Consider the following 56,181-nt stretch of genomic DNA (forward strand, 5'->3'; position numbering starts at 1 on the left):
CGTCCGGGGCCGCAGCCCCGGCCAGGGCCATCGCGGGAACCCACCCCGCCTGGGCCACCGCGTCCGCGGACGCCGGCCGGATCCCCGCCACCACCAAGATCACCGGCACCGTGTACCTGGCCGGACAGGACCCCGCGGGGCTGACCGCCTACGCCACGGCCGTCTCCGACCCGAACAGCCCGGACTACGGCAAGTTCCTCACCCCGGCCGCCTACCAGGCCCGGTTCGGCGCCACCCCGGCGCAGATCGCGGCCGTCCAGAAGTGGGCGAAGGACGCCGGCCTGACGGTGGTGAAGGCCACCGAGCACGCCGTCACCGTCCAGGGCACCGACACCGCGATCACCAAGGCGTTCGGCACCGGCATCGAGCAGTACCGCGTCTCCGGCCAGTTGCGGCACGCCCCGGCCCGCGACGTGGCCGTCCCGGCGTCCGTGTCGTCAGCCGTCATCGGCGTGGCCGGTCTCGCCTCGCCGGGTACGAACACGGCGCGGCCGGACTACGTCAGGACCGACACCAAGGCCGACAACGTTGCCACCGCTCAGGCGGCCCCGGCGGCCCGGCCCGCCGACGGCCTGCCCACCACGGCGACCTGCTCGGACTACTGGGGCCAGAAGCCGGCCACGGGCGCGCCGGCCGGATACACCGCCGGTCCCGTCGCGTTCGACCAGTGCTCGTACCACCCTTCGCAGCTGCGCAAGGCGTACGGCATCACCGCCTCCGGCCTGACCGGCAAGGGCGCGACCGTCGCCATCGTGGACGCCTACGGCAGCTCCACCATGGAGGCGGACGCGAACCAGTACGCGACCGGCCACGGTGACAAGGCCTTCCGCCCCGGCCAGTACAGCGAGCACGTGGACCCGGCGCAGTGGAACAGCCAGTCGCTGTGCGGCGGTCCGGCCGGCTGGGCCCCGGAAGAGGCCCTCGACGTCGAGATGGCGCACGGCCTGGCGCCCGACGCCAACGTCGTGTACGTGGGCGCCAACTCGTGCCTGGACGACGACCTGCTGGCCGCGATCAGCACGATCGTGGACAACCACCTGGCCGACGTCGTCTCCAACTCGTGGGGTGAGCTGATGCACACCACCGACGGGGCCGACGTGACCGCCACCGAGATCGCCGCCTACGAGCAGGTCTTCAAGCAGGCCGCGGTCGAGGGCATCGGCATCGGCTTCTCCGCGGGCGACTGCGGCGACAGCAGCCCGGCCGCCGCGGCCACCGGCGCCAACTGCCAGGCGGACTCCTCGCGTGCGCAGGCCAACTGGCCCGACTCCGACCCGTGGGTGACCTCGGTCGGCGGTACCGCGCTGGCCCGCTCCGACGCCAGCGGCACGTACGGCTTCGAGAGCGACATGGGTACGCTGCGCTCCTCGCTGTCCGCGGACGGCAAGAGCTGGACGCCGTTCCCGCCCCCGTTCTACTTCGGCGGTGGCGGCGGCACCAGCGAGGACTTCGCCCAGCCCTGGTACCAGACCGGCACCGTGCCCGGCTCCCTCGCCCGCACCCTGATGACCGGCGCGAGGACCAAGCAGGCGATGCGGGTCACCCCGGACGTGTCCATGAACGGCGACCTGTACACCTCCGTTGCCGTCGGCCTGTCCGACGGCGCCCCCTACAGCGAGGGCGGCTACGGGGGCACCAGCGTCTCCTCCCCGGAGTTCGCGGCCGTGCAGGCCGACGCCATCCAGGCCCGCGGCCACGCGATCGGCTTCGCCAACCCCTCGGTCTACGACCGCGCCCACCTCTTCCGCGACGTCGTCGACCAGGCCGCCCAGCGCCACCGGGCCCCCCTGGTCAACATCCACGACGCCGGCGTCGTCAACGGCGCCCTGGTCGCCCGCCTGATCGTCTTCGGCCAGGACACCTCGCTCAACGCCGTCCCCGGCTACGACGAGGCCACCGGCGTCGGCTCGCCGACCCAGTCCTACCTGAAGTCCTTCCGCTGAGCCGGCCCTTCGGGTGACACCGCGCCGGGTGCGGCCTGCCTGCGTCGGCAGGCGGCACCCGGCGCGGGGGCGTCCGGGGGACGCGCCGACGGCGGTCAGGACGTGCGTATCGCCGGGCGGCCGGCCCTTCGACAGGTGGGACAGGCTTGCGTGGAGCCGCGCCCGTAGCGGTGGATGGGAGCTGCGCAGCCCGCACAGGGACCGATGTTCCACACCGCGCAGCCGAACCGGGCCGCCGCCTCGCTCTTTTCCTGAGGCGTCGCCCGAAGCGGCGGGCCGTAGGTCGTCCATCCGTCGTGGAAATCGCACAGGGCGTCCGTGGTGTCGCGCAGCCGCTCCACCGTCCACCCGCTCGGGAGCCAGCCGGTCCAGCCCGCGAACCATCCGTCCCACAGGCCGCCGGGCACTGTGAAACGCGCGGCGTAATCCGTTCCCAGCCCGGCATCCAGCCGCAGCAGCGCCCCGAGCGCCCCGGACTGTTCCCAGCGCAGGTCCGTGCGCGGGAGGTAGCGCTCCAGATACGCGCTCAGGATCTGCGCGTCCTCGAGCGTGCCGAACCGGGCCAGGGCGAGGCAGTAGGCATTGCAGTAGCCGTTCGCCCCGGCGAACAGCAACTCCGCTATGCGCCCCCGCAGGCGCGTGCGCAACCCGACGGCGCACAGCCAGGTGCCGGTCAGGCTGAACCGCCACTGCCCGCGCAGCAGCGCATCCAGCTCGGCGTCCGACGCGACCGCCGCGTCCACGACGAGGGTCCTGACGAAGGCGGACTGCTCCGGCTCCTCCATCCGGTAGAACGCCAGGCTCATGAGCTGCAGATACCGCAGCGGTTCGTGCGCGGGAGCGACATACCGCGGGACCACGTGCCCCATCCCAATGGTCCTGGGGTCCACGCTCTTCATACGGGCATCCTCCCCCCTCCCACCGACAAAACCGTGACTGGCACCCAGGGCGTCAGTCAGGGCCCACGCCGCCACTCGGGTCGCGGCCTTGGCCTCGCCGCACGAGCCACTGCGAATACGGTGTCGCCGTGAGTGTTGTCGATACCGTCGCCCGTGCCCACATCGGCAGCGAATGCGAGCAGTTGATATGTCATCCACGCCTTCCCCTGGTGGCCGGCCTGGACGCGGAACGTCCGGCCGTGCACATCTGGGACTGCGGCGCAGGACAGCTGCGGCAACTCGGTTCTGTCGGCGCCGAGTCGAGCGTCTACGGCGATGCCATCGGCTGGGACCGAATGGAGCGGACCCCCGCGGTGGCATGGCATCCGCACCAGCCGCTGCTCGTAGTGGCGGGCGAGGACGGGGTGGTGCAGTGGACGCCCGCCGGGCTGCGCGAGCCGGACGGCATTCCGCCCACTGCCGACTACCGCAGCCTGGTGTTCAGCCCGGACGGCCGGGCGCTGTGGGCGTCGCCGTCATCAGGCGATGAAGGCGACGCCTGGGACAGCTCGGACATCATCGACCTGGCCTCGGGCACGGTCGGTTCCGGCCCGCGGTGGGACACCGGAGTCGCCGAACACCCCGCCGGCGGGATGGTGGCCACGCTCGCCGGCGATCAAGCCGAGACCCTCGGCCTGTTCGCCCGGGTCGACCACACGGCGGCCGGGCCTGCCGCGATGCGCGTGCTGCGCCGGGCGCTGATCCTGGACGCCGACGGCTACCGGACACCGATCTTCAGCCCCGACGGACGCCACCTCGCGATCCGGGGCAACGCCTACGAGAACTCGCTGGACGTATTCGAGTTCCCCTCGCTTCACCTCATCCTGGCGACCACCCTCGGCGACCCCAATCCGGGCCACCCCGCCCCGCAGGAGTGGCTCGACCGGATGCAGGCATGGTCGCGGCACAACATCGCCTTCGCAGCCCGGCCCGGCGTGCTCTGGGTCGGCACCCCCGCCGGGACCCTGGTCGAAATCGACCTCGACACCCACGACGCGGCCGAGCACGACGTACTGCCCGGGCTCCCGGTGACCGCGCTGGCCGCCACGGCAACGGGCGAACTCCTCGTCGCCGGCGGCGGAGGCGATCTCCTGCTCCTGTCCGTACGCGACGACTCCGCGCGAACCCGCACTACGGACGGCGATACGCCGCAGGCCGCGCTCGCGGCGTTCCTGGACGCCACCTCCGAGGTCCCTGACGACGGCGACCTCGAAACCCACCTCGTCCTCACCGACGGATCCCGTACATGGGAAGCGGACGACCTGGGAAAAGTGACCACCGCGACCGCAACGGATCCCACCTGGCTGCGACTTCGGGCTGCCGTCAACGAGGTGTTCGACCGCAGCACGTGACGTACCCGGCCGGCGTACGGCAGCATCGGGGCGGTGTCACCGGCGGTCGGTAGCGTGAGGCCGTGATGGTGGGCACCGCGACGACCCGGCTGGTCGTCCTGCGCGGCAACAGCGCATCGGGCAAGTCGTCCGTCGCGGCCGGCCTCCGCGAGGAGTTCGGCCGCGGCCTGGCCCTGGTCGGCCAGGACAACCTGCGCCGCATCGTGCTGCGCGAACGCGACCTGCCCGGCGCACCCAACATCGGCCTGATCGACACCGTCGCCCGCTACGCCCTGGACGCCGGGTATCACGTCGTCGTCGAAGGCATCCTGCACGCCGAACGCTACGGCGACATGCTCGCCCGCCTGCGCGCCGACCACCGCGGCCCGACCCACGGCTACTATCTGGACGTGCCGTTCGAGGAGACGCTCGCCCGCCACGCCACCAAGCCGCAGGCGAGCGAGTACGGCGAAGCGCAGATGCGCGACTGGTACCGGCCCCTCGACCTGCTGCCCGGCGCGGTCGAGACCGTCATCGGCGCCGACAGCACCCTCGCCGTGACCGTCGCCCGCATCATGCTCGACACCGGACTGGCCGCCCTGCGGCCCGTTTGAGCAGGCAGGGCGGCCGCCCGCGCGCCGGCCGCAGCCCCGAAGGCGCCCTGGATGCGAACGCCCCGGCAGCGCCGACCGGTTCGCATGACCGCGGGCCCGCGGTGGGTAGGGGTGGGGCACGGGGGATGGGGGAGGACCGTGTTTCAGAAGGTGTTCCGGAGCGCGGATCTGCCGGCGGGGGAGCGGCTGGCCGCCGCGCACGAGCTCTTCGGCCACAGCGTGCTGCCGATGCGGCTGGTCAACCAGGCGGACTCGCCGTTCGAGGCCATGGTGCGGCACGTGGACCTCGCGCCGCTGAGGGTGATGGAACTCGCGGCGACGCCTGCCTCGGTGCTGCGCACTGAGCGGTTGATCCGGCGGGGCGACCCGGAGATGCTCTCGGTCATTCTCCCGGTGAACGGTGGCCTGGCGGTGAGCCAGTCCGGGCGGGAGACCGTCGTCGGCCGGGACCAGCTCGCCCTCTACGACAGCTCGCGGCCCTTCGAGATACGGGTGGCGGCGGCCGGCGGCATGACCACGGTGGTCTCCGCGCACGCCCCGCGCGCCCTGCTGGAACTGCCGCAGGCACGGTTCGGCCGGCTGCTGGCCCGGCCGCTGCCGGCCGGAAGGGGCTCGGGCTTCGGCGGCCTGCTCACGCAGCTGCTGACCGACGTGACCGGCGACGCCGACACCTTCGCCCCCACCGACCTGGCCCGCCTGGGCGGTATCACCCACGACCTGCTGACCGCGCTGGTCGCCCACCACCTCGACGCCGAGGCCGCCGTACCCGACCCCGCACACCAGCACACGCTGCTGCTGCGCATCGACTCCTTCGTCCAGCAGCACCTCCACGACGCCGCACTGTCCCCCGCCGCCATCGCCGCCGCCCACCACATCTCGGTCAGCCACCTGCACCGCCTGTTCGCGCCCCGCGGCACCACCGTCGCGGCCTCCATCCGCCGCCAGCGCCTGGAACGGGCCCGCCGCGACCTCGCCGACCCCGCGCTGCTCGACATGCCGGTGCACCGCATCGCGACCCGCTGGGGCTTCACCGGCCACTCGACCTTCACCCGCGCCTTCCGCGCCGCCTACGGCGCCCCGCCCCGCGACTACCGCCACCAGACCGCGGCGGCGCCCAGGGCCGCGTAGGACGGGCTGGGGCCCTGCCCGGGGCCCCAGCCCGTCGCGCCGCTGCTGCCGGCGCATCCCCGGCGCGTCGAGCACTGCCCAGTTGGGAAAGAAGAGTTGCGCAAATATTATTGTGCAACTTTCCTTTTCTATCTATGGTCGGGACATGGCAGACCACGATCCGGCTGACTCCCGGGAGACCTCCTCGGGCGCCGAACAGCGCATCACCGACCTCGACGCGCTGAAGGTGTTCACCCACCCGCTGCGTATCCGCCTGTACCGCGCGCTGTTCACCGCCCGCGCGGCCACGGCCTCGCACCTGGCCGACCAGGTGGACGAAGCGGTGTCCCTGGTCAGCTACCACCTGCGGAAGATGGCCGCGCACGGCTTCATCGTGGAGGCCGCGGACATCAGCGCCGACGGCCGTGAGCGCTGGTGGAAGGTGTCCTCCGAGCGCGGCTTCTCCTTCCGCACCGCGGACTTCGCCGACCGGCCCGAGGGCGTTGCCGTCCTCAGCCAGGTCACCCGGCAGCTGCTCGCCGCCCGCGCCGAGCGCTACGAGCAGTACCTGGACCAGCAGGCGGCATGGCCGCCCGAGTGGATCAACGCCTCGTTCAGCTCCGAGTACATGCCGTTGCTGACCGCTGCCGAACTGCAGGAGATGGCCGAGGAACTGGGCGAGCTGATGCAGCGCTGGTCGGACCGTGGCCGTACCGCCGAGCGGGCCGGCGACACGGCGGGCCGCGAGCACGTCTCCGTGCAGATGTACGGCTTCCCGTTCCGGCCCTGAAGCCGGCGCGGCGCAGCCCCGATCAGCCCTTACCGAGTCCGACCGTGCCCGGACAGCAGTACGCACCTGCAAGGGGGGCCGCCTCATGACCGCGACCACGGCGACCGCGATACCCGCACACGGCCGGCCCGCTCACCGGGACGGCAATGTCCTGCGCTGGCTTGCCGCGTACACGGCGTCCTCGCTCGGCGACGCCGTCTACTTCCTCGCCCTCGGTTTCGCCGCCACCAAGGTGGCTTCGCCTGCGCAGGCGGGCATGGTGATGGCGGCCGGCTCGGTGCCGCGGGCCGCGCTGATGCTCGGCGGGGGAGTGGTGGCCGACCGGTGGGGGCCGCGGCGGGTGGTGATCGGCAGCGACATGCTGCGCTGCCTGCTCATCCTGTGCGCCGCCGCGGCGCTCGTTTTCGGCTCTCCCTGCCTGTGGCTGCTGGTGGCGGTGGCGCTGGTCTTCGGTGTGGTGGACGCGCTGTTCATGCCCGCGGTGGGGGCTCTGCCGCCGCGGATCGCCGACGCGGACCAGCTCGTCCGATTGCAGGGGCTCCGGGCGCTGGCGACCCGGGTCAGCAATATCGCCGGACCGCCGCTCGGCGGACTCGCGATGGGACTCGGGGGTGCGACGGCCGCCTTCACGCTGGCGGGCTCGTTCTTCGCCGTGTCCGTACCGCTGCTGATCGCCACCCGGATGGGCCCGCTGCCGCAGGGCACAGTGCTGCCGCAGGACGCACCGTCCGCGCGGGGCACCGGTGCCTGGCACGAACTCCTGGACGGCCTGCGTTATCTGCGCCGCCACCGGCTGGTCGGGCCGTTGGTCGTCTCCGGCGCCATCTGCGAACTCGGCCTGGTCGGCCCGCTCAACATCGGCATGATCCTGCTGTCGCGGGACCGCGGCTGGGGATCTTCCGGCTACGGCTGGATCATCTCGGCCTTCGGCGCCGGTGCGACAGCGGGGGCGCTACTGCTGACCGCCCGGGGCTGGTTGCCGCGAGCCGGCGCCCTGCAGATCGCCACGCTCTTTGCCAGCTCCGCCGCACTGGGACTGATCGGCCTCGCACCCTCCCTGGTCGCCGCGCTCGCGCTGGCACTGCTGACCGGGCTGATCGGCGGCGTCTGCGGCGGGCTCGCCTACGCCCTCGTCCAGACCGCCACCGCCCCCGCCTACCTCGGCCGGGTCACTTCCGTCATGAGCCTGACCGGCTTCGGACTCGCCCCCCTGACCTACCCCCTCTTCGGCGCCGCCGTCTCCGCATGGGGACCCGGACCGGTCTTCCTGGCCGGAGCGGCCTTCGCAGCGTCCGGCGGCATCGTCGGCCTGACCGCACCCGCCGTCCGGGGCGCCCAACTGCCCCGCACCGCCGGCGAATAACCACGGAGCAGCCGCCCACCGACCGCCGCCTGAACCACGTCCCGTTCGGTCCGCCGACCAGGATGCGCGGTGCAAAGGCGGCGTGCCAGGACGCCGGAGCATGCGCCCGAGCTTCCACGGCATTTGCGCCTGCCCGGGAAATCAGCGGCCTTCGATCCATCGGGAACGGGGCCGTACGGGGCCGTCGCGGTACGTGGCCGCGATCCGCGATCCGCGATCCGCGGAGCCGACAGCCCGCCGGCGGTCCCCCGTCCGTCGACGCCCTCGCCAAATAAAACGGGGCCTGCAGCGGCAGGAACACTGGCGCACGGCCGCCGTATCGAGATCCGTTTGGGATTTGTCGCCTATCGCATGCGCTAGGCCGCGGATGACACGATCGGGTTATGGTCCGAGAACGGGGATGGCCGGATGAACCCCACGGTTTTCACGTGCCGCAGGACTCGAAACCTGCGGTGGACAGCTGCCTGAACTGCTGTGTGGTGGTACTGGTCGCCGGGGTGATCGGGTTCTTGATCCTGGCGTTTTGGATTCTGCCGCACGCAGTGATCCCCTGGTAGCAGCCGCTTGTGGCCCCAGGCGATGAAGGCGGTCGAGGTCGCCGTTCGTGATGCCTCCGGTCTCGGGGATCACCTGACCGGTGTGCAGCAGGCGTTCAAGCCGGACGGGGGTCCTCTGACCGACACCACGGCGCTATGCGTTGAACGGGTCGCCACGAAGAACCTGTTGGCTGGCGCTTTTGGGGCTTTCCGCAACCCCGCAGGTCACGCCGAGCGTAGTGCCAAGAAGGCTGCTCAGCGGTCCCCGAGAGAAGGGTTTGGTGTGGGCGTTTGCGGCGTATGGGTGGGGTGTGTTGCGGGTTGAGTGGGTGTGGGCGGAGACGTTCACCGGGTTACGGGTGGAGCAGTTCGGCCGGCTGATGAGGGCCGTGCGGGAGCGGGCGGGCAGGGTCCGCCGCTGGGGCGTCCGTGGACCTGCCGCCGGCCGAGCGGGTCCTGCTGGTCGCCGTGTACTACCGGACGAACCTCACGATGCGGCAGTCGGCCCCGCTGTTCGGGGTCTCGCCGGCCACCGTGTGCCGGGTGATCAGCGCCTGGGCCCGTTCCTCGCACTGGAGCCGGTCAGCCGGCCCGCGGACGCCGCCGAGCGGCCGTGGATTGTGGACGGCACGCTGATCCCGGTCCGCGACCGGAAGGTGGGTGCCCCCTTCCGTAACTACCGGTTCTCGGCGAACGTGCAGGTCGTCGTCGATGCCGACCCCCGCCTGGTGGTGGCAGCGGCCCCGCCCGGCGCCGGGCAACCGTACAGACGCACAGGTCTGGCGGTTCTCCGGTCTGGCCGCGCGCTGCCAGGGCATGACCGTGCTCGGGGACGGCGCCTGCATCAACACCGACCTGGTCGTCCCGCACTGCAAAGGCCCCGGACGTCCCCTGCTGCAAGGCGAGGAAGAAGACAGCGCCGCACGCCGCAAGGTCCGCGCCCGCGTGCGAGCACACCTTCGCCCGCATGGAGACCCGCAAGATCCTCCGCGGCTGCCGGCGACACGGCGGCGGTCCACCACGCCGTGCAAGCCGTCGCCCACCTGCACAACCTCACCCCGGACGCACGACCGCACCCGCCGTACGCCGCGCCGCCCCATTTACGTGTACGGTGTTCTCCTAAGAACAGAACGGCGTTCTGTTATGCCGGGGTCCCATCCCGGCCGGCGCCCCCGCCCCCCGGAGAAGCCCATGACCACACCCTTCGCCGACGTCGTGGACGTATCGGCCCTGCCCGTCGACAGCCTCGACCAGGTCGATGCCGTCTTCGCCGCGCAGCGCGCGGCCTACTCGCCCGCCCGCCCGCCGACCGCCGCGGAGCGTGTCGACCGGATCGAGCGGCTCGAACGACTGCTGCAGGCGCACTACCGGGAGCTCACCGCCACCCTCGAGGCGGACTTCGGGTACCGCAGCCCGGACCAGATCCTGGCCGCGGACATGTACCCGGGCATGGCGCACGCCTCCCACGTGCGCCGGCATCTGCGGCAGTGGATGCGGCCGCGGCGCAAGTCCAGCGGAGCGCTGGGCCTGCTCGGCGTGCGCAGCCGCGAGTACGTCGAACCGCTCGGCGTCGTCGGCATCATGTCGCCGTTCAACGCGCCGGTCAGCCTCGCCGTCGACCCGGCGATCGACGCTCTGGCGGCCGGCAACCGGGTGATCATGAAACCGAGCGAGCTGACCCCTCGCACGGCGGCCCTGTTCCGGCATCTGGTGGCCCAGGCGTTCGACGAGACCGAGGTCGCGGTCGTCACCGGCGGCGTGGAGGTCTCCGCCCACTTCGCGGCCCTGCCCTGGGACAAGTTCCTGTTCACCGGCGGAACGGACACCGGCAGGCGGATCCTGGAAGCCGCCGCCCCCCACCTCACGCCGGTCATCCTGGAACTGGGCGGGAAGTGTCCGGCGATCGTGCTGCCCGACGCGGACATCCGCGCGACGGCCGCGCAGATCGCCCAGGGCCGCCTCGGCAACGCCGGCCAGATCTGCCTGTCGGTGGACTACGCCCTCGTGCCCGAGGACCGGCTGGAGGAGTTCCTTGCCGCCGCCCTGGAGGCGGCCGTCGACGTGTACCCGACGGTCCAGGGAAACCGCGACTACTCGGCGATGATCGACGAGCGCGCCTACGACCGGATCCTCTCCCTCATCGACGACGCCCGTGCCAGCGGCGCCCGCGTCCTGCAGCCGGCCGCGCACGCGGGCGAGGAACTGGACCGGGCGCGCCGGCAGGTCCCCCTGACCGTCGTGGTGAACCCGCGGCAGGATTCCCGGGTCGACCAGGAGGAGATCTTCGGCCCGATCCTGTCCGTGTACACCTACAGCGCCCTCGACCAGGCGATCGCCGTCGTCAACAGCAAGCCGAAGGCGCTCGCCCTGTACGTGCTGGGCCGGGACCGCCGGGCGACCGAGACCATCGTCACCTCCACGTCCACCGGCGGCGTCACCGTGAACGCGGCGGCCCTGCACGCGATGTCCGGCAGCATGGGGTTCGGCGGCGTCGGCCCGAGCGGGATGGGACGCTACAAGGGCGGCCGCGTGGGCTTCGACGCGTTCTCCAACAGCAAGTCCGTCGTGCACGCCAGCCGGCTGCTGCTGCGCCTGGCGGGCGAGAACGCCGCGCCGCCGTTCCGTACGGAGCGGGCGCGCAACAACCTTCTGCGGTTGGCCCGCCTGCCCCGGCACCACTGATCCGCGGAAGTCCTAGGCTTCCTCCCGTGACGAGCACGGCCTCCGGCTTCCAGCGAGCGCGCCGCCCCGAACAGGTCGCGGCGCGGCGCCGGGCCATTCTCGGGGCCGCCCGCGACCTGCTCGCCAGCCGCGGGCCGGCCGGGGTCAGCCTCGCCGACATCGGCGCCCGGACCGGCATGGCCAAGTCCGCGCTCCTGCGGTACTTCGAGACCAGGGAGGCACTCTTCCTGGAGATCCTCGACGCCGAATGGGGCGAGTGGCTCGACGCCCTGGGCGGGGCGCTTCCGAACACGGGCAGCGGCCCCTGGGCGGCCGAGCGCGCCGTCGCCACGGCCGTCGCGGACTCCCTCGCACAGCGCCCGCTGCTGTGCGACCTCATCTCCGTCATGGCCGGCGTGCTCGAGCGCAACATCGGGATCGCCTTCGCCCGCGACTTCAAGCAGCGCGCCGCCGAGAACACCGACCGCCTGGCCCAACTGGTCGCCACCGCGCTGCCGTGGCTGTCCCCCGACGCCGCGCACCAGTTCGCGGGCGCCGCCTTCGTCGTCACCGCGGGGCTGTGGCCCTATGCCCGGCCCACCCAGGTTGTCGCGACCGTGTCGGCGGAGATGGGCGTCGCGGACCCGGCGGCCGCCTTCCGCCGCAACCTCCGCGCCGGCCTGGTGACCCAGCTCATCGGCCTGTCCGCACAAGCCGACCGTACGACGGCAGGCGCCGGCGACGACCACTGAGCCGGGACGACTCGGACCGGCCCTCGGACAGGGCACCTCGGGGGAGCGGCAGGTGCGACATCGCTCGGGCGTCCTCGAACCCGGGCCGGCCGTCCGCGAATGCCTGCTCCGGCGCGTGCGGGCGCTGCCGTGGGACATCCGGATGTGCGTCCCGCCCGCGCCGGCCTTCAACAGTCGGGGTCAGCGTTCGAGGAGGGCGATGCGGATGGCTCGTTCGACGTGGGCGGCGGTGTTGGCGTGTCCTGCGGCGTTGGGGTGGACCAGGGTGGCGCGCTTGCGGAGGGCAGTGCAGTCCAGCAGCGTGCCGGGGATCTTGGCGGGCCAGTAGGTCTCGGCGTCGCCGCAGATTCCTTCGACCCACTTGGTGCCGGCGGGCTGGCAGGCGTCGTGGCCCACGCTGGAGGAGTAGACGTCGACGTAGCGGTCGCCGAAGAACGACGTGACCCGTTGGATCGCGGCGTTCAGCGGCTTGAGGACGTCCTCACGGAGCCAGTCGACGTCGGCGTGGGTGATCGGGCCGAGTTCGGTGAGGTCGGCGCGGTTGCAGGCACTGCCTTCCGCCGGCAGGACGGCCGGGTAGCCGACCGTGATCACCTTGGCGTTGGGCGCGGCCTGGTGCACCTGTGCCAGCATCTCGACGTACTCGTCCTGGACCCGGGCGAGCTTGTCCTTGATGCTCTCCTCCCCCTCGGGGGGATTGGTGTAGTGGTCGCGGCAGGACCTGCCGGCCAGGCCCTGCTCGACGCATTTGAGGAGCATGCCGCCGAAGGGGAGGCTGTTGCCGCCGACGCCGATGGTGACGACATCGGTCCGGTCGTCCAGTTGAGCGCGCTGGATCTGCGGGTCCACCGCGGGCCAGCCGCCGGCGGGGGGCTGGACCGGGCTGATCGGCGTCTGCTTGACCGAGGCGATGTCGGCGATCGTGGCGTTGCCGCAACTGGCGTTGGTCAGGTGGACGGGCTTGCCCGGCGGGAACTCGGCGAGCTCCCGGTCGACGACGTCGGGGTAGGCGTTGGCGGTGCGGTCGCAGCCGTCCCGCGACGGATCACCCAGCGCGGGCAGCGGGTCCCCGACGAAGCCTCCGGCGGTGTACGAGTCGCCGAGCGCGGCCCACTCGTACTGGTCGGCCGCACCGGCGGAGCCCGAGGGCAAAAGCGCGGCCGCGGTCAGCGCGAGCCCCACGGCCAGCGCTCGCAGGCGGGGGACAGGGTGTCGCATGGATCCTCCAGGATCGGCGGAAGACACCCGGGGCCGGAACACGACCCGGGCGGAAGGCACTTGTGCCCAGATCGTCCAAGCCGCCGGAGCACGCCGTTCCGAACAATCGGACTTCCGGCCCCTATCGGGCTAATGAGTCAGCTCTTTCGTGTCGCCGCCCACCCCCTGAGCGCCCCGCGGCGAGACGCCAACGGGCGGGCGGCTGGCCCCGTGCCGGCGTACGGGTCAACCCGATCGGGGCTGATCGGGGCTAATCCGGGCGGCCGTCGGCGAGCCACTGGGCGAGGCCGCGCAGCCCGGCCGCCCACCGCCCGAGATCGGTGACCTCGGCGTGCCCGGTGAGGACGGTGAGCAACTCGGCAACCGCCTCGTCCGCCCGCTCGGCGTCGTTGAGGGTCAGGGCGCGGAAGACGCGTACGGAGTCGGAGTCGGGGAACTCCGTGCGGGCGCGATCGAGCACCGCCAGCGACTCGTCGAGCTCGCCCAGCCATCTCAGGGTGCTGGCGTACTGGCACAGGCACCGGCGCAGGACGTCACCGTCCAGGCCGAGGGCGAGCGCCCGCTCGTAGTAGCCGCGGGCGGTCTCCTCCTGGCCCGCGGTGTCGTAGGCGCCACCCACCTCGTACACGAGGACCGGGTGGTCGGGGTGTTCGGCAAGCAGCGCCTGGAAGTAGGCGATCGTCGGCGCCATGTTCGCCCGGTCGCGCCGGTCGTAGCCACGCTGGATCGCCTCGGCCAGTTCGGGCGTCACGTCGCTCGTCACTGCCGCGCCCCCATGCGTACGAGTCGAGTCCGAAGATCGAATCACCCTAGCGCAGCCTGTTCGCAGGCCCTGCCCACGGGCCGACCGGCCGGCGCGACGGGAGAGTCGCCGGCTGCGGTCAGGTGATCCGAAAAGCGGTCAGGTGATCCGGAAAGTGGCCATCATCGCCATGTCCTCGTGTTCGAGGTTGTGGCAGTGGAAGACGAAGCGGCCCTTGAGGTCGCTGAAGCGGATGGCGAGCTGGACCTTTTCGCCCTTGTTGACGAAGACGGTGTCCTTCCACCCCTGGTCGTAGCGTCCGGGGGCCTTCCCGTCTCGGGAGATGACCTGGACGGTGGCGTTGTGGATGTGGAACGGGTGGTGGAAGTCCGAGATGATCGTCCATATTTCGGTGCTGCCTGCGGGCACGTCGGCCTGGGAGACCGACGGGTCGAAGGCCTGATCGTTGATCAGCCATTCGCCCTGGCCGCCTCGGTGGAACTTCATGGTGCGCCGGGTCATGGAACCGCTGGGGGTGATCGGGGAAGTCCTCGACAGGGTGGACGGGATGCTGCTGCTGTCCTTGGTCGCGCGTGCGACGACGAAGTGCATGACGGCGGCGGTGGAGTCCGATCCGAGCCGGTTGACCAGGGTGATCTCGTCGCCGACCTTGTGCCCGCTGAAGTCGACGACCACGTCGAACCGCTCGGCGGGGGCGATCACGACGGTGTCCTGGTGCAGTGGTGCCGGCAGCAGTCCGTGGTCCGTCCCGATCTGGGTGAACCCCTGCGAGGAGTTCTGGAGCGCCAGTTGGTAGGTGCGGGCGTTGGACGCGTTCAGGATCCTGAAGCGGTAGCGGGCGGTGTCGACCTTCATCACGGGCCACGGGGCTCCGTTGACGAGGATCACGTCGCCCATGACGCCGTTGACCCAGGGCTTGTCGACCCCGGGGGTGGTGCGCATGGTGGGGTCGATCGCCGGATACATGAAGGAGCCGTCGGAGGCGAAAGCGCGGTCGGCGATCATCAGCGGGACATCGCGGGCGCCCCGCGGGAGCGGCAGGGCCTGTTCCTCGGTGTCATGCGCGATGTGGAAGCCGGCCAGACCGCGGTAGACGCTGGGGCCGGTGAACGCCATGCGGTGGTCGTGGTACCACAGTGTTCCGGCCCGCGGCTGCGGCGGATATGTGTAGTCGCGCTGCATCCTGGTGACGACGGCATCGGGGTCGCTCATGGCGGGCATCCCCGGCATGGCGGGCATGGCGGGCATGGTGGGGAAGGTGCCGTAGGTCTGTGCCGGCAGGACGAAGTCGGTGGGGTAGCCGTCGCTGTCGTCAGGGGTCGTCCCGCCGTGGAGGTGGACGACGGTGGGCACGGACAGCGCGTTCTTGTGGGTGACGACGACCCGGCGGCCCGGGTTCTGGACGATCGTGGGACCGGGGAAGGTTCCGTTGTAGCCCATGATCGGTGTCCGCAGGCCGGGGATGATCTCCACGGTCGCCGGTGACTGCACGATCTCGTAGTAGTCGGTGTCGGAGGTCCGCCGCGTCGGTTCGAGCTGCTGCGGGACCGGCAGGGGGGAGCGGAACTGCGCGGGCAGCTTCACCTGGCTGGTGAGCGTTCGGATGTCGCCGTTCGGGTCGCCGTGGTCCGAGCCCTCCCACTGTCCGTTGTCCTGGGTGTCGTCGTGCTGGTCGTTGCCGTGCCCGTTGCTGTGGGTGCCGTCGTGCCGGCCCTTGTCGGGGACGGGCTTGGGAGCGTGCGGATCGGGGCGGTCCTGCGAGGTGGTGCAAGCGGCGACGACGGCCAGTGCCCCGGCCGCGCCGATCGATCCGACCAGGGCGCGGCGGCTCACGGCGGCGTCGGGCAGGGGGCGGCCGGAGGGCGGCTGCCCCGGGTCTGTCGCCTTCCCCGCCTCGCCCGTCCGCGGCGAGGAACCTGCCGCTGATGACCGCTCGGCTCCTGGGAGCAGGCCGGACAGGCGGCGCACGAGCGCGGGTGCGGGGGTGATGGCGATCTTCATGCCGTCAGCGTCGCAACGTCGCCGGCGGCCGGGCGTCCCCCGGCGGGAGGCTTCCGCTGCCGCAGCGGATGTACGCCGCCTACACCGGCGGAAGTACAGCGCGGCCTCCCTGGAGACGATCCGCTGTTCGCAGCCGCGCTTTACCCTGAACGCCGTGGCCACCCCGAACCTCACGTACAGCTTCCGAGCGATCACGCGCGGCTCCCGATGGCGACTGCCGCCGCTGGGCGTCGACGTCGCGCTGGCCGTTGCCGTGACAGCCGTGACGGTGTGGGGCTGCTACAGCGAATCCAACCCCTCCACCCAGGCATTGCGGGTCATGCACGGGCATGTCGTCACCCCCGCCCCCGCCGGGGCCTACCTGCTGGTGGTCGGGGCGGGCCTGGCGCTGATCTGGAGACGCCGCCGCCCGCGGGCCGTGCTGGCTGCCTCGCTCGCCGGGGTGCTCGCTTTCAACGCCCTCGGCTATGTCGGCAACGCGGCGCTGGTCATACCGCCCATCGCCCTCTACGCCGTGGCCCTGAAGGTCCCCGTACGCCAGTCGGTGGCTCTGGGGACCCTCACGCTCCTCGCGCTGGGCACGATCATCACCGCCAGCCCTTTCAACAGCTTCGGCAGCGGTGACATAGCGCTGTGCGCGCTCGTCGTCGTGGCCGTGCTCGGCGGGATAGCCAGCGCCAACCGCCGCGACTACCTCGCCGCGGTCCGGACCCGCTCGGAGCTGTTCGTGCGTGCCCAGGAAGAGGAGATCCGCCGCACCGTCGACGCCGAGCGGCTGCGGATCGCCCGCGAACTCCACGATGTCGTCGCCCACACGATGTCGACCATCAACGTGCAGGCGGGCGTCGCCTCCTACGTCACCAGCGACCTGCCCCCCGCTGCGGCCGACGCGCTGCGGGCCATCAAGACCGCCAGCAAGGACGGCCTGCGGGAGCTGAGAGCCATACTGGCCGTCCTCCGCCAGGCCGACGACCCCGAATCCAATCAGCCCCAGCCCGGACTTGCCCGCCTCGACGCCCTGGTCGCCGGGGTCAGCGCGGCCGGCCTGCCGACCGAAGTCGTCGTCACCGGCCGCCGCTGCTCCCTGGCCCCCGCCGTCGACCTGGCCGCCTACCGCATCGTGCAGGAATCACTGACCAACGCCGTCCGCCACGCCGGACCGGCCACCGCCACCGTCCACATCACGTACAACCACCACGATGTGCGGCTGCGCATCACCGACACCGGACACGGACCCTCGGCCGCGTTCCCGTCCGCCGGACACGGCCTGATCGGCATGCGCGAGCGGGCAGCGGCAGCCGGCGGGTCGCTGAGCGCCGGGCCGGCCACCAACGGCGGGTTCGAAGTCACCGCCCTCCTCCCGAAGGCGCCCGGCGCATGATCCGCGTGCTGCTGGCAGACGACCAGGCCCTCATCCGCGCCGGTTTCCGCGCGCTGCTCGAGCACACCGACGACATCGCCGTCGTCGGGGAGGCAACCGACGGTGAGCAGGCTGTCGGCCTGGCAGCGGCGACCCGCGCCGACGTCGTCCTCATGGACATCCGCATGCCGGGAGTCGACGGACTCGAAGCGACCCGGCGCATCGCGGCCAGCGAAGACCTGGCCGGAGTGCGCATACTGATCCTGACCACCTTCGAGTCCGACCACTACGTCTACGAGGCAATCCGCTCCGGCGCCTCCGGCTTCCTCGTCAAGGACACCGAGCCGGAAGAGCTGATCCAGGCCGTACGGATCGTCGCCCGCGGTGACGCCCTGCTGTCCCCCGGCATCACGCGCCGCCTCATCGCCGACATCGCCGCCAAGGGCAGGCCCGACTCAGGCGCGACGGACTACCGGATCGACCGGCTCACCGACCGCGAACGCGAAGTCCTGGCCCTCGTCGGCCGCGGCCAGTCCAACGACGAGATCGCCGGCGTCCTGTTCCTGAGCCCCCTCACGGTCAAAACCCACGTCAGCCGCATCATGACCAAACTCCCCGCACGCGACCGTGCCCAGCTCGTCGTCATCGCCTACGAAACCGGCCTCGTCACCGTAGGGGGAACACAGGCTCACGGCCGGCGCGGCTGACCGACTCGCCCCAAGGCCCCGGCGCGGGTGTGCGCGACGTCGAACAGCACGACGGTGCCGCCGTGTTCGATGCTCACGGGAGACGGCGACACCGTTTGACCCGTTGTCCGGGCCTTTCCGGTGGTCACCGTGCACTTGCCGGGCTCGGGCGGTCAGTCCAGGGGTGACGACGGTGAGCCAGCGGGTGCGGGCTGCTGGTGGCTGGTCGGTGGGTGCGGTGGAGAACGGCAGGTAGCTCCTCCGGCATCGGCGAGGCCACCGCCGTCGAGCTCCACGACCTCGGCTACACCGTTACACCGTCTACGGGGCCGCCCGCCGCACCGACCGCCTGCAAAAGCTCGCTGACCGCGGCATCCGCCCGCGCCCTCGCCCGGCCAGGAGCCACGATGACCTCCGGCCCACGCGCGAGCCCGTACCGATTCCGTTCCGCTGCTCCCCGAGGGCCGACTGCGCCGGATACGAGAGGGTGGTGGCAGATGGTGCAACCGATATCCGGTGGCTAAGGTGGTGGCATGTCTGTGATGACGCTCCGCATTCCTGACGACCTGGACCCCTCGATCCGTGCCGGCGCGAAGGCGGCGGGCATGAGCTTGAACGCCTACATCGTGCGCGCCGCGCGCCGCCAGGCCGTGCTCGACGCCGGGCAGCGGCTTGCTGCGCTCGGCCTCGGCGACGACCTGGCGGGCGAGGGCGACACCCTGTGAGGCGGGGGGAGATCTGGACGCTCGACGACGGACGCAGCGTCCTGGTGGTCTCGCTCGACGGCCTGGAGACCACGTTCGGCGCGGTCCTCGCTATCGTGCTGCACCCCTCGGGCCGGTATCCCGACACGGCCATGTCGGTGGTGATCGGCGATCCGCTGCCCTGCACCGCGGTCGCGGTCAACCTTCAGCAGTTGCGCGTCGGCCGCTTCGAGGACGCCAAGTGCCTCGGCCCGGTCGATGCCGCCGTGATGGAACGCGTCGAGCAGGCGCTGCGCGCGGTACTCGATCTCTAGACCGGCGCGGCCCGACGTCCGGCCGGGCATCGCGCCGGCGTGAACGCCGACCGCCGCGGCGGCGACCTGGTCGTGACGGGCAGCCGATGCCAAAAGGACTACCAGCACATGGTCCCCAAACAGAAACAGCGAGCCGGGGCCCGGCTCAGCCTTAACTTCTCAGCGCCCGTCCCCTCCGCGTGACCGCACGCGCCAGTTCCGGGCACCACGTGGGCGAATGCCTGGCCTTGCCGAGCGCGCGCGTGGCGGATCCGGCCGAGGTCACCGGCAACTGACCTCTCGCGCCGGCCGCCTTGATCGGCGGATCCATGGCGCATGCCGGCCGCGGACGTCCTGGCCGAGGACCGGGCGGAAGCGCCAGGAGCAGATCCGCACCCGATAAGCCGCAGGTATCCGCCCCTACCCGGCCTCCCGGGACGCGTGCTGCTCGCTGCCCCGGGTCCGCGGAACGGTGGCGCCCTTGTGCCGCTCGTAGTGGCGCCGCGCCTTCAGCCGGTTCCCGCAGCCGGCCATCGAGCACCAGCGTGCGCTGTTGTTCTTGGAGCGGTCGAGGAAGAAGCGGGTGCACTCGTCGTTGCCGCAGGGCCGCAGCCGGCCCGGCGCGCTGCGCCGCAGCGAATCCCAGGCGAGGACGGCACGGGCGGCCAGCCCCCGGCCGGGCGGCGCCGTCAGGTCCCACACCACCCCGTCGTCGCCGAGGGTTGCCCGGTAGGCGACGTCTTCAAGTGCGGCGGCCAGGTCGCGGGGCGTCGCATCCCCGCGGATCAGCCCCTGAAGCGCGTCGCGGGTCGAGCGCAGGACCTCCAGGTCCTCGTGCGCGTGAGCCTCGCCGTGGTGCGCGTCCAGCCAGGCCCGCGCGGATGCCGCATCGGACAGTTCGTCGCGCACCGTGCCGTCGACGGTGGGGGTGGTGTTCACAAGCGCCAGCAGGAACGTCTCGTCAGCCGTGGACGCACCGTTCACTTCTAACCTCCAATCTCCGCTTGACAGGGTACGTCACACCATGCCTACGCTGTAACCACCATTGGATCGAATAGGGGTTAGGACTATGACCGAGACAGTGCACTACCGGTACGCGACCGTGCAGGGGCAGCGGCTCTTCTACCGTGAAGCCGGACCGGCCGACGCGCCCGTCGTCGTACTGCTGCACGGCTTCCCCACCAGTTCGTTCATGTTCCGCAACCTGATCCCGCAGCTCGACGGCTACCGCGTGATCGCCCCCGACCACCTCGGCTTCGGGTTCTCCGACGCACCGGCGGTCCAGGAGTTCGACTACACCTTCGACGCCCTCGCGGAACTGACCGCGGGCCTGCTGGAGCAGCTGAACGTCCACCGCTACGCCGTATACGCACAGGACTACGGCGCGCCGATCGCATGGCGCCTCGCGCTGCGCGACCCGGACGCCATCAGCGCCGTCATCAGCCAGAACGGCAACGCCTACGACGAGGGCTTCGTCGCCGACGGCTGGCAGGGCATCTGGGCCTACCAGCGTGAGCAGACGCCGCAGAACGAAGCCGCACTGCGGCAGGTGCTCACGCTGGACGCCGTCCGCTGGCAGTACGTCACCGGTGTCGCCGACGAGAGCGTCGTCAGCCCCGACACCTGGCGGCACGACTACGCGCACCTGTCGCGGCCCGGGAACGCCGAGGTGCAGCTGAAGCTGTTCCTCGACTACGCGAACAACCCGCCGATGTACCCGGCTTTTCACGAGTGGCTGCGCTCCCGGCAGGTGCCGGTGCTCGCCGTCTGGGGCAAGTACGACCCGTTCTTCGGGCCGGACGGCGCCCGGGCCTTCGAACGCGACACCGCCAACGCCGAGGTGCACCTGTTCGAGGGCGGACACTTCCTCCTCGAAAGCGCCGGTGACGAAGTGGCGGCACTGATTCGCAAGTTCCTCTCGCGCCACGCGCCCGCCGCCTGACCGGGCTCCTGACAGGCAAGCGCCGCAGGGAGCGGCCCGGCGCGTCAGCGGCGCCGCTGGCCGGCCCGCAGCTCGAAGTCGCCGTAGCTGTTGTCGGCGGGATTGACGGTGACCCCGGGGGCGACGATCTCGTCGATACGGTCCAGGACGTCGGCCGTGAGCGCGGCGCCGAGGGCATCGAGACGCCTACATCGGCGAACTCCTGCCCGACATCATGGAAGGCCGCATCGAGCCCGGCCGCGTCTTCGACCGCACCGTCGCCCTCGACGCCACCCCCGAGGGCTACCGGGCCATGGACACCCGCCAGGCCCGGAAGGTCCTGGTGCGGCCGTGACCGGGCACCGCCTTATCGGCGCAGTTGCTCGGCCAGCGCGACGATGATGCCCTCGGGGCCGCGTAGGTAGCAGAGCAGGTAGCTGTCCTCGAACCGGGCGATCTGGCCGAGGAGTTCGGCGCCGTGGGGGCGCAGGCGGGCAACGGTGTCCTCGATGTCGTCGACGGCGAACATGACGCGGTGCGTGCCCACCACGTTGTGCGGCCGGTTGCGCGGTTCGGTGCTGATCGCCACGGGGCTGCGGTACTTCGCCAACTCGAGCCGGCTGTGACCGTCCGGGGTCCGGACCATCGCGATGTCACAGCGCACGCCGTCGAGTCCGGTGCACTGGTCGGCGAACAGGCCCTCGACCTCCGCCCTGCCCTCCAGCTCCATACCGAGTTCCACGAAGAACGCGATGGCGGCATCCATGTCCTCGACGACGATGCCGACATTGTCCATCCGCTGAATCCCCATGCCGGTTTCTCCTTCTTCCCCGTGCGGCCGGTGGCGGCCGGTGGCGGCCCCTGACGTCCCTGGGACGGAGCCGGTGGCCCGTTCTCGACATCCGCGGCTCCCCCGGCTCCGAAAAATTCTGGATCGCACCTGAGCACCGCCCCAGCAGCCCCGCGAGCCATGCGCCACCACCGAGAGTCCCGACGCCCGGAGCGGGAGTTCGGTAGGACGGCAGTGACAACCAGGCCGAAACCAATCTCGTGGATCCTCCACTGAAAGCCGTCGTGATCATTCGGCCCGCCAAGGAGTCCCGTACACACCCGCCAATGTGTACAGTTTGAGTCCATGGATGAGACGTATCCGCTGGTGCAGGCCCGCAGCGAGCTCGGTCAGCTCGTCAACCGGGTCCGTCACGGCCACGAGACCTTCGTGATCAGCGACTATGGCACGCCCGCTGCGGCCCTGATCCCCGTCGACGAGCTCGCAGAACTGCGTCGCCTGCGGGATGAGGCCGACATCGCGGATGCCGACCGCAGCAAGGCCGCCGGCGGGCCGCGGGTGGAGCACGAGGCGTTCATGGCCGAACTGGAGGCTGAGGACCGGCGGGCCGCCGCATCGTGACGTACACCGTGGTATGGCAGCACCAGGCCACCACCGAGTTCCGCCGCCTGCGCCAACTCGACCCCCAAGGAGCCAAGGAATGCGCCGCCGCTGTGCGCGCCCTGGCCGACGACCCCCGTCCGACCGAGGCCCGGCAGTTGGGTGGCTCCGCCTACTGGCGGCTGCGTGTAGGCGACTGGCGTGTCCTGTATGAGCCCGAGGACGAGACGATCACTGTGCTCGTGCTGAAGGTCGGCCGCGTCCCCTGACCTGCCGACGGGCGCCGCGGACCGCGGCCCCAGCCGAGGCCGCAGGCCAGGGCGTCGCGATGTGGCGGAAGCGCTGGACCGCCCCGCCCGATGTCCATGGGGAGCAGAGCCTGCCGCCGGTGCTGCTGGCCTTCAACCAACCGGCCCAGCAACCAGCCGTTCGACCGCCCGCGCGCACCGTTTCGTCAAGCCAGGCCCGGAAACCGGACCTGACCTGCGGTAGTGATGTCCGCCGCGCCGCTCCGGCACGCTGACTTCCCCGATCTAGAGGTCGATGACGACCTTGCCGTGCACGTGCCGCCCGGCCTGGAGCTCGGCCGCGCGGCGGATCTGCTCGAGCGGGAAGCTCGCCGCGATGGGCACCCGGAGTCGGCCCGCCGCGACCAGGCGGGCGATCTCTTCCAGGGCGCCGAGGGCCGCGTTCGCGCCGTTGGCGGTCGGCACGCCGTCGACCTGCGCGGCGATGGTGCAGATGCGGCCGTCCGGGACGCCGAGTTCCCTCGCGGCGTGCGCAGTGTCCGTCCCGTGCAGGTCGATGGCGGCGGTGACACCGCCGGGGGCGAGGGCTTGGACCCGGTCGGCCAGGCCGTCGCCGTAGACGACCGGCTTGGCTCCGAGATCGCGCAGGAAATCCGACGATGCCGCCGATCCCGTCCCGATCACGCGCGCTCCCGCGATCCGGGCCAGCTGGACGGCGAACACCCCGACCCCGCCCGCCGCGCCGCCGAGCAGCACGGTGTCGTCCGGGCCGGGGCCGACCACGGCGAGGGCGGCGGATGCCGTGCGGCCGGCGATCGTGAGGGTGGCGGCGGTACGGTCGTCGACGCCGTCAGGGGTGTGATGGGCCTCGTTCGCCGCGATCCCCCCGGCCGGGTCGATCACCACGAAGTCGGCGACCGCGCGGGACAGGGCGCCCCCGAACACCCGGTCGCCGGGTGCGAAGCCGCTCACCCCGTCACCGACCTGGTCGACCACTCCCGCGTAGTCGGTCCCGAACCCGGCCGGCAGGCTCAGGCCGAACCGGGCGGCGGTGTCCGCGTCGGCGGTCATGAGCCAGTCCATCGGGTTCAGACCGGCCGCGGTGACCCGCACCCGGATCTGCCCCGGGCCGGCCTGCGGAGCGGGAATCTCACGGATGTCCAGGACTTCGGGGCCGCCGAACGAATGGAGCCGGACCGCCCTGCTCCTGCCCGCCGGCGGTCGGTCGCTCTGTTCCTGCATGTACGCCTGTCTCCTTGGGGCCGAGGGAAACGCATTGAAACGGACTATGCTCCGTTTGCATGGACGACCGTAACACAAACGGAGCGTGATCCGTTTTGACTGAGGGGGAGACGCGCGCGCCGCGGGCGGACGCAGCCCGTAACCGCGACCAGTTGCTCGCGGTGGCGACCCGCGTGTTCGTGTCGGCCGACGCCGAGCCGTCGATGCGGGCGATCGCCCGCGAGGCCGGGGTCGGCATCGCCACGCTCTACCGGCACTTCCCGACCCGCGAGTCGCTGGTCGACGCGGTCTACCGGGACCAGGTCGTGCGTCTGACGACCGGCGCCCGCGAACTGCTCGGCCGGCTGCCCCCGGCCGCGGCGATGCGGCACTGGATGGACTTGTTCGGGGACTGGATCGCCACCAAGAACGGCATGCTCGACACGCTGCTCGCGATGATCGAGTCGGGCGAGATCGCCCACGCGCAGACCCGGACCGAACTGCTGACGGCCATCACCACGATTCTCGACGCCGGCCGCGCGGCGGGCGACCTCCGCACCGACGTCACCGCCGAAGACATCGCCGCCTCCCTCATCGGCATCTTCACCGTGGCCCCCCGGACCGAGCACGAAGCCAAGGCCAGCCGCCTGCTGAACCTCCTGATGGACGCCCTTGGGCCCGCCGCCCGGCCGGCCTGAGTCGTCGTCCCCGGACCACAAGCGATGGAGCCCGGAGGTGCGAAAAGGCCCCGGTCCGCAGCATCTTCCGCTGCGGACCGGGGCCTTGTCCGGGTGCTGCGCCTGCCCTGCCGCGGCGGCGGGGAGCTCTCATGCCTCCGGCAGGCCCGACCGGCAAGGCACCTCGTAGATGAGACCTTCGCACGGCGCCTCAGCGGTCTCCGCCGTGTTCGATGATCCGGCCCCGGTCGCCTACGGCGGCCGGGAACCACTGGTGCGCCCGGCTGTGCGGCGGCCTGCCGGGCCCGCCGGCCGAGCGGGTGCACCTGCCCGCATCGAGGGACGGGGTGGGCGCCTTTGCGGCCGCGAAGGTCATGGCGTTGACCGGCCGCATCGCGGCGGACGCGGACACCGTCGACGACCTCGACCGATTGCGGCACGGTGCGATGGACCGCCTGTTCACCGGCGTGCGCGCCCGGTCCACGCCCGGCGGTTTCCTGCGAGCCTTCAGCCACGGACACATCAAGCAACTGCACGCCGTCGCACGGCGGTTGCCACCCCGACCGGCCGCGCACACCCCGCCGCTACCCGACGCGCACACTGTCGTGGTGGCGGACAGTGATACCGAAACCGACCGGGACGCAGGCGGGCGCCTGGCGCACCAGCGCGTAGCCGATCGGCCCCGGCCGGCCCGCGTTGAAGTACGCCGTGAACAGCAGGGTGTCCCCGGAGGGGATGGCAGCGGGGTTGATCAGCGCGGGATCCCTGCCCGTCTTGGAGTGGAGCACCACCTTCCGGACGTTGCCGCGGTCGCCGAGGTCGCGCTGGACCGTGGCGTGGCAGGAGGCCGTCGGCGTCAGCACCACCGCGGGGATGCCGGCCTTGTCCAGGGCGGCCTGCAGACCGGGGACGCCCTTGGGGTCGAACAGCCGTATGGCGACCATGCCGCCCGGCTTGGACTGCACGGCGTAGTCGGCGTTGACGATGTCCAAACCGCCGGTGCTCACGGCGCCGGGGGGTGTCGGCGCGGTCTGCCGCGTGCTGTGCGTCCCGGACGCCAGCGGCAGGGCGACCGCCACAGCGGCGGCGGCCGCGACGGCGCCGATGGTCAGGGCCATCCGGCGGCGCGGCGCGCGCAGCCGGAGCGGAGCGCGGTTGCCGGCGGGGGCGGACAGGGAAGCCGCGCGGGCGTTCAGCTCGTCCGCGAGCTGCTGCTTGAAGTGCACGGGAGCGTTCACTGGGCGGTCTCCAGAAGGTTTTCGCTGGCGGCGGCGCAGGTCCGGCCGGCGGTTCGCAGGGCCTTGCGGGCGCGGTGCAGCCGTACGCGGGCGGTGGCCGAGCTGATGCCCAGCGCGTGGGCTGCCTCGGAGATCGTCAGCTCGTCCAGGGCGACCAGGTCGAGCACCCCGCGCAGCGGGTCGGACAGCGCGGCGTGGGCGGCCGCCATCTGCCGGGCGGCGCGGGCGGCGTCGATCCGTGCCTCGATGGCGCCGATGTCCTGGTCGTCCAGCAGCCGACGCCCGTGGATCCGGGCCACTGCCCGCTGCTCGCGGGCGCTGCCCTGGAAGTGGGCGTTGATGACGTTGCGGGATATGCCGTAGAGCCAGGCGATCGGCGCACCGCGCCGGGCGTCATAGGTGTGCGCACCCTCCAGCGCGGCCACGAAGATGTCCGCCGTCAGGTCGGCGGCCAGATGCGGGCTGTCGACGCGCCTGGTGACGAAACCGAGCACGGCGTCGAACTGCTGCTCGTAGAACACGGCGAACCCGGCCGGGTCGCGCACAGGTGGTGCTGTCGGATGCTCCGTTGGCACGGACGGCTCCTCAGGACGGATCAGAGGTGCGATGCCTTACGCCTCTACTTGGCCGCAGTGCCCGAAAGCGTTACATCCCCGCTCCGTCAGCAGCCCTTCGAGGTACGGGTCCTGAGCTGCGGCGTCAGCGCTTCGCGCCGGGCCGGCTACGCCCTGCTCAGTGCGGAGCCGAAAGAAGTGACCTCGACGTCGTCGCACGGCTGCAGGGCCGGGTGGGCCAGGGAGAGGGGGTGGGAGTCGCCGGGGACGCTGATCTCGACGCGGTACGGCTGCACGATCCCCTTGACGCACTCCTGCGCGAAGGTGGAAATCCACAGGAGCAGGAAAGAGGTCGTCTGCCCGGGGGCCAGGGCAATGTCCGAGGGCGGGAGCAGTTGTGAGCGGGTCACGCGGATGTTCCGCCGTTCGGCCGGTCTCGTCCCCGGCGGGCACGACGGAGTCTGCGGATTCTGTTCGCAGGTCGTGATGACGTCGTAGCCGTAGAAGACGATACCGGGCCAGCCGTTCAGCACGCAGCGGGAGTTTCCGGTGTTGCGCAGGAGGATGGTGGTGGCGAACCTGTCCTCGTTGTTCTCGCGGACCTGGCCGTGACTCTGCCCGGGCTTCTCCCCGGGCGAGGCCACGAGGTTGCGGGCCGTACAGGCGTGGACCGCGGCGACTTGCGGACTGACGGGGGCCGAGGGCGTCGCGGATACGGGCCGCGTCGGCGCGGGTCGGATCGCCGCCGAGGGCGTCGCGGACGCAGAACGCGTCGGGGCGGGTGACCCGGACGGCGAGGACGACGCGACCGGCGCTGGAGTGCCGGCCGACGAGTACGCGGCCGGCGGTGCGGTCGGTCCCTCCGCGTCCGGTGCACCGGCCTGCGTCGTGCACCCCACGGTTGTCAACACGATCGCGCAGCCGAGAACGCGCCCCCACCATCTCCCCACCGGCGGACCGTAACAGGCGTCCGGCGGCCCGGACCATCCTTGCCCCGGGTCGGCGCCATGAACGGCGGAAGAACGCGCTTTTTCGATGGACCGCACTGAACCGGCGGACCGTTGCGCAGCAGGCGTCGGACAGCAGGCCGGCGATGCGCGGGGCGTCGTAGCCGGCATCGATCGTGATCCCCGGATCGCGTTCGGTCCCCTGGCCCGCGGCGATGAGCCGTTCGACCGACAACGCAGATCATCGGCGCAGGCGGTCGCCCACCCAGCGGCTCGGGGCCGCGAGGGCGATCGCCAGCGGGTTGAAGAAGAACGTGTGAGCGTCCAGGGGACCTCGACGGCCGCTGCGTACGGTGACGAATCCGCCGCCGGCGTGCGGAGCCGCCTTCGCCCGCGCGCGGCGCAGAGCAGCCCTGGCCAGTGGATCGCCCGCGATCAGGAGGACCGGGGAGGCCGCGATGACGGCCGCATAGGTCAGAAGGCTGTGTCGTTTGGACGCCATGACCGCCCAACGTGCGGTGCCCGCACCACTGTTCCTCAAAGACGCGCCCCCGTGTCCTGGGGGACGCCTGGTGGAACGGGGGCTTTCCGGCGACGTGGCCAGCGTCCGCACCCTGGCGCGCTCGGCCTTGAACAGCGGCTTGAGCGCGGCGAGTTGCTCCTTGCCGCCGTGGGTCACTACGGACTCGTCAGGACCGTGGTGAGCATGTCGGCCAACCAGCTTTCGTAAGCGTCGGCATCCCATCCGCGGTCCGCCGTGAGCAGGGTGAACAGCTGCGGCCCGGTCAGGGCCCAGCAGGCGTCCGCGAGCCGGGCGGTGTCGCTGCCGGGCCGCAGCACGCCGGCATCGGCGAGATGGCCGACGAAGGCGGTGACCCCCGTCAGCCGTTCCCGCTCACTGACCGCCAGGACTTCCGCCACTTCCCCTCCCGCTTCGGTGAGCAGGGCGAACAGCGGGGCAAGCCGTTCGTGGACGCCTCGGACGAACTGTGCGTAGAGCCGGAGCTTGGCGGGTACGTCGCCGGTCTGCCGGACCAGCTTGAGCTGGGGCCGCTCGGACATGGCCAGCGGTTCGTCGTCCCCGGCGAGAGTGGTGTCCCACAGCGCCTTGACCAGCCCGGTCTTGCCGCCGAACACCTTGTAGACCGTTTCGGGGGACACCCCCGCGCGCTCGGCGACGGCGCGAACGGTGCAGGCCCGGTAGCCCTCGGCGAAGAGCAGTTCCCGGCACGCCGCCACCATCGCGGCGCGGTTGTGCCGTGCGGCGTTCTGCCGGCGGCTGGAGTCGTAGGGCCTGCGCGGAGCATCGGGCGCCATGGAACGTGTCCTCCCCTAATCCATTACAGTTGACTGTACCGAAAATGGATCGGCCACGGCACTGTCGGAGGAACGCATGTCCCGCTCCACCCACCGTCCTCACCGCGGCATCGCTCCGGGCGTCGACCGCCTCGGTGATCACCTCGTCAACTTCTACCTGGTCGATGACCCCGACGGACTGGTCCTCATCGACAGCGGCCTGCCCGCCCACCTCGGACAACTGCGCGACCACCTGGCCGCCTGCGGCCACACCCTCTCCGACGTCCGCGCCGTCCTGCTCACCCACGGCCACCCCGACCACACCGGCCTGGCCCACAGCCTGAAGCAATCCGGCGCCGACATCTGGGTCCACCAACGGGACGCCGACATCCTGCGCGACGGTCCGCGCAGCGCCCTGCGCCACGCCAAGCCGGAACGATCCATGCTGCCCTACCTGCTGCGGCACCCCGCCTCAGCCGCCACCCCGCTGCACCTGGCCCGCAAAGGAGCCTTCACCGCCCGCGCCGTGCCCGACGTCCGCGTCCTCACCGACCACCAACTGCTCGAAGACGTCCCGGGTACGCCGCGCGCCCTCGCCCTGCCCGGCCACACGCCCGGGAGCACCGGCTACCTGTTTCCCGAGCGCGGCCTGCTGTTCACCGGCGACGCCCTGGTCACCCACGACGGCCTCACCGGAGAAACCGGCCCTCGCCTGGTGTGCCGCGGCTTCACCCACGACGGGGACGCGGCCATGGCCGCCCTCGACCGTATCGACGAACTGCCCACCACCACACTGCTCCTGCCCGGCCACGGCGATCCGGTCACCGGCGACGCGCGGACCGCCACCGGGAAGGCGCGACAAGCCGGACTGCGCTGACCAACGGCTGACCGACGCCTGCTCCCCACGCGGCGCGGGTCCGCGGGTCCGCCTCACGGTGCCGGAAGGGGGTTGCGGCCGAACGCGCAGGCGAGGGGCAGTTACGACCCAGTGAGTGAACGCCCGCCCGGCGACCCTCTTGCTCAGGGCCATCCGGCGCTCGGCCGGTGGCCCGTGCATCTCAACGGCACCTACCTGGGAGCAGAAAAGCCTGCGACCGACTCGTCAGCCGTGACGAGTGGCCTCAATGGGGTTTCGGGGCCTGTGGCACGGTCGAGGGGTGCGCACGTCCGGGCGCCGGCCGGTTCGCCGTGGTGAGGCCGTGCAGGACCTCGGCCTTGATCGTGCCGGGCGTCAGGGCGACGGCTTTCGGGACGCCCGCGTTCCATTCCTGCGCGAACTCCTTCAGCCCGTTGCGGAAGGCGCGGCGGAGCACGAACCCGCCGAGCACGGCAGCGACCGCGGCCGGCAGCCGGGCCCAGCCGCGTCCCCGGGCGGTGACGGCGACCTCCGTCGTCCAGCGGCCGTGCTTCGCCTCGGTCATCCTCACCTGCAGGGCCGCCTTGACGAGCGGATGGCGCAGCTCGGCCGTCAGCGGCGCCCGGCTGCCGGGCTCCGCGGCCCACCACGCCCGCAGATCGAGCGCGCCCTTCGCCCGGCCGCGCCGGTACCGGGCCCAGGAGCCGGCCCCGCGGAAGTCCGCGGACCACCGCAGCGCCGCCGGCCCGTCAACGGACCGCAGCTCCCCTTCGCCGCGCACCCGCAGCTCAGGGGCTTTCCCGTCGTACCGCACGCGGATCGCGGAGGACCGGTCCCATGCCTTGACGTCCACGCGGTGGGTGGCCGGTACGCCGTCGGCGTCGGCGTCCTCGATCAGGTATCGGGCTCCGGCCCCGATGTGATGCCCCGCCGTGATCCGCACGCCCTGAACGCACGCGGTCCCGGCGAACAGCCGTCCGCGCTCCTCCCGCAGCTCCTCGACGGCGTCCACCACGGCCGCGAGCGCTGCCTCCAGCCACTTCCGTGGCACGGGTTCCAGCACGACCGTATCCCGAAGCGTCACCATCCCCGGATCGTGACAGCCCCTCCGCTCTCGCGGAAGAGCCGGCACCCCCTGGTCACGGTGCTCCGCGGCGATCCCCTGCGACCCGCAGCGCCGGCACCACTGATCGGGTTCAACGGCACGGCAGGCGAGGACGGCACGGTCGGGGTCGAGTCGTCGCCCGGATTCTCGAGCCTCGGGCGCAACCGCGGTCTTCGGGGGCCGGTGATCGTCCGATGGCGTTCGGCCTGTCAGGCGCGGTCGTGGAGAGTGATCCGGTAGCCGTCGGGGTCGGCGAAGGTGAATGTCCGGCCGAAGGGGCCGTCAATCGGTGCGGAGACGATGGTGTGACCGTCGGCGACGAGAGCATCGTGAATGATTTGAACGTCTGTGGCGTGGAGCCAGATCGCGGCACCGATGCCGGGCTGCGCAACGGATGCGAGATCGGTGCCGGGAACGACGTCGCGGAGCGCGAAAGCGATCGGCTTCGTCTCGAAGACGACGGCGTGCGGAGGTCCGGTCGGCGAGCGGACGAGGCCGAGGTACTGCTCGTAAAACGCCTGCGAAGCGTCGAGGTCGCGCGCTTGGAGCGAGATGAAGTCGGGGCCGGTGGCGGGCATGACGATATTCCTTCCTTGCATGTCAGTTTTCTGACACAGGCCAATCTATGTCAGAATGCTGACATGAGTCAAGACGGTGCCGGCGTCGACCTGAGGACGTCACTGGGATACCTGCTGAAAGAGGCGTCGAGCGCCCTGCGCGCAGCCATGGAGGAGGTGCTGCGGCCGCTCGGGATGAGCGTGACGCACTACTCCTGCCTCGAGCTGCTGGCTCAACGACCGGGCTTGTCGAACTCCGAGCTCGCGCGGGGCGCGTTCGTGACCCGGCAGACGATGAACGTGCTGCTCCAGACCCTGGAACGAGACGGCTACGTGACCAGGCCCGCGGAGGCACCGGTTGGAAAGGTTCTTCCCACGCGGCTCACGCCTCGCGGACGACGGAGCCTTGAGAAGGCGACCGTAGCGGTCCGGTCCGTCGAGGTCAGAATGCTGGCCGGCATGACCGAGACCGAGCAGTCGGACGCGTTCCGGATCCTGCAGAGCATGATCCATTCCCTGCGCGACGGCAACGACGGCGCATAGCCCGTTCCCCATGGACGCCACCACGCAGGTCGCCCGCATCGCCGGGGCCGCGCGGGTCGGGCGACGTGGGCGCGTGCCCGCGTTTTGGGAGCGCTTCCGCAAGTGGAAATGGATGCCGCACAGGGATTTCGCACCTCCCTCATGCTGGTTACGCTTGAGCCCGGCTGTGCGTGGGAGCGCTCCCATAAATACCCGCCGCAGCCGGCCTTCACCCTCAGAGGGCCCTCTCCCCCCACGAGAGCACGGAGGACGACTGTGACACCCCCCATCCGCACCCCGCGCCCCGAAGCGGCGGCTGCGGCCCCCGCGCACAGGCCGCGACTGCGCACGGCCCTGGCGATCGGCCTGGCCGCCGGCCTCGCGGCCGCCGGCCTCGTGCTGGGCACCGAGAACACCGCGGGCGCCGCGCCGCAGGGCAGCCTCCCCGCCGGCACCCAGTTCTACAAGGACCCCAACTCCCAGGTCGTCCGCTGGGTCGCCGCCAATCCCGGCGACTCCCGCCAGCCGGTCATCTCCCGGCGGATCGCCTCCCAGCCGCAGGGGATCTGGTTCGCCAACTACAGCCCCTCCACCATCACCAACGACGTCAGGGCGGTCACCACGGCCGCGGCCTCCGCCGGACAGGTGCCGGTGCTGGCCGTGTACGAGATCCCCAACCGTGACTGCGGCGGCGCCTCCGCCGGTGGCGCGCCGGACCTGGCTTCGTACGACGCCTGGGTGCGCAACTTCGCCGCAGGGCTCGGCAGCGGGCAGTCGGTCATCATCCTGGAGCCGGACTCCGTCTCCCTGACCACCTGCCTGTCCGCGCAGCAGCAGAGCGACCGGTTCGCCTCGCTCTCCCGGGCGGGCGCCGCCATCCACGCCGCCGCGCCCAACGCCAAGGTCTACATGGACGGCGGCCACTCGGCCTGGAACAGCGCCTCGGAGCAGGCCACCCGGCTGCGCAACGCCGGCATCCTGACCAACGCCGACGGCTTCTTCACCAACGTCTCCAACTTCAACACCACGGCGAACGAGGTCAACTACGCCAAGAACGTGCTGGCAGCGCTGGGCAACCCGGCCAACCTGCACGCCGTGGTGGACACCAGCCGCAACGGCAACGGCCCGGCCGGCGGCGGGGCGTGGTGCGATCCCTCCGGCCGGGCGATCGGCACCTATCCCACGTCCAACACCGGGGACCCGGCGATCGACGCCTTCTTGTGGGTGAAGCCGCCGGGCGAGGCGGACGGCTGCGCCGGCACCGCGGGCACCTTCATACCGGACGTGGCCTACCAGCTGGCCTCCGCCGGAGCGTCGGACCCGACGACCGGTGGAACCACCACGGGTGGAACCACGACCGGCGGAAGCACGACCGGTGGAAGCACCACGGGTGGGACCACGACGGGCGGGACCACCACGGGTGGAACCACGACAACCGGGGGCACGACCACGGGCGGTACGACCACGGGCGGCACGACCGGCGGCACCGGCACCCCCGGCTGCAAGGTGACCTTCACCCCGCAGACCTGGACCGGCGGCTTCACCGCCAACGTCACGGTGGCCAACACCGGTTCGACCGCGGTCAACAGCTGGAAGCTGGGCTTCACCCTGCCTTCCGGCCAGACGGTCACCAGCGCCTGGAACGCGACGGTCACCCCGAGCTCGGGCGCGGTCACCGCCTCCGGCCTCTCGTACAACGCCCAGATCCCGGCCGGCGGCTCCCAGTCCTTCGGCTTCCAGGGCACCTTCTCGGGCAGCTACGCCCAGCCCGCCGCGTTCACCCTCAACGGCGCCACCTGCACCGTGTCCTGACCCACCCCCCGCACCATCCGTACAGCCACGGCGGCCGCCCCGGACACCATCCGGGGCGGCCGCCGCCGCGCAACCGATCAGGTCGGCCGCGCAGTCCTCGGCGGCCTCGATGGCCGCGCGGCCTGGACGCGTGACCTCGTGTACTGCGCTGGCGTGGAGAGCGAAGCGGTGATTCAAAAGCAGCGTTCCACAAGGTCCTGCCATGCCTGCCCGATCCGTGCCGCGACGCCCTCGGGGGTGCTGGCGAGTTCGTCGGACGACAGATAGAGCAGGACCGGGCCGTCGAGAGCGCCCGCCAGTTGGACGACGAGCATGCCCAGGTCGGCACCGCCGAGGTCCAACTGTCCCAGCAGCATGCGGATGTGGACGTGCGACATCGGTGTCCGGGGGCCGGTGGGCACCGGCTGGCTGCCGTCGAGAGCGGCGCGGGCCATGTCCCGGCGCTCGATCAGGAAGACGGCGCGCGCCCAGCCGTACGCGATCAGGCGGTCCACAGGCGGGGCGCCGGGACCCAGCGGAGGCGGCCCGGAGAGCACCTGCTGCTGGAAGACCTGCTCGTCGTCGTCCAGCAGGGCCCGGAAGATGCCGGCCCGTGTGCCGAACCGCCGGAAGACGGTGCCCTTGCCCAGGCCCGCCCGCTCTGCCAGCGCATCCATGGTCAGCCGGTCGGCGCCCTGCTCGGCCAGCATCTGACGGGCCGTGGCCAACAGGTGCAGCCGGTTACGGGCGGCGTCCGCCCGTTCGGCCGGTGCCGCTCCCCACGCCGCATCCTGGCCCACGAGGGCACTCTACCCGAGCTACAATCGGGGTAAAGTCCGTTTACGGAGGGCGCACCCGGTGCCGCAACGAGCGCCGGGCCAGGCCCCGATGATGGGAATGGATGGTGCGCACATGCCACTCACCGGTGAGTACGAGCCGAGCGCAGTCGACTTCGCCCGTGACCAGGTCGAGCTCTTCGAGCGCACCGGCGGGGCCGAAGGCAACCTCAACCACGCCGGCAAGCCGGTGATCGTGCTGACGATGCTGGGCGCCAAGAGCGGGAAACTTCGCAAGACGCCGCTGATGCGCGTGGAGCACGACGGCGAGTACGCCCTCGTCGCGTCACTGGGAGGGGCACCCAAGAACCCCGTCTGGTACTACAACCTCACCGCCAACCCGCACGTCGAACTCCAGGACGGCCCGGTAAAGAAGGACTACCGGGCTCGTGAGGTGCACGGCGAGGAATACGACGTGTGGTACGAACGGTCTGTCGCGGCGTGGCCGGACTACGCCGAGTACCAGAAGAAGACCACAAGGAAGATGCCGGTCTTCGTGCTCACGCCCCTCGATGCCTGAGCGCAGGTGCGCGGCCGGCGAAGTGATGTGGCACGCGCGTGGCGGTCGGATCATGCCCGCGCGCGGTCCCGCACAATGATCTTTCCGGTGTTCCTGCCGTGCAGCATGCCCAGGAACGCGTCCACGATGCTCTCGAATCCGTCCACCACCGTCTGGTCCAGCGCGAGCCGGCCGCTCTGCAGATGGGGGACCGCGAAGTCGTACAACTCGTCCTGCAGGTCGCGGTAGTTGCTGACCAGGAAGCCCTCCATGCGCAGGCTCTTCTCCACGACGTCCGAATAGTTGACGTGCGGCGGGGGCGCGTCCGGGGTGTTGTAGCGGCTGATGGTGCCGACCCGGACGATGCGCCCGAACTCGCGCAGCGCGCCCACCGCGGCGGCCAGGTGCTCGCCGCCGACATTGTCGACGAAGACGTCGATGCCGTCCGGCGCGGCCTTGGCGAGCAGTTGAGCGACAGGGCCGTCGTGGTAGTCGAACGCCGCGTCGTAGCCCACCTCCCGGGTCAGGTGATCGACCTTGGCCGCCGAGCCCGCGCTGCCCACGAGCCGGCCGGCGCCCAGCAACCGGGCGAACCGGCCGGTGGCCGTGCCGACGCCGCCGGCCGCGGCGCAGACGAAGAGGTCCTCGCCCTCCCGGAGCCGGGCGATGCGGGTGAGGCCCACGTAGGCGGTCAGTCCGGTGCCGCCCAGGACGCTCAGGTAGGCCGTCAGCGGGACCCCGTCGAAGCGGGGGAGTTCACGGATCTCCTCGGGCCGGACCACGCAGTGCGTGCGCCAGCCCTGCCGGTGGAAGACGATCTCGCCCTCGGCCAGATCCGGCGTCCGCGAGGCGACGACGCGCCCGAGAGTCCGGCCTTCGAGCGGCGTGTGGAGCGTGAAGCCGCCGGGCACGTCGTCCATCATCTCGCGGTGGTACGGGTCGACGGACCAGTAGAGGTTCTCCACGAGCGCGGTGCCGACCGCGGGATCGGGAATCGCGGACTCGACGAAGGCGAAATCCTCGGCGGTGGGGAAGCCGTGGGGGCGGGCGGTCTGCTGGACGGCGATCGCGCTGTCGGTCATGGCGGGACCGTAGGACGGGAATGGAGCCCTCGGGCAGGCGGTTGGGCTCATGCGATGCCCCGTTCCATGAGCAGTTCTCATACCCTGAGGTGAGCGCCCCGTGGCCCGCACGACCGGCACCGATCTCGCTCCGCACGAACTGCGCGTCCTGGTGGCGGTCGCGGACGCCGGCGGCTTCTCGGCCGGGGCCCGGACGCTCGGCCTGACACAGTCCGCGGTCTCCCACTCGATACGCGGCAGCGAACGCAGGATCGGCGCCGTTCTGTTCGAACGCGGCCGCGGCGGTGCCAGGCCCACCCCGGCGGGCGAGAAAGCTGTGGCGCACGCGCGCCGCGTCCTGCGGCTGCTGGACATGCTCGTCGCCGAAGCGCGGGAAGCCGCCCGGCCCGAGGCGACACAGGGGCCCAAGGGCCCGCTGCGGATCGCCGCCTTCCGCAGCACCGCGCTGCACCTGCTGCCGCCGGTCCTGCAGCGCCTGCGCGCACGGCATCCCGGGATCGAGCCGCAGGTGCGGATCGTCCGCGAGCTCGGGCGCGGCACGGCGGGCGAAGTGGCCGACGGGCGGTCGGACGTCGCCATCGCCACCTTGGACGCATCGCGGCTCCCGGCGGGGCTGGTGGCGAGCGGACTCTTCGAAGAGAGCTACTGCCTGGTGCATCCGGCCGGGCACCCGGTTCCGCGCTCGCTGCCGCTGGTCGACTGGGCCGAGAACTGCGGCTCGTACACCCGCGCCTGGTGGGCCGCGCAGGACTGGATCCCCAGGGCCACGATCGAAGCCGAGGACGACGGAGCAGTGCTCTCGCTCGTGAGCCGGGGGCACGCAATGGCGATCATGCCCGCGCTCTCCCTGACCGGAGCACCGGACTCGATCGAGATCACCGACCTCGGACCGGATCGCCCGACCCGCCGCGTCGGCTACGTGACCACCCCGGAACTCGCCGGCTCCGCCGCCGTGCGCGCTCTGGTGCGGGAACTGCGGTCCGCCGGCTCCGCCCTGTGACGGGCAGGCTCCGGCGAGGCCACGCAGGGGCCCCCGAGAACGGATAACGCTGCGTGCGGAGCCCCTCTGGCGGCGCAGTCCTTCACGGCCGTGAACACGGAGCGGCGCTCACACTCCTCGAATTATCGATGGGCTGACCTCAACGAAACGAGGGCCAAGGCTGTCTTTCCAGGGAATCGCCGCCGAAGCGGTCCCGTTGAGGACGTCGACACATTCATGCAGACACATCTGGATGGCTCAGCCATGTCATCGGCGACGAACGAAGGAACCCGAATCAGGGAAAAGGTGAAGCTCCCTGTAGCCGGCCTCCTGGCGTTCTTCACTGCGGGCCTCCCAGGAATCATCGACGGAACGATTCCCGCGGGTCTGCCGCCGGACATGTCTCATGGCGATTCCCACCCGAACGCCGCCATGAAGAGTGTCGAACGTATGTGTGCCCGAGGCCGTTGCCATGAGGAGACATCCCGGTGAGCCAGTTGTTCGAGCCCTACCAGTTGCGATCGTTGACCATCCCCAATCGCGTGTGGATGCCGCCGATGGCCCAGTACAGCGCGGCGTCGGAAGGGCCGGCCACGGGTGCCCCCACCGACTGGCACGTCGCACACCAGGGCGCCCGCGCGGCCGGCGGCGCCGGCCTGATCCTGACCGAGGGCACAGGGGTGAGCCCGACCGGCCGGACCACCCCGTACGACCTGGGCATCTGGACCGACGCGCAGCTTCCCGCGTTCCAGCGGATCACCGGCCTGATCACCTCGCTGGGTGCCGTGCCCGGCATTCAGCTGTCGCATTCCGGCAGCAAGGGGTCGACCGACCGTCAGTGGCTGGGCAGCAAGCGGCTCGGTCCGCAGCAGGGCGGCTGGCAGCCGGTCGGCCCCGGCGAACTGACCCTCGCCGACATCGACCGGATTGTCGAGGAGTTCGCCGCGGCCGCGCGTCGCGCAACCGCGGCCGGGTACCGGGTGGTCGAACTGCTCGCCGGGCACGGTTATCTGATCCACCAGTTCCTGTCGCCGTTCAGCAACCACCGCATGGATTCCTACGGCGGCTCGTTCGAGAACCGCATCCGGTTCGCTCTGCGGGTCGTGGACGCCGTGCGTGCCGTCTGGCCCGAGGACCTCCCGCTCTTCGTCCGCGTCTCCGCGACGGACTGGCTCACCGAGAACCCGTCGGACGATCGCGAGGGCTGGACCGTGGACGACACCGTCCGCCTCGCGAAGGTGCTGGCCGACCACGGCGTGGACCTGCTGAACATCTCGAGCGGCGGCATCGTCCCCGACGCGAAGATTGCGGTCGGCCCCGGCTACCAGGTCCCCTTCGCCGCGCGGGTGAAGGCGGAGACCGGAGTACCGGTCGCCGCCGTCGGCATGATCACCGAGCCCGAGCAGGCCGCCAAGATCCTTGCCAACTGCGAAGCCGACGCGATCCTGATGGGCCGTGAACTCCTGCGTCACCCGACCTGGCCCATCGACGCGGCCAAGGCACTGGGCGGTCAGATGCGGATCCCGCCCCAGTATCACCGCGCATACTGACATCTTGCGGTAGAAACCGATCCAGGCGCCCCGCCGGTCGCCGCCGCGCTGCGCGAGTCCGCCTCACGCGCCGACACCCTGCTGTCGTTCAGCCCCGAGTGCAAAGGCACCCCGTTCCGTGCTGAGGGGGCCGGTGCGTCAGCCGGTCGCGAGGTGGGGGTGGACCTCTTCGACACGGTCGCGCTTGGTGTACATGTCCCAGTAGAGCGAGGCGATGTCGGCCGGGTCGACGCGTGGATGCGCGGCGGCGAGGGGGTCGCCGGCTGCCGTGGCGGCCTTTTCGGCCTCGCTGCCGGTGATGAACGCGGCAACGGACAGCGTCCCTGCGTAGATACCGGACTCGGCGAGTTCCCCGTTGAGGGAGTACAGCCAGTTCCGGGCGGCGGCCATCAGCGGGCCGACGCCGCTGGCATGGGGCATGGGGTGGACCGCGGTCGCGCCGGTGGTCATCAAGAAGGCGCCGTCGCCGCGCTCCTTCCACTCCGCGAGAACGGACTGGACGATGGCCAGCGGGGTGAGCACGAGCAGCGGAATGCCCTGGACCAGGGTGGCCGGTTCGAGCTGGGCGGCCGGGGTGAATCGGACGCTGGGGATCGGGCCGTACTCGATCACGTCGATCCGGCCGAACCGCTCGCGGATGGAGTCGACCACTGCCGGGATGTCCTGCGGCGCGGACAGGTCCGCGATGAATCCGGCTGCTTCGATGCCCTCGGCGCTGAGTTGGTCGACCAGGACATCGAGGCGGTCCTTGCGTCGGGCCACCAGGGCGACGCGGAAGTCCTCTTGGGCGAAACGACGAGCGACGCAGACGCCGAGGCCGGGGCCCGCACCGAAGACGGCGATCACTTTGGACATGGATACTCCTTCAAATGCCGTGGCAGTGACGATGAATGACGGAGGGCCCGGCCAGATCGCTACTTCATGGCCCGACCTGCAATTCATACTGTTTGTTCGTAACGCCATGATGGGCCAGTATGGAAGGCGATACAAAAGGCACATCGGTGTGCGCGACGGAGAGGAACGGGCGCCATGCAGGACAGCGCGGATATCGGGATGGCGGCCGCGGTCGGGCCGTGCGCGAGCATCCCCGCCGATCACATGGACTTCATCCGCCAGGTGCTCGACCGGGTCGGCGACAAGTGGAGCATGTTGATCATCGCCGTCCTGGAGGGCGGCCCGACGCGCTACACCGACTTGCAGCGCCAGATCCCGGGCATCTCCCAGCGCATGCTGACCCACACCCTGCGCCAGCTCACCGAGGACGGCCTGATCACACGGACCGCCTACGCCGAGGTGCCGCCGCGCGTCGAGTACGCCCTCGCCCCCCTCGGCGGCGGCCTGAACGAGATCGTCAAGCAGCTGATCGGCTGGGCGGCCGACCACCACGACGAGATCCGCGCCAACCGCTCCCGTACGGGCACCGCCGCCTCCTCGTCCCGCTCCTGAGCCCCGGCGCCCACCGGCACTCGGGGATGCCGGGCGGCCTGGGCGAGGAAGCCGCCCGGCCCGCTGCCGCACCGAGTCGCCGCCGTCGTCGTCCTCGTCGAGGTGGACGGTTGCCGGAGCCGGATGTGTCACCGCGGTGCAGTGCCGGGTCTCACCGGGGAGGTGCGATCCAGCCTTCGTGTTCGTTCGGGGGAGGGCCTGGAGCGTTGCCGTGGTGTCAAGGCCCGTCCAGGGCTGCGGCGGGTGTCCGGTACGGCTTGACTCTGCATAGGTCGGCTCGAAGCTGCATCCGATCCAGCAGTGGCCGGTGTGACCTTGCATCGAGGGGCCGGACAGCAGGTCGCGGTGCTCGGAAGTCCCTTCGAGAATCTGCTGCTTGCCGCCCGCGACCGTGCTGACGGTGTGCGTACCGCCGAGCTCCTGCTCCAGCTGGGCGACCTGTGTGACGGCGGACATGGAAAGCGGGTGGACCAGGCCGGGCAGGACGGCCGGGGCCGGCACGGTGCGACGCGCGGCTATCCGTGGATCATCGTGGCAGGGTCGACGATGCGGTCGAACTCCTCGGCGTCGACGGCGCCGGAGGCCAGCGCGGCCTCACGCAACGTGGTGCCCTCGTCGTCCGCCTTGTGCGCGATCGCGGCTGCCTTGTCGTAGCCGATGACCGGGGACAGGGCGGTGACCAGCATGAGCGAGCGGTCGAGGTAGGCGTCGATCCGGCCGCGATCGAGCTCGGTGCCCTCGATGCAGTACTGGCGCAGCTTGACGCATGCGTCGGCCAGGACGGTCGCCGCGTGCAGGAAGTTGTTGATGATGACCGGGCGCATGGCGTTGAGCTCGAAGTTGCCCTGGGACGCGGCGACGGCGATCGCCGAGTCCTCGGACAGCACTTGGATGCACACCATGACCATCGCCTCGCACTGGGTCGGGTTGACCTTGCCCGGCATGATCGAGGACCCGGGTTCGTTCGCCGGCAGGACCAGCTCGCCCAGACCGCAGCGCGGCCCGGAGGCCAGCCACCGGATGTCGTTGGCGATCTTCATCAAGGACACCGCCAGGGCGCGCAGCCCGGCCGAGGCGCCGGCCATCGCGTCCAGTCCGCCCTGGGCCGCGAACTTGTTGGCGGCGGTGGTGAACGGGCGGCCGGTCGCCGACGCGATCTCGGCGGCGACCTGCTCCCCGAACCCGGGCGGTGCGTTGAGGCCGGTGCCGACCGCCGTGCCGCCCGCGGCGAGTTCGTACAGGCCCTGCGCGCAGGACGAGGCGCGGTCGACGGCCTGCGCCAACTGGTGGGCGTAGCCGGACCATTCCTGCCCGACGCCGAGCGGCACGGCGTCCTCCAGGTGCGTGCGGCCGATCTTCACCACCTCGCGCCACTGGTCCGCCTTGGCCTCGACGGCCTCCTGGAGCGCCCGCACGCTGGGCAGCAGGCGCTCGTGGACGGTCTTGACCGCCGCGATGTGCATGGCCGTGGGGAAGGTGTCGTTGGAGGACTGCCCCATGTTGACGTGGTCGTTGGGGTGGACCGGGGTCTTGCTGCCGAGTTCGCCGCCGACGAGCTGGATCGCGCGGTTGCTGATCACCTCGTTGGTGTTCATGTTGGACTGCGTGCCGGACCCGGTCTGCCACACGTACAGCGGGAAGTGGTCGTCGAGGTCGCCCGCGATCACCTCGTCCGCCACCTTCCCGATCAACTCCGCCTTCCAGGACGGCAGTCGGCCGGCGCGGCCGTTGACCGCGGCGGCGGCCTTCTTGACGTGGCCGTAGGCGTGGTAGACGGCCTTGGGCATCCGGTCGTCCCCGATGGAGAAGTGGATCAGCGACCGCTGGGTCTGCGCGCCCCAGTAGCGGTCCGCCGGCACCTCCACGGCGCCCATGGAGTCGGTCTCCCGCCGGGTGCCGGACGCATGCAGGCCGATGGGGACGTCGAGAACGTCGGGGGCCTCGCCGTTGCCCGCGCCGGCGGGCTGCTTCCGCGCGGTCATGACGCACCTCCGCCGGCGTAGACCGGCTCCCACATGGCCGCCCGGACCGCCTGGGCGGGGTCGGCCGGTGCGGTGGTGGCCACTGCCTCGTCGATCGCGGCCCGGACGACGGCGGTCGCGGTGTTCGCGGACGACTCGCGGAGGTCCGCCACCGGCGGCAGCAGGGAGGCACCGGGATGTGTCGCGTCCACTTGGCCCGCGACCGCCTGCGCCGCGGCCAGCAGCATGCCCGCCGTCACCCGCTCGGCTCCGGAGACGATCGTTCCCAGGCCCACCCCCGGGTACAGCAGCGCGTTGTTGGCCTGCGCGATCCGGTACGTCGTGCCGTCGTATTCCACCGGTGGGACCGGGATGCCGACGGCGACCAGAGCTTTGCCCCGGGACCAGGTGATGACGTCCTGGGGCATGGCCTCGATACGGGAGGTGGGGTTGGAGATCGGGAAGATGATCGGGCGCTCGGTCCCCTCGGCCATCGCCTCGACGACCTCCCGGGTGAACGCCCCGTGCACGGTGGACGTGCCGAGCAGGATGGTGGGCCGGACCCGGCGCACGGTCTCCAGCAGGGAGGCGGCGCCGTCCTTTCCGGTGGCCCAGCCGGCCGTATCGGCCGGGTCGCGCGCGTAGGGCCGCTGGAAGTCGCGCAGGTCGGCCATGCCGCGGGTGAGCAGTCCCTGCTTGTCGACCAGCCACACCTGCGCGGTGGCGTCCCCGGGCTGCGTGCCGTCACGGACCATCGCGTCGCGCAGCTCGTCGGCGATGCCGACCCCGGCGGTTCCCGCGCCGAAGACGACGAGCTTCTGGTCGCGCATCGGCACGCCGCTGACCTCGACCGCCGACAGCACCGCGGCCAGCGTGATCGCGCCCGTGCCCTGCATGTCGTCGTTGAAGATGCGATAGGTGTCGCCGTACTTCTCCAGGATGCGGCGGGCGTTGCCGGGGCCGAAGTCCTCGAAGTGCAGCAGGGCGCCCGGGAACATCGACGAGGCGGTGCGCAGGTACTTCTCGATGAACGCGTCGTAGTCGGCGCCGCGCACCCGGGTGTGCCTGTTGCCCAGGTACAGGGGGTCCTTCAGCAGTGCCTCGCGGTCGGTGCCCACGTCCAGGGACACCGCGACCACGCGCCGCGGATCGATGCCGGCCGCGGCGGTGTACACCGCGAGCTTGCCGACGGCGATCTGGATCCCGCCCACGCCCTGATCGCCGATGCCCAGGATCTCCTCGGCGTCGGTGCACACGATCAGGTCCACGTCCTGTGGTCCCAGCCCGAGTGTGGCGAACGCCTTGCCGATGTCGTCGGGCCGGTCGACGGACAGGAACACGCCCCGCGGACGGCGGTATTCGTGGGAGTACTTCTCGATCGCCTCGCCGACCGTGGGGTCGTAGACGATCGGCAGCAACTCCACCAGGTGATCGGTGAGCACCTTGTAGTACAGGATCTCGTTGCGGTCGTGGAGCTGCTCCAGGTAGACGTTCTTGGCCAGGTCGTCTTCCTGCTCGAGCATTTGCTGATACGCGCGCTCCGCCTGCTGCTCCAGCGTCAGCACCGCGGACGGCAGGCGCCCGGTCAGCCCCAGCCCGTCCCGCTCGGCCTGCGTGAACCCCACACCCCGGTTACCGAACGGATCGGCCAGCACGCTCGGAGTGACGGGACTGCCCTTGCTGTTCCTGGTCACGATGATCTCCATGCGCGATACATCTGCACCAAGCCCGACCAGGCACCTCGCCACGCCTCCTTCCAGCCTGCGCCCGAGGAGGCGGGACCGCTCGTCGATCTTCGGGCGACAGGCTCAAGCGCGAGTCATCTGCCGGGCCACGCCTGCCTGATGTCACCGCTGCCCGTCGGGGAGATCGGGTGGGGGATCGGGTGTGGGCTGCTGGGCGCGGGTGGCGCGCCGAAGACGAAGACTGGGGAGCGCCGCAGGGGAAAATGGCGGCGCCCCCGCGCAAAGGCGCCGCCGGTGCCGGCCCGTGTACGCGTGCTCGTCGACCCTGCGAAGGCGCCACGGCCGCTGCTGATCGGCTGGGCGAAAGCCCCTCGGCCAGGACCCGCTTGCCCAGTCCCGATCGTGTCTGCGGTCAGCGGGCTGGTCTGCATGGGGACTCCGCCCGAGTACCGGTCGAGAGAGCGACGGATGTGACCGTGCGCGCGGGCGCCAATGGCTTTGGCCGCTGCCCGCGGGCGGCGGATGCCGGACCGGCAGGATGGACGGCATGAACTCGGTATCCGACGATCACAGCGGCCCTTCACGACCGCCCCGGAGCGGCCCCCGCGGACCTGTCGTGCGCCTTCCCCATGAGCGGATCCAGTTCGCCCGCATGCGCAGCAGGCAGGACCGGGTCGCCGACGCGATCACCTCCTTCGCGGGGACGATGCAGTTCGTCTACCTCCACGCCGTCTGGTTCGCCGTATGGATCGCGCTGAACCAGGGCCTGCTGGGAGAGGGCGCGATCTTCGACCGGTATCCCTTCGGGCTGCTCACCATGATTGTCAGCCTGGAGGCGATCTTCCTGTCCACGTTCGTCATGGTCAGCCAGAACCGCCAGGCGGCGCGGGAGAATCTTCGGGCCGACCTGGATTTCGAGACCAACCTGCGGTCCGAGGTGTGGTCGGTCCACATAGGCAAGGCGCTGGGTCTGGACCCTCGGGAAATCGAGCAGCATGTCCAGCAGATCATCACGCAGAGCAAAGCCGGCATCGACGCCACGCAGCGCGGGACACCGGTCGATCCCGCGGATCTATGACCGCAACGTTGATCTACGGCTGTGGCCAGGCCGCGCGGGAGCGCTTGGCGCCTCGGCCAGCGGGAGTACCGCGGCAGTCGGCCGCGCCGGGAGCGGGCCCCGTCTGATCCGTCCGGCACCGTGCGGCGGGAGGGGTGCGCCGTCGGACGGTGGTGCCGCCGGGTTGCGGGTGGGTTGTCACTGGGGGGTGCAAGACTCACCGGGCAGTGCTGCCGCTCGACAGGGAAAGCGCCGGTGGGGGAGACGGGCTCTGCCATGCCGGCCGTACCCGCAGCCCCCGGCCCCACCGATCTCACGCATCACCAGCTCGGACCCGCATCAGAAAGGCAGGACCCGCCATGTCGACACAGGGATCCGCGAGGGAGCCCGCGGCCGAACTCGACGCACGCTACAGCTCGGCGACCAACCCGCGTCCCGGCGCCGAGGACACCGAGGCCATCGGGTGGGAGGAGGCACAGCGACTCCTGGCCGCCGCGGAGATCTTCTGGGTGTCGACGGTGCGGTCTGACGGCCGGCTCCACGTCACGCCGGTGATCGCCGCCTGGCACGAGGGGGTGCTCTATTTCGGGACGGGTCCGGCGGAGCAGAAGGCGAAGAACATCGCGCACGACGGCCACTGCGCGCTGACCACCGGCGGGAACTCCCTCACCGAGAGCCTCGACCTGGTCGTCGAGGGCACGGCCCGGCAGGTGTCGGACCCGGCGCGCATCGAGGAGGTGGTCGCCGCGTTCGAGGCGAAGTACGGCGCCCACATCACCTCGCCCGAGGGCACCTTCCACGGCATCGGCGACACCTTCCGCAAGGGCGACACCCTGCTCTTCGCGGTGGAGCCGTCCACCGCGTACGGCTTCGGCCGCCAGGGCGGCGGGTTCAGCCACACGCGCTGGCGGTTCTGACCACGGGAGCCGGGCCACCGGCCAGCCGACCCGCCGCAGGCATCCCGCGGGCCGACGGCGGATCGCCGACCGGCACCTGCGGACCGACTGCGGACGGGCCACCGGGCTCGCAGGTCGCCCCGCGTGAGCGGTCGGTCGGGGCGGTGCAGGAGGGTGCGGGCCTGGTCGGTGGCGGCGGGGCGGGACCGTTCGCCGTCGGGCCCTGTGCCTGCAGGAGGGCGCGGCCGGCTGCTCACCGGCTGCCACCGCAAGGGTCACCGCATGGTGGTGATCAGCCCGGCGTCGATCGTGACGTCCACGCCGGTGATGTTGGCGGCGCGCGCTCCGGCCAGGAAAGTGACCAGGCCCGCGACCTCTTGCGGGGTGGTGAAGCGTCCCAGCGGCGTGTCGCCGACCGCCTGCGCCGCGATGTCCTGGGCTCGCCGGCCGGTGGCGTTCGACATGGTCCTGGCGACGCCGCTGTCCCCGAGCCACAGGCCCGTGGCCACCGGGCCGGGACTGATCGAGACCACGCGGATGCCTCGAGGGCCCAGCTCTTTCGACAGGCTCTTGGCGAAGTTCGTCAGGGCCGCCTTGACCGCCGAGTAGTCGATCACCAGCGGATCGGGAAGGAAGGCGTTCACCGAACCCATCATGACGATCACACCGCTGCCTTGCTTCACCATGGTGGGGACCGCCGCGGGGGTGGTACGTACGGCTGCCACACAAAACTGACGCGGGAGCTGTGATGCCGCGCGCGGGAAGGGAGCCGTCGCGGCACGCCGCGGTTCCGTGCGTCCTGCGGCGGGGACTTCGGCGCACGGGACACAGCACCGCGCTGCCGCCCCCGCCGGCCACGGCCTGGGACGCCGCCGGACGGCCTGTGCCGTGGTACGCCGATGGTTGCAAAGGCATGCGCCACCAGGCGCCGTACGCTGTCCCGGCAGTCGGGCGTGCGGTACTGATTGTGCCGTGACGAACAAGAGGTTGAACGGATTGGCTCAGCCATGACCGGGCCTCCTCCGAGCCCCGGCCCGGACAGACCGCTGCGGCTGGAAGACGCCGGCGAAGCCGCGTCGGCCTGGGTCACCCTGCTGACCACCGAGCACTACAACTTGCAGACCCAGCGTGCTGCCACGATCGGCGAGGTCAACGGACGGGCCAGCGTCTTCCTCGGCGCTGTGTCGGCCGGCCTCATCTCCCTCGGGTTCTACGGTCACGCCGGGCGCAGCGGGGGGACCGTCACCTTCTATGTGCTGGTGCTGTCGTCACTGGCGTTCCTGGGCGTGGTCACCTTCCTGCGATGCCTGGAAATCTCCATCGACGACCGGCAGTTCACCATCCGCATCACCAATCTGCGGGCCGTCTACGCGCAACTGGTACCCGAGCTGTCCCACACGCTTCTGGAATCCACCGGCGCCGAACAGGCAGTGGTCATGCTCACCCCTCGACGGCAGCCGTTCCAGCGGATGCTGAGCGTCGCGGGCAGTATCGGCGTTGTCACCAGCGTCATCATCGGTGCCGACATCGGCGTCCTGACGTTCGGACTTGGCGCCCCGCTGGCCGCTGCCCTTCCGATCGGAGTAGGGGCCGGACTGGTCGCGCTCTGTACGAGCGTCCGGTTCCAAAGCGCCCGCTGGCGCGGTTCCTACGCCTCCGAACCCGCCCGCAGGAACGTCTGAATGCTCTGACCGCTGGGGTTCAGGAGCACAACGCGGTCGTCACCGCGGCCTTCACGTCGGCCCTCACCCGGCTCGCGTCGGACTTGGCGGCCCGTGGTGGACCGCAGAAGCCGGGCCCGCCGCCGCCGGAGGAGGGCGTGCCGCGGGCCCGGGACGGGTGCAGGTCAGCCCTGGGGGTAGGCGCCGGCCGCGATGACGGGCGACAGGTCGAAAACGCTGACGACCTCGGTGATCCTGCCGTCCTTGACGGTCAGGTATTCCATGCCGCGGAAGTCCTTGGCGAAGGGCACGTCGACCTTGTAGAGGGTCGCCGCGTGTGTGTCGTCGCTGACCAGTACGTCGAGGAGCCGGCCGCCGGTGAGACCGGCCACGAACGGCGCCAGGAACTGGCGGTACCCCTCCACGCCTTCGATGTGGCCGCCCGGTGCCTCACACACGACGTCGTCGGCGATGAAACTCAGCGCCTTCTCGGCGTCGCGGGCGAGCCAGGCACGGACGTACTCCTCGGCGGTCTCTCGGGCAGTTGCGGCGGCGGCAGTCATGACAGGTGATTCCTTCCTGGTGGCACTTTCCGCTCCCGGTGTCGGCCGCGCTCCCCGCGGGCGGGGCGGCTTCTCCGGTAGCGGCGGGCCGTGTCTTCTCACGGCCCTGCGACAGGAACTCTTCCTCGCCTATATGACATCCTCTGTCATATAGGAGGAGGAAATTCCGGAGCCATGAAGTCCGACCGCCTGCTCTCGATCATGCTGCTGCTGCAGACCCACGGGCAGCTGCCTTCCGCCGACCTGGCCGAGCGCCTGGAAGTCTCGGTCCGCACGATCATGCGCGACGTGGAGGCCCTGTCCGCCGCCGGCGTGCCCGTCTACACCGTGCGCGGCCCGCAGGGCGGCATCGCCCTGCTGCCCGGGTACCGCACCGACATCACCGGCCTGACCGCTGACGAGTCCCGCGCCCTGTTCGTGCTGATGTCCGGCTCGGCCCACGCCGACCTGGGCCTGGGCCAGGCCCTCGGCTCCGCCTTGCGCAAGGTCATGGCCGCCCTGCCCGCCCCGTACCGGCCCGACGCCGACCTGACCAGCCGCCGCATCCTCATCGACCCCGCGCGCTGGCGCGGCGCCCCGGGCGGTGACCGGCCACCGCCCGACCTCAGCGCCCTCCAGCGTGCCGCCTTCACCGACCGGCGGCTGCGGGTGCGATACCGGCGCGGAAGCGACAACAGCGTGAGCGCCTGCACGCTCGACCCCTACGGCCTCGTCAACAAGGCCGGCGTCTGGTACCTCGTGGCGGACCACCGCGGCGAGCCCCGGCTCTTCCGAGCGGACCGGGTCCAGTCCGCGACCGTCCTGAGCGAGCCGGCACGCCGCCGCGAGGGACTGGAGCTGGCCGAGGTCTGGGAGACCCTGCGCCGCGGCATCGACGACATCCCCATGCCCCTGGCCGTCACCGTACGGGTACGCGACGGCGTACTGCCCATGTTCCTGCGCGTCCACCAGGCAGACCTCGCCACGGGAACCGAAGACCCGCCGGACCCGGAGCCGCCGGCCGGGCCGAGACCAGCGGCGGCAAAGGGGCCCAAGACACCGGACGCGCCGGGCTGGACACGAGTCGAGCTGCGCTTCCGCTCACTGTTCGGAGCGCAGCCGCTGCTCGCCTTCGGCCCGGACGCCGAAGTCCTCGCCCCCGACGAGCTTCGCCGGGACCTGGCCCGCAAAGCCGCGGCAACCGCCGCCCTCTACAACGCCCGCCCAGCCGACTGAGGCCTCTGGGCGAAGCGGTCCAGGCCGTGCCGGCCGGTCCGGGCGTCGGCCGCGCCGCCGATCTCCGGGCCGCTCGGGCGCCTCGCACGCGCTGGCGGTTTCAGGGGCGGGGAGTCGATGGCCGGGCCGATGGCGACTTCGCTTGGTGTCCGTCAGGTGAGGTGGGTCCAGATGCTCTTGACGTCGGTGTACGCCTCGATGGCGTCCCAACCCATCTCACGCCCGATGCCGGAGGATTTCATGCCGCCCCAGGGGGCCGCGGCATCCAGGGCCTGATGCATGTTGATCCACACGGTTCCGGCCTTCACCTCTTGCGCGAGCCGGTTGACCATGCTGATGTCGCGGGACCAGATGGCAGCCGCAAGGCCGTAGCCGGTGTCATTGGCGAGGGCGGTCAGTTCGTCCGGACTGTCGTAGGGCAGGACGGTCAGGACCGGACCGAAGATCTCCTCGCGGGCGATCCGCATGTCCTGCTGGACGCCGGCGAAGACGGTGGGTTCGTAGAAGAAGCCACTGGACAGCTCGCCGTCCGGCCGCTGACCTCCTGTCAGCAGGTCCGCGCCTTCCTGTTTACCGATGGTGACATAGCGTTCCGCCTGGTCGACCTGCTCGGCGGAGACCAGCGGGCCGAGTTGGGTCTGCGGGTCGAGGCCGTTGCCCAAGCGCAGGGTCCCGGCCGCGCCGGAGAGTTTCTCGGCGAACTCGTCATGCCGCCGGGCGTCGACGTAGAAGCGGGTGTAGGCGGCGCATGACTGGCCGGCGTTGATCAGCCCGCCCAGCAGATTGCCCTGGAGCACGGCGTCGAGGTCGGCGTCCGCGGCGATGATGCTTGGTGCCTTGCCTCCCAGTTCCAGGGACACCTTCTTCAGGTTGCGGCCGCACTCGGCGCCGATCTCCCGACCGACCTCCGTGGAGCCGGTGAAGGCGATCTTCTTGACCTGGGGGTGTCGCACGAGCGCACGGCCGACGTCAGGACCGCCGGTGACCACGTTGACCACACCGGCCGGGATGCCCGCCTCCTCGAAGAGTCCCGCCAGCCGCAGCGTGGACAGCGGCGTCTGCTCGGCGGACTTGATCACCACTGTGTTCCCTGCTGCGAGTGCCGGTGCGAGCTTCCACATGAGGATCATCAGGGGAAAGTTCCACGGCGCGATGAGTCCGCAGACTCCCAGTGGTTCGCGGCGGGTGCGATAGTCGATGTCCGGCACCGACAGGGGCGCGGTGATACCGGTGATTTTGGTGGCCCACCCGGCGTAGTAGCGAAGGTGCTCCACGGCGTTGGGCAGCGAAAAGCCTATGCTGATGGGGAGCGGCTGTCCCTGGTCCTGGGTCTCCAGGCGGGCTATTTCCGCTGCGTGCTCTTCCAGCAGATCCGCGGCCCGCAGCAGGAGTTTCGCCCTGGCGGCAGGCAGCAGTCCGCCCCACTCGTCCGAGGCGAAGGCTGAGTCGGCTGCCTGCACCGCAGCGTCTACGTCTGCCTCCGTCGCTTCCCGCAACTCGGCGAGGACCTCGCCCGTGGCGGGGTTCACAGACGTGAAAGCAGGGCCCCCACCTGCTGTCCACTCGCCTCCGATGAGCATCTCTGTGCGCATGGCCGCTCCCTTACGACTGTGACAGCTGCCCTCATTTTCACCGTAGGTTGGCCACGCGCGTCCCGCAATCCGCGAAAAGCGGGTCGCGCATTCAAACATGTTCCAGCGAACGAGCAACTACGGATGGCGTCTTTACCGTAACCGGAATTACTATTCGCGTGGGCTCGAGGGTGCTGGTCGGTGTCGAAAGGGCGTCCACTCGTATTGCTCGTACCGTTCGATGCAGGCGGTGGCCGGTGCCGCTGTCCGGGGTTCAGCGGGCGTTGACGACGACGCTTTCCCGTTGGAACCCTCGCGGTCGGGGGGCCCACATCCCCGAATGCGATGTCAGGAGTTGCCGGCGTCTACCGGTTGCCGACGTACTTCCACGAAGGCGACTGTGAAGACATGGCGTTCACGTCCGCCCACCTGCCCGGGCGCCGGCGCGACAGAAGCGCGCTCGTCGGGGAGCTGCTCGCTCATCCGCTCATGGACCCGCTCTGCCACGGCGAGCCCGTCCCGCTCGGCCCGTACCTCCGCCGGCCGCTTGGCCGGCTGATCTTCGAGTTCGTCCAGCTCCGCGCGCCGCGCGGTGATCTAGCGAGGTGCCGCGAGTACGTCCTGGAGTACGTTCTCGAGCGTGACGCGGGCCAGCTCGTGTCTCAGGGTCTCCTCGATGCCCTCGTAGATGCCCTGCATCGCCGGCTGGATGCCGTAACCCACCACGCATCCCTGGTCCGGGGTGGTGCGGTGCATCGCGAACAGCGGGCCGGGTTCCACTGCCTCGTACACGTCGAGCAGGGTCATCGACCCCAGCTCGCGCGCCAGCGACCAGCCCGCGCCCACGCCCCGCCGGGACTCCACGAGCCCGGCCCTGCGCAGCTCGCCGAGCAGCCGCCTGATCACCACGGGGTTGGTGTTCGCGCTGGTCGCGATCTGCTCGGAGGTGGCGACCTCATGGCCCTGGCGCTGGTAGAGGCCGATCCAGGCCAGCGCGTGGGCGGCAATGGTCAACCTGCTGTTGGCACTCATGAACCCCTCCTCTCGGCCGCAACGCTTTATGTTACGACAGCGCAGTCGTAACAGTGGAGGTTGCAACAGGCTGTCGTAACAATTAGCGTTGCGACTATCGGGAAGGGCCAATCAACGAGGTGAGAACAATGAGCAAGCCACTCGCGGGCAAGGTCGCCCTGGTCACCGGGGGGTCCCGCGGACTGGGAGCCGCGACCGTACGACTGCTGGCCGAGCAGGGCGCCGACGTCGCCTTCACCTATGTCAGCTCCGAGAAGCAGGCGCAGGCCGTCGTCGACGAGGTGCACGGCAAGGGAGCGAAGGCCGTCGCCTTCAAGTCCGACCAGGCGGACACGAGTCGGGCGCCGGCGCTGATCGACGACGTGGTCGCGCACTTCGGCGGCCTGGACATCCTCGTCAACAACGCGGCGATCGCGACGGGGCAGGGCCGCACGGTGGACGACCCGGACGCCGACACCGCCGCACTGGACCGGATGCACGCCACCAACTACCTCGGCGTGATCGCCGTCATCCGGGCCGCCTCCCGAGTGCTGCGCGCGGACGGCCGCATCATCACAGTGAGTTCCGGACTGGGCTCCCGGGTCGGCACCCCAGGAGCTGCCGACTACGCGGCGACCAAGTCAGGGATCGAGAGGTACACCATGGGGGTCGCACGGGACCTCGGGCCCCGGAACATCACGGCCAACGTCGTGGAGGCCGGACTGATGGAGGGCGGCATGAAGACGCCGGATCCCGAGACCCTCAAGACCCTGGTCGGCTCGCTGTCCCTGCAACGCATGGGTCACCCCGAAGAAATCGCCGTGGCGATCGCCTTTCTGGCGAGCCCCGCCGCGTCGTACGTCACGGGCGCGGTGCTGGACGCCCACGGTGGCTACAACGCCTGAACCGCAACCCCTGGCTGTGGGCGTGCAGCAGCGGCAACGTCTTCCGGCCGCAGCGGTGCGTCGACGCCGGGCTCGCCTCCGGGGCGCTCGCGGTCGTCGAGGAGGTGTGGTGCCCGGCATCGGACCCCCGGACCTCGCCGCGCCTGCGCTGCGCCGAGAGCGTCGACCACCTCCCGCACGGACGGGCCGTCCAGGCACGGCAGACGACCGGCTCCGTACTGTCGGCGGCCTCTACCGACGACGAGATGCCGATCCGGCGAGCGGGCCCGGCGTGAGGGCGGTGCCGCGGGCTCGGGATGTTCAGGCGTAGAAGTTGCGCTGCCAGCTGTGCCCGGCCAGGACCGCCAGCTGCTCCGCGGTGAGGGTACGGCCGTCGCTGACGGCCGCGTTTCGCTCCACGTTGCGTACGGTGCGCATGCCGGGGATGACGGTCGAGACGGCAGGGTGGGACAGCACGAAGCGCAGTGCGGTCTCCGCCATGTCCTCCACCGCGATGCCCAGGTCGGCCGCGATCGCCCGGACCCGCTGCTCGACCTGGGCCGGGCGGTCGCCGCGGAAGTAGCGGTTGCGGAAGTCGCCCTCCGGGAAGGTCGTGCCCGCGTTGATGCGTCCGGTGAGGCCGCCCTCGTCCAGGGCCACGCGGACGATCACGCCGACGCCGTGCTCCTGGCACGCCGGGAGCAGTTCTGCGGCGGGGGCCTGGTCGAAGATGTTGTAGATCACCTGAACGGCGTCCACCGTGCCGCTGCGGACGAGAGCCACCGCGTTGTCGGGCTGGTGGTCGTTGACCGACACGCCGAACAGCCGGATCTTGCCCTCCGCCTTGAGGTCGGCGACGGTCTCCAGCCAGTCGCCGCGGCCCACCCACTCGTCGCTCCAGACGTGGAACTGCAGCACGTCGAAATGGTCGAGGCCGCTCGCGCGCAGGCTGGTCTCCACACTGGCGCGGATGTGGGCGCCGGGGAAGGTCACCGCGGGGTCCAGGCCGCCGGGGGCGGGCCACTTCCCATTCAGCGGCGGGACCTTGGTGGCCACCGCGACGCTGTCGCCGGCCCGGGCCCGTTCGCGTACGACCGCGCCGACGATGCGCTCGCTCTCGCCGTAGCCCCGGGCGGTGTCGATGAGGTTCATGCCCAGGTCGACGGCCCGGTGCAGGGCCTTGACGGACTCGTCCTCGGAGGCGCCGATCCACATCGAGGCACCGATGCCCCAGGCGCCGTAGGCGATCTCCGACACCGACAAGCCGGTCCGTCCCAGTTCGCGGTAGCGCACGTTCGTCCTTCCTTCCGGTGCCGGGGCCCGCCCGTCGGCCGGCCCCGGGGTTGTTGCGGCACCGGCCAGCCAACCCGGTCCGCACCGAGCTGTCCAACACCGAGAAACGATGGGAGCAAGAAGCCGGAGCACTGAATCACTTCAGGGCGGCCGGCCTGATCGGCGGTGGCGGGGCGGGGGGTCAGGGGCGCAACTGTGTGCGCAGCCACCGGTCCGGTCCACCGTCGCCGGGCGAGCGGCCCGATCAGCGGGGAAGCGCCTTTGCGGGGCCAGGCCGGCTTCCCGCTTGTTCGCCTGCGTGCGGGGGAGTTGAGGGGCGGTTCGCGGGGCGGACGAGGGGTGCCGGTCGCCTCCCGTTCCATGAACGTTCAGTCAGATGCCTGTGACTGAGCTGGGTGGAGCATCTATTTTCCTTCGCCGGGGGGACGGCCGTCCACCAGCCTGACGTCCGAGTGGGTTCGTACCGATGGCGACGGCCGGGGGAGGTGAACGGGCACCTCCTGGCGCGGACCTTGACCGGGGACGCACAGAACGCCTTCCGGCAGTTCGACGGCAACGTCGAGCTGCTGTCCACCTCCCTGAAAGGTTGACTCGGTATGCAGGTCTCACGCCGTCGGCGTGTCGAGAAGGACCGTTCCGGCCTTCTCGGCAAGCGCATCGGCCGGATTCCCCTGGTAACGGCAGGCATCACCGCTCTCGCCGTCACCGCGGCCGGCACCGCTTATGCCCAGACAAACGGGTTCGGCTTCGACCAGGTCGGCCAGACCGTCAGCAAGGGCCAGGTTGTCTCCGACGACCAGTTCATCAAGCCGATCGGTGACCGCCTGCTGACCCAGTTCGGCAAGTTCATGGGCTCGACGGTCAGCCCGGACGGACGGTTCCTCGCAGCGACGGTCGCCGACCATCCGGCGGTCCTGCAGATCTTCGACCTGTCGGCCTACAAGCTCATCTGGACGGTCGGCAGCGCATCCGGGCTCGACCAGAACCTGTCCGACACCACTGTCGGTCAGGAGGGCCCGACGTACTCGCCGGACGGCAAGTTCCTGTGGCTTCCGGAGCAGGACGCCCTGACCCGGTTCCCGGTCAACTCCGACGGCACCCTCGGTACGCCGACCCGCTTCCCCATCCCGACGGTGGGCAGCCACCTTGCGGGTAACGCCCACACTCCGACGCCCAACTCCGCGCTGGTGGGGCAGATCACGTACTCGCCCGACGGGTCCACTGTGTACGCCGCGCTCAACGGTCAGAACACCGTCGTGGCGCTCGACCCCGGCACCGGTGCGATCAAGAACAGGTGGAACGTCGGCATCGCCCCTCGTGAGCTCGCCTTCGTGGGCGGCAAGCTCTATGTGAGCAACGAGGGCGGCCGCCAGGCCCGGCCGGGCGAGACCACCATGGACTCCTACGGCACCGCGGTGCCCGCCAACGGGTCCCTGGGCACGTCGACGACCGGGACCGTCAGTGTCATCGACCCCGCGAACCCGTCCGCAGCGGCCGGATCGATCGCTGTCGGCCTGCACCCGACCGCGATGTATGCCAGCAACAAGACACTGTTCGTCGCCAACACCAACAGTGACACCGTCTCGGTCATCGACACGACGACGGACCAGGTCGTGCAGACGATCGAGACCAAGCCGTGGCCGTCGTCCACGGTGGGGTACGAGCCCGACAGCATCGCCCTGACCAAGGACGGCCACCTGCTGGTCAGTCTGGGGCGGGCGAACGCCGTGGCGGTCTACCGCTACGACGGCGCGCCGAAGGACCCGGTGAGCTACATCGGCCTGCTGCCGACGGACTACTACCCGGCGACCGTGGCGACCGTCGGAAAGCAGATCGTCGTCACCAACACCCGCGGCATCGACGCGCGCGGCCCCGCCATCACGACCTACAAGGGACAGGGCACCGTCCCCGTGAGCGGCCACGACACGCACAGCACCACCGCGTCCCTGACGCGCTTCACCCTCCCGAGCGACCGGGACATCGCGCGTTACACCGACACGGTCTTCGCGCAGAACGGCTGGGGCAAGAACGACGTCCAGCAGGCCCAGGGGAAGAAGGCGGCGGCGGTCCCCGTCCCGACGCGCATCGGTGCCCCGTCCACGATCAAGCACGTCTTCTTGATCGTGAAGGAGAACCGGGGCTACGACCAGTTGTTCGGCGACATGGGTGAGGGCAACGGCGACCCCTCGCTCACGCAGTTCGGCGAGAAGGCCACGCCGAACCAGCACGCGCTGGCCAAGCAGTTCGGCCTCTACGACAACGTGTACGACATCGGCACCAACTCCGCCGAGGGCCACAACTGGCTGATGGAGGGCGACAACCCCGAGTACACCGAGTCGTCTGCGGGTGAGTACCAGCGCAGCTACGACACCGAGGAGGACGTGCTGGGCCACCAGCGCTCCGGTTTCCTGTGGACCGCGGTGGAGTCCGCCGGCGCGACGGCCAGGAACTACGGCGAGTTCGAGTACATGCAGGGCAAGCCGGCCGGTACGTGGCAGCAGTACTACTGTGCGGCCAAGAGCGTCGACAACGGTGGTGACCCGGCCCAGCTGACCACCCCGGACCTCAAGGGCAACTACGGCTCGGTGATCCCCTCGCTGAACAAGATC

At 70.9% G+C, this 56,181-nt stretch carries 55 protein-coding genes and 1 pseudogene (2 of these 56 cut by a window edge); 31 read left to right on the forward strand and 25 right to left on the reverse strand.

All coding sequences use genetic code 11. From position 1 onward, the window contains the following. Window positions 1–1,943: the 3' portion of a S53 family peptidase gene (locus ITX44_RS18820; RefSeq protein WP_205358434.1), read on the forward strand. The gene continues 151 nt to the left of window position 1, outside the view; only the last 1,943 of its 2,094 coding nucleotides appear in the window; the start codon falls outside the window, past its left edge; its stop codon occupies window positions 1,941–1,943. Window positions 1,944–2,038: 95 nt separating this feature from the next. Here ITX44_RS18820 and ITX44_RS18825 read toward each other — a convergent pair whose 3' ends face one another. Continuing rightward, window positions 2,039–2,842: a DUF6000 family protein gene (locus ITX44_RS18825; RefSeq protein ID WP_205358435.1), complete on the reverse strand. Its 804-nt coding sequence runs from the start codon at window positions 2,840–2,842 to the stop codon at window positions 2,039–2,041. 128 nt (window positions 2,843–2,970) lie between these two features. Here ITX44_RS18825 and ITX44_RS18830 point away from each other — a divergent pair, with 128 nt between their 5' ends. The 9 genes and pseudogenes from ITX44_RS18830 (at window position 2,971) to ITX44_RS18870 (ending at window position 12,035) form a co-directional block, all read left to right on the forward strand. Next, window positions 2,971–4,233: a WD40 repeat domain-containing protein gene (locus ITX44_RS18830; RefSeq protein WP_307795351.1), complete on the forward strand. Its 1,263-nt coding sequence runs from the start codon at window positions 2,971–2,973 to the stop codon at window positions 4,231–4,233. Between the two features lie 65 nt (window positions 4,234–4,298). Further along, the gene (locus tag ITX44_RS18835; protein WP_205358547.1) at window positions 4,299–4,826 is read left to right on the forward strand and encodes a kinase; all 528 of its coding nucleotides are present in this window, start codon (window positions 4,299–4,301) and stop codon (window positions 4,824–4,826) included. Between the two features lie 138 nt (window positions 4,827–4,964). Next, window positions 4,965–5,954 (forward strand): helix-turn-helix domain-containing protein, encoded by a 990-nt coding sequence (locus tag ITX44_RS18840; RefSeq protein WP_307795352.1) that lies wholly within the window; start codon window positions 4,965–4,967, stop codon window positions 5,952–5,954. A gap of 145 nt (window positions 5,955–6,099) precedes the next feature. Beyond that, window positions 6,100–6,723 (forward strand): winged helix-turn-helix domain-containing protein, encoded by a 624-nt coding sequence (locus tag ITX44_RS18845; RefSeq protein WP_205358436.1) that lies wholly within the window; start codon window positions 6,100–6,102, stop codon window positions 6,721–6,723. 85 nt (window positions 6,724–6,808) lie between these two features. Next, on the forward strand, window positions 6,809–8,086 hold the full coding sequence (locus ITX44_RS18850) for an MFS transporter (RefSeq protein ID WP_205358437.1): 1,278 nt from the start codon (window positions 6,809–6,811) through the stop codon (window positions 8,084–8,086). Between the two features lie 579 nt (window positions 8,087–8,665). Then, window positions 8,666–8,947, forward strand: coding sequence for a TIGR02391 family protein (locus ITX44_RS43030; protein ID WP_205358438.1), 282 nt, complete (start codon window positions 8,666–8,668; stop codon window positions 8,945–8,947). Further along, window positions 8,934–9,680: pseudogene (locus tag ITX44_RS18860) on the forward strand (transposase family protein); the annotation flags it as partial. The gene ITX44_RS43030 and the pseudogene ITX44_RS18860, both read left to right, overlap by 14 nt. Window positions 9,681–9,813: 133 nt before the next feature. Next, window positions 9,814–11,304 (forward strand): aldehyde dehydrogenase family protein, encoded by a 1,491-nt coding sequence (locus tag ITX44_RS18865; protein ID WP_205358439.1) that lies wholly within the window; start codon window positions 9,814–9,816, stop codon window positions 11,302–11,304. 26 nt (window positions 11,305–11,330) lie between these two features. Beyond that, window positions 11,331–12,035, forward strand: coding sequence for a TetR/AcrR family transcriptional regulator (locus ITX44_RS18870; protein ID WP_307795368.1), 705 nt, complete (start codon window positions 11,331–11,333; stop codon window positions 12,033–12,035). A 180-nt stretch (window positions 12,036–12,215) separates the two neighbouring features. On the opposite strand, the gene ITX44_RS18875 is transcribed toward ITX44_RS18870, so the two are convergent. From ITX44_RS18875 to ITX44_RS18885, 3 genes are all read right to left on the reverse strand, one after another. Beyond that, window positions 12,216–13,253 carry an SGNH/GDSL hydrolase family protein gene (locus ITX44_RS18875; RefSeq protein WP_205358440.1) on the reverse strand — a complete coding sequence of 346 codons (1,038 nt, stop codon included), beginning with the start codon at window positions 13,251–13,253 and terminating at the stop codon, window positions 12,216–12,218. Window positions 13,254–13,503: 250 nt separating this feature from the next. Further along, the gene (locus ITX44_RS18880) at window positions 13,504–14,016 is read right to left on the reverse strand and encodes a tetratricopeptide repeat protein (RefSeq protein WP_205358441.1); all 513 of its coding nucleotides are present in this window, start codon (window positions 14,014–14,016) and stop codon (window positions 13,504–13,506) included. 138 nt (window positions 14,017–14,154) lie between these two features. After that, window positions 14,155–16,017, reverse strand: coding sequence for a multicopper oxidase family protein (locus ITX44_RS18885; RefSeq protein WP_236060983.1), 1,863 nt, complete (start codon window positions 16,015–16,017; stop codon window positions 14,155–14,157). Window positions 16,018–16,171: 154 nt separating this feature from the next. Between ITX44_RS18885 and ITX44_RS42230 the strand changes: the two genes are divergently transcribed. The 4 genes from ITX44_RS42230 to ITX44_RS18905 all read left to right on the forward strand — a co-directional run bounded on the left by ITX44_RS42230 (window position 16,172) and on the right by ITX44_RS18905 (window position 19,081). Beyond that, window positions 16,172–17,398 carry a sensor histidine kinase gene (locus ITX44_RS42230; protein ID WP_205358442.1) on the forward strand — a complete coding sequence of 409 codons (1,227 nt, stop codon included), beginning with the start codon at window positions 16,172–16,174 and terminating at the stop codon, window positions 17,396–17,398. After that, window positions 17,395–18,084 (forward strand): response regulator transcription factor, encoded by a 690-nt coding sequence (locus tag ITX44_RS18895; protein WP_205358443.1) that lies wholly within the window; start codon window positions 17,395–17,397, stop codon window positions 18,082–18,084. The genes ITX44_RS42230 and ITX44_RS18895 overlap by 4 nt, the downstream gene beginning before the upstream one ends. Window positions 18,085–18,596: 512 nt before the next feature. Then, window positions 18,597–18,788: a toxin-antitoxin system HicB family antitoxin gene (locus ITX44_RS18900; RefSeq protein WP_236060984.1), complete on the forward strand. Its 192-nt coding sequence runs from the start codon at window positions 18,597–18,599 to the stop codon at window positions 18,786–18,788. Then, entirely contained in the window at window positions 18,785–19,081 is a 297-nt protein-coding gene (locus ITX44_RS18905; RefSeq protein WP_205358444.1) for a type II toxin-antitoxin system PemK/MazF family toxin, read from the forward strand. The genes ITX44_RS18900 and ITX44_RS18905 overlap by 4 nt, the downstream gene beginning before the upstream one ends. 399 nt (window positions 19,082–19,480) lie before the next feature. Here the strand turns inward: ITX44_RS18905 and ITX44_RS18910 are convergent, their stop codons facing one another. Further along, a complete protein-coding gene (locus ITX44_RS18910; RefSeq protein WP_205358445.1) occupies window positions 19,481–20,044 on the reverse strand; it encodes a CGNR zinc finger domain-containing protein in 564 nt (187 codons plus the stop codon). Window positions 20,045–20,129: 85 nt separating this feature from the next. Between ITX44_RS18910 and ITX44_RS18915 the strand changes: the two genes are divergently transcribed. Continuing rightward, the gene (locus ITX44_RS18915) at window positions 20,130–21,002 is read left to right on the forward strand and encodes an alpha/beta fold hydrolase (protein WP_205358446.1); all 873 of its coding nucleotides are present in this window, start codon (window positions 20,130–20,132) and stop codon (window positions 21,000–21,002) included. A gap of 346 nt (window positions 21,003–21,348) precedes the next feature. Here the strand turns inward: ITX44_RS18915 and ITX44_RS18925 are convergent, their stop codons facing one another. Continuing rightward, a complete protein-coding gene (locus ITX44_RS18925; RefSeq protein ID WP_205358447.1) occupies window positions 21,349–21,792 on the reverse strand; it encodes a VOC family protein in 444 nt (147 codons plus the stop codon). A 324-nt stretch (window positions 21,793–22,116) separates the two neighbouring features. Between ITX44_RS18925 and ITX44_RS18930 the strand changes: the two genes are divergently transcribed. Both ITX44_RS18930 and ITX44_RS18935 read left to right on the forward strand, forming a co-directional pair. Continuing rightward, the gene (locus tag ITX44_RS18930; RefSeq protein ID WP_205358448.1) at window positions 22,117–22,392 is read left to right on the forward strand and encodes a type II toxin-antitoxin system Phd/YefM family antitoxin; all 276 of its coding nucleotides are present in this window, start codon (window positions 22,117–22,119) and stop codon (window positions 22,390–22,392) included. Continuing rightward, window positions 22,389–22,640: a type II toxin-antitoxin system RelE family toxin gene (locus ITX44_RS18935; RefSeq protein WP_205358449.1), complete on the forward strand. Its 252-nt coding sequence runs from the start codon at window positions 22,389–22,391 to the stop codon at window positions 22,638–22,640. The genes ITX44_RS18930 and ITX44_RS18935 overlap by 4 nt, the downstream gene beginning before the upstream one ends. A gap of 264 nt (window positions 22,641–22,904) precedes the next feature. Here ITX44_RS18935 and ITX44_RS18940 read toward each other — a convergent pair whose 3' ends face one another. Next, a complete protein-coding gene (locus ITX44_RS18940) occupies window positions 22,905–23,861 on the reverse strand; it encodes an NADP-dependent oxidoreductase (protein ID WP_205358450.1) in 957 nt (318 codons plus the stop codon). 95 nt (window positions 23,862–23,956) lie between these two features. On the opposite strand from ITX44_RS18940, the gene ITX44_RS18945 reads away from it, so the two are divergent. Beyond that, on the forward strand, window positions 23,957–24,538 hold the full coding sequence (locus ITX44_RS18945) for a TetR/AcrR family transcriptional regulator (protein ID WP_205358451.1): 582 nt from the start codon (window positions 23,957–23,959) through the stop codon (window positions 24,536–24,538). Between the two features lie 190 nt (window positions 24,539–24,728). Here the strand turns inward: ITX44_RS18945 and ITX44_RS18950 are convergent, their stop codons facing one another. The 6 genes from ITX44_RS18950 to ITX44_RS18975 form a co-directional block, all read right to left on the reverse strand. Beyond that, window positions 24,729–24,929, reverse strand: a complete 201-nt coding sequence (locus ITX44_RS18950; protein ID WP_205358452.1) for a hypothetical protein — start codon at window positions 24,927–24,929, stop codon at window positions 24,729–24,731. A gap of 172 nt (window positions 24,930–25,101) precedes the next feature. After that, on the reverse strand, window positions 25,102–25,755 hold the full coding sequence (locus ITX44_RS18955) for a hypothetical protein (protein ID WP_205358453.1): 654 nt from the start codon (window positions 25,753–25,755) through the stop codon (window positions 25,102–25,104). Beyond that, the gene (locus tag ITX44_RS18960; protein WP_307795353.1) at window positions 25,752–26,330 is read right to left on the reverse strand and encodes an RNA polymerase sigma factor; all 579 of its coding nucleotides are present in this window, start codon (window positions 26,328–26,330) and stop codon (window positions 25,752–25,754) included. The genes ITX44_RS18955 and ITX44_RS18960 overlap by 4 nt, the downstream gene beginning before the upstream one ends. A 146-nt stretch (window positions 26,331–26,476) precedes the next feature. Next, a complete protein-coding gene (locus ITX44_RS18965; protein WP_205358454.1) occupies window positions 26,477–26,953 on the reverse strand; it encodes a DUF4232 domain-containing protein in 477 nt (158 codons plus the stop codon). A gap of 544 nt (window positions 26,954–27,497) precedes the next feature. Continuing rightward, on the reverse strand, window positions 27,498–27,758 hold the full coding sequence (locus ITX44_RS18970; RefSeq protein ID WP_205358455.1) for a hypothetical protein: 261 nt from the start codon (window positions 27,756–27,758) through the stop codon (window positions 27,498–27,500). A gap of 176 nt (window positions 27,759–27,934) precedes the next feature. After that, window positions 27,935–28,573, reverse strand: a complete 639-nt coding sequence (locus ITX44_RS18975; protein WP_205358456.1) for a TetR/AcrR family transcriptional regulator — start codon at window positions 28,571–28,573, stop codon at window positions 27,935–27,937. A gap of 76 nt (window positions 28,574–28,649) precedes the next feature. Here ITX44_RS18975 and ITX44_RS18980 point away from each other — a divergent pair, with 76 nt between their 5' ends. After that, window positions 28,650–29,429 carry an MBL fold metallo-hydrolase gene (locus ITX44_RS18980; protein ID WP_205358457.1) on the forward strand — a complete coding sequence of 260 codons (780 nt, stop codon included), beginning with the start codon at window positions 28,650–28,652 and terminating at the stop codon, window positions 29,427–29,429. Window positions 29,430–29,673: 244 nt separating this feature from the next. On the opposite strand, the gene ITX44_RS18985 is transcribed toward ITX44_RS18980, so the two are convergent. Then, window positions 29,674–30,495 (reverse strand): hypothetical protein, encoded by an 822-nt coding sequence (locus ITX44_RS18985; RefSeq protein ID WP_205358458.1) that lies wholly within the window; start codon window positions 30,493–30,495, stop codon window positions 29,674–29,676. Between the two features lie 227 nt (window positions 30,496–30,722). Then, window positions 30,723–31,091: a VOC family protein gene (locus ITX44_RS18990; RefSeq protein WP_205358459.1), complete on the reverse strand. Its 369-nt coding sequence runs from the start codon at window positions 31,089–31,091 to the stop codon at window positions 30,723–30,725. 63 nt (window positions 31,092–31,154) lie between these two features. Between ITX44_RS18990 and ITX44_RS18995 the strand changes: the two genes are divergently transcribed. Both ITX44_RS18995 and ITX44_RS42655 read left to right on the forward strand, forming a co-directional pair. Next, window positions 31,155–31,613 (forward strand): MarR family winged helix-turn-helix transcriptional regulator, encoded by a 459-nt coding sequence (locus ITX44_RS18995; protein WP_205358460.1) that lies wholly within the window; start codon window positions 31,155–31,157, stop codon window positions 31,611–31,613. Window positions 31,614–31,868: 255 nt separating this feature from the next. Next, complete coding sequence (locus ITX44_RS42655) at window positions 31,869–33,404, forward strand: glycoside hydrolase family 6 protein (protein ID WP_307795354.1); 1,536 nt, start codon at window positions 31,869–31,871, stop codon at window positions 33,402–33,404. Window positions 33,405–33,577: 173 nt separating this feature from the next. On the opposite strand, the gene ITX44_RS19005 is transcribed toward ITX44_RS42655, so the two are convergent. Then, the gene (locus ITX44_RS19005; RefSeq protein ID WP_307795355.1) at window positions 33,578–34,183 is read right to left on the reverse strand and encodes a TetR/AcrR family transcriptional regulator; all 606 of its coding nucleotides are present in this window, start codon (window positions 34,181–34,183) and stop codon (window positions 33,578–33,580) included. 112 nt (window positions 34,184–34,295) lie between these two features. On the opposite strand from ITX44_RS19005, the gene ITX44_RS19010 reads away from it, so the two are divergent. Next, complete coding sequence (locus tag ITX44_RS19010) at window positions 34,296–34,739, forward strand: nitroreductase family deazaflavin-dependent oxidoreductase (RefSeq protein ID WP_205358461.1); 444 nt, start codon at window positions 34,296–34,298, stop codon at window positions 34,737–34,739. A 50-nt stretch (window positions 34,740–34,789) separates the two neighbouring features. On the opposite strand, the gene ITX44_RS19015 is transcribed toward ITX44_RS19010, so the two are convergent. After that, complete coding sequence (locus ITX44_RS19015) at window positions 34,790–35,800, reverse strand: NADP-dependent oxidoreductase (protein ID WP_205358462.1); 1,011 nt, start codon at window positions 35,798–35,800, stop codon at window positions 34,790–34,792. A 100-nt stretch (window positions 35,801–35,900) separates the two neighbouring features. On the opposite strand from ITX44_RS19015, the gene ITX44_RS19020 reads away from it, so the two are divergent. Both ITX44_RS19020 and ITX44_RS19025 read left to right on the forward strand, forming a co-directional pair. Beyond that, window positions 35,901–36,800, forward strand: a complete 900-nt coding sequence (locus ITX44_RS19020; protein WP_205358463.1) for a LysR family transcriptional regulator — start codon at window positions 35,901–35,903, stop codon at window positions 36,798–36,800. Window positions 36,801–37,267: 467 nt separating this feature from the next. After that, a complete protein-coding gene (locus ITX44_RS19025) occupies window positions 37,268–38,329 on the forward strand; it encodes an NADH:flavin oxidoreductase/NADH oxidase (RefSeq protein ID WP_205358464.1) in 1,062 nt (353 codons plus the stop codon). A 138-nt stretch (window positions 38,330–38,467) separates the two neighbouring features. Here the strand turns inward: ITX44_RS19025 and ITX44_RS19030 are convergent, their stop codons facing one another. Then, a complete protein-coding gene (locus ITX44_RS19030) occupies window positions 38,468–39,184 on the reverse strand; it encodes an SDR family NAD(P)-dependent oxidoreductase (protein WP_205358465.1) in 717 nt (238 codons plus the stop codon). A gap of 174 nt (window positions 39,185–39,358) precedes the next feature. On the opposite strand from ITX44_RS19030, the gene ITX44_RS19035 reads away from it, so the two are divergent. Beyond that, window positions 39,359–39,775: a winged helix-turn-helix transcriptional regulator gene (locus ITX44_RS19035; protein WP_205358466.1), complete on the forward strand. Its 417-nt coding sequence runs from the start codon at window positions 39,359–39,361 to the stop codon at window positions 39,773–39,775. Between the two features lie 515 nt (window positions 39,776–40,290). Here ITX44_RS19035 and fumC read toward each other — a convergent pair. Together fumC and ITX44_RS19045 are read right to left on the reverse strand one after the other, a co-directional pair. Beyond that, a complete protein-coding gene (fumC, locus tag ITX44_RS19040) occupies window positions 40,291–41,757 on the reverse strand; it encodes a class II fumarate hydratase (protein ID WP_205358467.1) in 1,467 nt (488 codons plus the stop codon). Then, complete coding sequence (locus tag ITX44_RS19045) at window positions 41,754–43,430, reverse strand: NAD-dependent malic enzyme (RefSeq protein ID WP_307795356.1); 1,677 nt, start codon at window positions 43,428–43,430, stop codon at window positions 41,754–41,756. Before ITX44_RS19045 ends, fumC begins: the two co-directional genes overlap by 4 nt. 607 nt (window positions 43,431–44,037) lie before the next feature. Between ITX44_RS19045 and ITX44_RS19050 the strand changes: the two genes are divergently transcribed. Both ITX44_RS19050 and ITX44_RS19055 read left to right on the forward strand, forming a co-directional pair. Continuing rightward, window positions 44,038–44,499, forward strand: a complete 462-nt coding sequence (locus ITX44_RS19050; protein ID WP_307795357.1) for a DUF1003 domain-containing protein — start codon at window positions 44,038–44,040, stop codon at window positions 44,497–44,499. Between the two features lie 338 nt (window positions 44,500–44,837). Further along, window positions 44,838–45,395 (forward strand): pyridoxamine 5'-phosphate oxidase family protein, encoded by a 558-nt coding sequence (locus ITX44_RS19055; protein ID WP_205358470.1) that lies wholly within the window; start codon window positions 44,838–44,840, stop codon window positions 45,393–45,395. A gap of 254 nt (window positions 45,396–45,649) precedes the next feature. Here the strand turns inward: ITX44_RS19055 and ITX44_RS42660 are convergent, their stop codons facing one another. Further along, complete coding sequence (locus ITX44_RS42660; RefSeq protein WP_307795358.1) at window positions 45,650–46,099, reverse strand: SDR family NAD(P)-dependent oxidoreductase; 450 nt, start codon at window positions 46,097–46,099, stop codon at window positions 45,650–45,652. A 282-nt stretch (window positions 46,100–46,381) separates the two neighbouring features. Here ITX44_RS42660 and ITX44_RS19065 point away from each other — a divergent pair, with 282 nt between their 5' ends. Continuing rightward, window positions 46,382–47,056, forward strand: coding sequence for a hypothetical protein (locus tag ITX44_RS19065; RefSeq protein ID WP_205358472.1), 675 nt, complete (start codon window positions 46,382–46,384; stop codon window positions 47,054–47,056). Between the two features lie 164 nt (window positions 47,057–47,220). On the opposite strand, the gene ITX44_RS19070 is transcribed toward ITX44_RS19065, so the two are convergent. After that, the gene (locus ITX44_RS19070) at window positions 47,221–47,598 is read right to left on the reverse strand and encodes a nuclear transport factor 2 family protein (RefSeq protein ID WP_205358473.1); all 378 of its coding nucleotides are present in this window, start codon (window positions 47,596–47,598) and stop codon (window positions 47,221–47,223) included. A 174-nt stretch (window positions 47,599–47,772) separates the two neighbouring features. On the opposite strand from ITX44_RS19070, the gene ITX44_RS19075 reads away from it, so the two are divergent. Next, complete coding sequence (locus ITX44_RS19075) at window positions 47,773–48,813, forward strand: helix-turn-helix transcriptional regulator (RefSeq protein ID WP_205358474.1); 1,041 nt, start codon at window positions 47,773–47,775, stop codon at window positions 48,811–48,813. A gap of 152 nt (window positions 48,814–48,965) precedes the next feature. Here ITX44_RS19075 and ITX44_RS19080 read toward each other — a convergent pair whose 3' ends face one another. Beyond that, on the reverse strand, window positions 48,966–50,405 hold the full coding sequence (locus ITX44_RS19080) for an aldehyde dehydrogenase family protein (protein WP_205358475.1): 1,440 nt from the start codon (window positions 50,403–50,405) through the stop codon (window positions 48,966–48,968). 576 nt (window positions 50,406–50,981) lie between these two features. Further along, a complete protein-coding gene (locus ITX44_RS19085) occupies window positions 50,982–51,416 on the reverse strand; it encodes an Rrf2 family transcriptional regulator (RefSeq protein ID WP_205358476.1) in 435 nt (144 codons plus the stop codon). A gap of 128 nt (window positions 51,417–51,544) precedes the next feature. Between ITX44_RS19085 and ITX44_RS19090 the strand changes: the two genes are divergently transcribed. Beyond that, on the forward strand, window positions 51,545–52,300 hold the full coding sequence (locus ITX44_RS19090) for an SDR family NAD(P)-dependent oxidoreductase (RefSeq protein ID WP_205358477.1): 756 nt from the start codon (window positions 51,545–51,547) through the stop codon (window positions 52,298–52,300). A 300-nt stretch (window positions 52,301–52,600) separates the two neighbouring features. On the opposite strand, the gene ITX44_RS19095 is transcribed toward ITX44_RS19090, so the two are convergent. Continuing rightward, complete coding sequence (locus tag ITX44_RS19095; protein WP_205358478.1) at window positions 52,601–53,572, reverse strand: aldo/keto reductase; 972 nt, start codon at window positions 53,570–53,572, stop codon at window positions 52,601–52,603. Between the two features lie 596 nt (window positions 53,573–54,168). Between ITX44_RS19095 and ITX44_RS19100 the strand changes: the two genes are divergently transcribed. Further along, a protein-coding gene (locus ITX44_RS19100) for a bifunctional YncE family protein/alkaline phosphatase family protein (protein WP_205358479.1) crosses the window boundary here: on the forward strand, window positions 54,169–56,181 show its 5' portion. The gene runs 825 nt beyond the window's last position; 2,013 of the gene's 2,838 nt are visible here — the first part of the coding sequence; the start codon lies at window positions 54,169–54,171; its stop codon lies off the right edge, out of view.

The organism is Actinacidiphila acididurans (genome assembly GCF_016918855.1).
Taxonomy (GTDB): domain Bacteria; phylum Actinomycetota; class Actinomycetes; order Streptomycetales; family Streptomycetaceae; genus Actinacidiphila; species Actinacidiphila acididurans.

Bases quoted from the DNA above. Each gene is read 5' to 3' on its own strand.
- ITX44_RS18825 (WP_205358435.1), bottom strand. From the start codon at position 2,842: ATGAAGAGCGTGGACCCCAGGACCATTGGGATGGGGCACGTGGTCCCG.
- ITX44_RS18835 (WP_205358547.1), top strand. From the start codon at position 4,299: ATGGTGGGCACCGCGACGACCCGGCTGGTCGTCCTGCGCGGCAACAGC.
- ITX44_RS18845 (WP_205358436.1), top strand. From the start codon at position 6,100: ATGGCAGACCACGATCCGGCTGACTCCCGGGAGACCTCCTCGGGCGCC.
- ITX44_RS18850 (WP_205358437.1), top strand. From the start codon at position 6,809: ATGACCGCGACCACGGCGACCGCGATACCCGCACACGGCCGGCCCGCT.
- ITX44_RS43030 (WP_205358438.1), top strand. From the start codon at position 8,666: ATGAAGGCGGTCGAGGTCGCCGTTCGTGATGCCTCCGGTCTCGGGGAT.
- ITX44_RS18865 (WP_205358439.1), top strand. From the start codon at position 9,814: ATGACCACACCCTTCGCCGACGTCGTGGACGTATCGGCCCTGCCCGTC.
- ITX44_RS18875 (WP_205358440.1), bottom strand. From the start codon at position 13,253: ATGCGACACCCTGTCCCCCGCCTGCGAGCGCTGGCCGTGGGGCTCGCG.
- ITX44_RS18885 (WP_236060983.1), bottom strand. From the start codon at position 16,017: ATGAAGATCGCCATCACCCCCGCACCCGCGCTCGTGCGCCGCCTGTCC.
- ITX44_RS18895 (WP_205358443.1), top strand. From the start codon at position 17,395: ATGATCCGCGTGCTGCTGGCAGACGACCAGGCCCTCATCCGCGCCGGT.
- ITX44_RS18900 (WP_236060984.1), top strand. From the start codon at position 18,597: ATGTCTGTGATGACGCTCCGCATTCCTGACGACCTGGACCCCTCGATC.
- ITX44_RS18915 (WP_205358446.1), top strand. From the start codon at position 20,130: ATGACCGAGACAGTGCACTACCGGTACGCGACCGTGCAGGGGCAGCGG.
- ITX44_RS18925 (WP_205358447.1), bottom strand. From the start codon at position 21,792: ATGGGGATTCAGCGGATGGACAATGTCGGCATCGTCGTCGAGGACATG.
- ITX44_RS18930 (WP_205358448.1), top strand. From the start codon at position 22,117: ATGGATGAGACGTATCCGCTGGTGCAGGCCCGCAGCGAGCTCGGTCAG.
- ITX44_RS18940 (WP_205358450.1), bottom strand. From the start codon at position 23,861: ATGCAGGAACAGAGCGACCGACCGCCGGCGGGCAGGAGCAGGGCGGTC.
- ITX44_RS18970 (WP_205358455.1), bottom strand. From the start codon at position 27,758: ATGGCGTCCAAACGACACAGCCTTCTGACCTATGCGGCCGTCATCGCG.
- ITX44_RS18975 (WP_205358456.1), bottom strand. From the start codon at position 28,573: ATGGCGCCCGATGCTCCGCGCAGGCCCTACGACTCCAGCCGCCGGCAG.
- ITX44_RS18980 (WP_205358457.1), top strand. From the start codon at position 28,650: ATGTCCCGCTCCACCCACCGTCCTCACCGCGGCATCGCTCCGGGCGTC.
- ITX44_RS18985 (WP_205358458.1), bottom strand. From the start codon at position 30,495: ATGGTGACGCTTCGGGATACGGTCGTGCTGGAACCCGTGCCACGGAAG.
- ITX44_RS18990 (WP_205358459.1), bottom strand. From the start codon at position 31,091: ATGCCCGCCACCGGCCCCGACTTCATCTCGCTCCAAGCGCGCGACCTC.
- ITX44_RS18995 (WP_205358460.1), top strand. From the start codon at position 31,155: ATGAGTCAAGACGGTGCCGGCGTCGACCTGAGGACGTCACTGGGATAC.
- ITX44_RS19010 (WP_205358461.1), top strand. From the start codon at position 34,296: ATGCCACTCACCGGTGAGTACGAGCCGAGCGCAGTCGACTTCGCCCGT.
- ITX44_RS19015 (WP_205358462.1), bottom strand. From the start codon at position 35,800: ATGACCGACAGCGCGATCGCCGTCCAGCAGACCGCCCGCCCCCACGGC.
- ITX44_RS19030 (WP_205358465.1), bottom strand. From the start codon at position 39,184: ATGTCCAAAGTGATCGCCGTCTTCGGTGCGGGCCCCGGCCTCGGCGTC.
- ITX44_RS19035 (WP_205358466.1), top strand. From the start codon at position 39,359: ATGCAGGACAGCGCGGATATCGGGATGGCGGCCGCGGTCGGGCCGTGC.
- fumC (WP_205358467.1), bottom strand. From the start codon at position 41,757: ATGACCGCGCGGAAGCAGCCCGCCGGCGCGGGCAACGGCGAGGCCCCC.
- ITX44_RS19055 (WP_205358470.1), top strand. From the start codon at position 44,838: ATGTCGACACAGGGATCCGCGAGGGAGCCCGCGGCCGAACTCGACGCA.
- ITX44_RS19065 (WP_205358472.1), top strand. From the start codon at position 46,382: ATGACCGGGCCTCCTCCGAGCCCCGGCCCGGACAGACCGCTGCGGCTG.
- ITX44_RS19070 (WP_205358473.1), bottom strand. From the start codon at position 47,598: ATGACTGCCGCCGCCGCAACTGCCCGAGAGACCGCCGAGGAGTACGTC.
- ITX44_RS19075 (WP_205358474.1), top strand. From the start codon at position 47,773: ATGAAGTCCGACCGCCTGCTCTCGATCATGCTGCTGCTGCAGACCCAC.
- ITX44_RS19080 (WP_205358475.1), bottom strand. From the start codon at position 50,405: ATGCGCACAGAGATGCTCATCGGAGGCGAGTGGACAGCAGGTGGGGGC.
- ITX44_RS19085 (WP_205358476.1), bottom strand. From the start codon at position 51,416: ATGAGTGCCAACAGCAGGTTGACCATTGCCGCCCACGCGCTGGCCTGG.
- ITX44_RS19090 (WP_205358477.1), top strand. From the start codon at position 51,545: ATGAGCAAGCCACTCGCGGGCAAGGTCGCCCTGGTCACCGGGGGGTCC.